The sequence below is a fragment of the Belliella baltica DSM 15883 genome (genome assembly GCF_000265405.1).
GTDB lineage: Bacteria > Bacteroidota > Bacteroidia > Cytophagales > Cyclobacteriaceae > Belliella > Belliella baltica.
Genome location: NC_018010.1, coordinates 3,220,769 through 3,278,439, shown reverse-complemented (window position 1 = coordinate 3,278,439; position 57,671 = coordinate 3,220,769). Strand labels below are relative to the sequence as shown.

Sequence of the window (57,671 nt, the reverse complement as noted above, 5' to 3'; positions counted from 1 at the left end):
AACCAAATATTTATTGGAATTTAGTTAAGTTACTGCTATATTTCGTTGTTGAAATGAAACCGATTTTCGTTATACCTACTAAAAATTCTGAAATTAATATAAACCCAAATAAAAACATGAACGGAATACCTAGAACGATCTTTACGGAAGAACATGAAATGTTTAGACAATCCGTAAAAGATTACATTGCAAAAGAGATCAGTCCAAAGAATGCTGAATGGGAAAAGAACAAAATGGTTTCTCGTGAATCTTGGACTGATTTAGGACAAAATGGATTTTTATGTCTTCAAGCGCCTGAGCAATATGGTGGAATGGGAATTGAGGACTTTCGCTACAACGCACTTTTTATAGAAGAACTTGGATTAAGTGGATGTTCTGGTCCTGCTATCGGGTATCCTTTGCATAGTGATATTGTTTTTCCTTACATATTGCATTATGGAACAGAGGCTGCCAAAGCAAAATATATCCCTGGGATGGTTTCTGGAGAAATGATTTCTGCCGTAGCCATGACTGAACCAGGTGCTGGCAGTGATTTACAAAATATCAAAGCTACGGCTCAAGATATGGGAGATCATTATTTAATCAATGGTTCAAAAACTTTTATCACCAATGGTTACCTCTGTAATCTCGTAGTAGTAGCAGCTAAAACAGATCCAGCTTTAGGAGCAAAGGGTATCAGCCTTTTTTTAGTAGATACAGATATGGAAGGTTTTTCTAAAGGTGTACCTTTTGAAAAAGTTGGATTACATGCACAAGATACCTGTGAATTGTTTTTCGAAGACGTAAAAGTTTCTAAAGAAAACTTATTGGGAAAGGAAGGAGAAGGATTTAAATATTTGATGACAGAACTTGCACAGGAGAGGTTAGTTGTTGCTTTAGCAGCACTGGCCTTAGCTGAAGGAACCTTTCTATCTACTGTAAATTATGTAAAGGAACGTCCTGCTTTTGGAAAAACTGTTTCTGATTTTCAAAATACAAGATTTAAAATTGCTGAGATGTCTGCTAAGTTAGAAATGGCAAGGATCTATTGCGATCAGTTGGTCATGATGCATAATGAAAAATTGGTCGACTCTGCAATGGCATCTGCTGCTAAATATAGCATGACTGAGTTGCAGTGTGAAGTGGCCGATGAATGCGTGCAACTTCATGGTGGCTATGGCTACATGTGGGAATATCCAGTAGCTAGAGCCTATGCAGATGCAAGAGTTCAGAGAATCTATGCAGGGACAAATGAAATCATGAAAGAATTGATTGCAAGAAAGATTTTGAAGAAGGATTAAAACACTGAATGAATTCGGATTAAAGCCACTTTATTTTTGAGTAAAGTGGCTTTATCTTTTAAAAAGTGCATATTTATTTTATATTTAAACGTTACTAAAACTTAAATCAATTACAAACCCAAAATATTTTAAAAAGTATGCAAGATCATCCTTGGTATAAATTTTATCCTCAATCAGTAGATAAAAATATCGACGTTGAGGCTTATTCTTCCGTCGTTGCGCTTTTTGAAGAAAGTGTCCAAAAGTATGGAGATGCCATCGCTTATGAGTGTATGGGCAAAACACTATCTTTCAATGAGGTTGATAAATATTCCAAAATTTTTGCTTCCTACCTTCAGAATAATCTAAAAATGAAGAAAGGCGACAGAGTGGCCATACAAATGCCTAACTGTCTTCAGTATCCTGTGGCCATGTTTGGTGTGCTTCGTTCAGGTATGATTGTAGTCAATACCAATCCTCTGTACACTTCAAGTGAAATGAAGCATCAATTTGAAGATGCTGGAGCTGATGCGATTGTCATCTTGGCTAATTTTGCTTTTAATTTGGAGAAAATTCAAAACGATATTCCTGCCAAACACATCATAGTTACTGAACTTGGCGATATGTTGGGTGGATTAAAAGGTGGAATAGTCAATTTTGTAGTCAAGTACATCAAAAAGATGGTTCCTTCTTATAACCTTCCTAAAGCAATCAAGTGGAAACAAGTCATGTCTCAAGGCGATTCCTCAAGGTTCAAAAGGGAAGAAATGACTTTAGATGATGCAGCGTATCTTCAATATACAGGAGGTACCACTGGAGTATCCAAAGGTGCTGAGCTTTCTCATGGAAATATTGTTGCCAATATGCAGCAGATTTCAGCTTGGATGAAACCTAAGTTGAAAGAAAAGGAAGAAATCGTGATCACAGCCTTACCGCTCTATCATATTTTTGCGCTGACTGTGAATTGTCTTGCCATGATGAAAATTGGTGCCCACAATGTCTTGATTACCAATCCTAGAGATATGCCAGGATTTATAAAAGAGCTTTCCAAGCATAAATTTACCGTATTCACTGGTGTTAATACCCTTTTCAATGGACTTTTGAACCAAGAAGCATTTTTGAAATTGGATTTTTCTTCATTGAAAATTGCAGTGGGCGGTGGAATGGCAGTTCAAAAAGCTACAGCAGAAAATTGGCAGCAGGTTACAGGTACTCCATTGGCCGAAGGTTATGGGTTGACAGAGACTTCCCCGGTTGCCACCTGTAATCCAATTGACGGAACAGAAAGAATAGGCACTATCGGTGTTCCACTTCCACATACGGACATTAAAGTCATTGATGATGATGGGAATGAGCTGGAAATAGGAGAAAAGGGTGAACTTTGCATCAAAGGACCACAAGTGATGAAACGCTATTGGAACAGGCCTGATGAGACAGAGAAAGTCATGATCGGCGATTGGTTTAAAACCGGTGATATAGCTGTGATTGACAATGACGGATTTGCAAAAATAGTGGATCGTAAAAAAGAAATGATTCTTGTCTCAGGCTTCAATGTATATCCCAATGAAGTCGAGAATGTCATTGCTTCCCATCCAAAAGTTCTCGAAGTAGGGATCATAGGTATGCCTGATGAAAAATCAACAGAAAAGGTAGTCGCTTATGTAGTGGCGAAAGACAAGTCAATCACTGAAGACGAGATAATAGCTTATACCAAAGAAAACTTGACAAATTACAAAGTGCCACGTGAGGTTTACTTTACAGATGAATTGCCCAAATCAAATGTGGGGAAAATACTAAGAAGAATCATCAAAGAGAATCACGAGAAGACGCTAAAGTGATGAAGTTGTCAACTGTCATTGGCTTAGGTTCAACAGCAGCCCAAATATAGTACTTACACTATTTTATGTGGAGCTAATAGCATGAAAGCGGATATACATATTAATATTATTGTTCGATTGGAGATTGAATAAGCGTATACTTGAATACAAAAAAGCCCAGCTGGAATATCCGGCTGGGCTTTTTCATTGATATAAGAATATTTTTTTCTATTCAGATGGCGGAGGTGGTAATTGTGGAATTAACACCTTGTCAATAAAGTGAGTTACACTGTTTGTTGCTTTGAAATCTGTACCTATAATATTTGCACTTTGATTGAATGTGTCAGTCAGAATTAGTTGATCACCTGAATTGGAAACTGTTAGAGATGTCGGTGCTCTTGTTAACATGGATAATAAATTAGGTTCATCTTGAATAGATTCTAATTGATTTCCCGAAAACTTTTTAGCTGAAATTACTTGGTTTCCAATTGCAGCCATCACAAGATCAATGTTTTCAGCAAGATTTTTTGTTGTAATATTAATCTCAGCATAAGCTTCGTCAGTTGCCATAAATACTGTTGCTCTGTCTTTTACAGCAGGGACCCAATTGTCAGTCATCCTTAATGCGGCAAGGGTTACTTGCAAGGAAGGTACTTTTCCATTTCTTGCATTTGGATTTGAGGTGAAATTAAGGTTTTCAAGTTCTTCCAAGAATGCTTTTTTGAACATGGCATTCTCGTCAAGCGTAGGCTGCTCTTCGATCGAAGTGCAAGAGAAGGAAACTGCCAACAATACCAGGGCAGTGAAGATCACAGACATCTTAGTCTTGAATCTTGTTGATAGGTTTTTTTTCATTATTCAAATGGATTTGTATGGGTAATATTGCAGTAAGATAATAGAAAAATGTATTTCAAATCATTATTGCAAATTATCTTTTCTTAAATTTCTTTCAAATCTTGGAAATCAACTAATTTTTAATAAAATAAGAACATTATTTTGTTCGATTGCTGATTAAGCTAGATTTATGAACTTGTAAACTCTTTCATATTTTGGAATCACTCATCATATTCAATACCTTCGTATTTTAAATTAAAACAAGATCAATCAATGGATTTAAAGAAACTGGATCAAGACCTAACGGCAATTGTAGAGAAGAGAATCGCACTGAGTAAAATCACCTACGCAGATGAGCGCTATGATGATATTGAGGAAGAACTCCATGATCTAGAAGATGATTTTAATGATGAATATGGTGATAAATTGGAAGCAGAATTAGAAAAAATTTATGCAAAGCTAAAATCAGATAATGATGTGTTGTTACCTTCTGCCTATTTGGCAAATGCCTATACTCCCATGTTGCCGGATGCGAATGGAATAGTTTCTTATGAAGTAAAAGGTGCTGAAGGTGTGCCAATAGAATCTGAGCAATTTGATAAACAAGACGTAAGAATTGTGCTTATTCCAAACCCAACTCGATTTGTGATGCAGATCAATGGACTTTCTCTGAAAGATCTTTGGAGATCAAGATAGGTTTAGTTATCAAGTTAATTGGTTAACAGTAATTGAGTTAATTTGTGATTAGTGAAGAGTAAGAAGAGTAAGTTAAATAGTTAATCCAATAGAGACTTTCTCTAAAGCAAAAATGCCTGAATCGTTTTTGATTCAGGCATTTTTGATTAAAAACCTAATTTTTCTCGGATTTGGTTGAGCATTTCTCGAGCTACAACTCTAGCTTTAGATTCACCTTCTGATAATTTCAATTCCAATTCCTCAGGATGGGTCATAAAATAATCGAATGTTTTTCTTTCCTCTTTGTATTTTTCCAAAATCAAATTCAAAAACTCTTTCTTGGCATGACCATAGCCAAAATTTCCTCCTAAATATTTTGCTCTTAACTCTGAAGTTTGGGAATCAGATGCTACAAGTGAATAGAGTTTAAAAACATTGCAGGTGTCAGGATCTTTTGGTTCCTCTAGTGGAGTACTGTCAGTGATGATACTATTGATATTCTTTTTTAATTCCTTTTCAGGAAGAAATATGTCAATGTAATTATTGTAAGACTTACTCATTTTCTGGCCATCGGTGCCAGGAATGATCATCACAGATTCATTGATTCTAGCTTCAGGAAGCGTCAAAATATTTTCATCAATTCTATGATTGAAAGTAGAAGCAATATCTCTTGAGATTTCTAAGTGCTGCAATTGATCTTTTCCAACGGGAACCAAATCAGCACTGTATAGCAAGATATCAGCTGCCATTAAAACGGGGTAAGTAAACAGTCCTGCATTCACATCTGCTAATCGGTCAGACTTGTCTTTAAAGCTATGTGCATTGGCCAACATAGGAAAAGGAGTGAAACAACTCAAATACCAAGTCAATTCTGATACTTCTGGAATCTGAGATTGTCTATAAAAGACTGTTTTAGAAATATCTAACCCAAATGCCAACCAAGCAGCTGCCACAGCTAAAGTGTTTTCTCTTCGAATATCGCCATCCTTGATCGTGGTAAGGGAATGCATGTCTGCTATAAAAATAAAAGACTCGTTTTGATCTTTTTTTGTAAGCTCAATAGCTGGGACAATAGCACCTAAAATATTACCTAAATGCGGACGTCCTGAACTTTGAATACCTGTTAATACTCTTGCCATTATTCATAATTTTGACGCAAATTAAATAAATATGGGTACAAATCGTTTGAATTTTATCGTTATTTGATCCTATGATTAAATTGAAAACCCAGTTATTATTAGTTGTATTAGTAGTTCTTTCTATGGGAGTTGCTGAGGCTCAAGACATTGAGCGGAAATTGTTGTTTTGGGAAAATAGAACCATTGATATTGGAACAGTATTAGAAGAAAATGGACTCGTGGAAGTGGAATTTCTTGGCCTGAATCAAACGGACTCTGCGATCATTATCTCTGATATTATTACTGACTGTGGATGTACGACCGCAGCTTTTAGCCAAGACACGATTTATCAAAGCAAAGTCGGAAGTATCAAAGTGAATTTCAATCCTGACCACAGAGGCGGAGCTTTTACTAAAATGATTATAGTTCGCACCAATCAGGATATTTATGGTGACACCTTGTATCTGCAAGGATTTAACATACCTTTTCCAGATAATTTAGAAGCTGCTTATCCATACAAAAATCAAGATATCGGGATGCGACTATCTAGCATCAATATGGGGAATGTTTACACACATGAGCCTAGGAGGAAAATGGTAGAACTATATAATTTTGGAAAGGACAGCGTTTCCTTGACTTCAATTGCGGACTCTTTACCTGATTATTTGAAAATTGATTTACAACCCTTAGTTCTCGCTCCAAACCAAAGAGGATTATTGATCATAGATTATGATGGGCAAGTGAAAAATGATTTTGGCTTGGTAGAAGAAGAGCTTTCTTTGAATTTCTCTGGTAAAGAAAATCCTTTGAGCTTAAGGCTAATAGCAAACATATTTGAATATTTTGAACCTGTTCTAAAAAGCATGGAAAATATTGTTCCACGTCTAGGAATCAATGAAATTGATATTGATTTGAAAAATATAAATAGTGATCAAATCATCAGAAGAGAGATTAAATTGAGTAATCAGGGTGAGGAAGTTTTAGAAATCCGAAAAGTCATCACCAATTGCTCCTGCCTTGAGGTAAAGCTAGAAAAAGAGAGTTTAATGGGTGGAGAGTCGATGAATTTGAGTTATACTTTTGATCCTGAGGGCAGGAGAGGGATAGACCATAAACATATCATGCTATTTACCAATGATCCAATTCAGCCAGTGAGAACGATTGTAATCAGGAGTATGATTAAATAAATAAAAAAACTGACTTTCAGGAACTTTGTGGCACAATATTCGTTGCATTTGGTATAGTTTAAATAAGGTAAACGATTTTATTTAGGCTAATTTTAATTTTATTTTCACTCAAAATTTAAAATGATATGAGTTCTACAAAATTTCTTTTAGGTGCATTATTAGGTGCGGCAGTTGGTGTTCAGGTTGGTATTTTAATTGCTCCAGATAAGGGCGAGAATACAAGAAAAAAATTAGGTAAGAAAGGAAATGAATATTTAGATGAAGTAAATGGTAAAGTAAATACTTTCTTAGACGGCTTAAACAAGAAAGTTTCCGAAGCATCTAGCGAAGTAGATAAACTGACGAAAAAAGCGAAAGCCGAAGCAGAGAAGTTTACCAAGTAAGAATAGTAATCACAACGTTATTGATAAGGTGATCCGAAAGGTTCACCTTATTTTTTATGTAAAAGAAAAAACCGCCAAGGTACAAAACCTCAGCGGTCAAAATCATCTTTCACGATGAACAAGTCATCTTACTTCTTCAGTCTTACGTCTTAAATCTATTTAAAAGCCGGTATCCCTGTAATCTCGTGACCCAAAATCAGCAAATGTATATCATGGGTTCCTTCGTAGGTGACTACAGATTCTAGATTCATCATGTGTCGCATTAAGGAATATTCTCCAGTGATTCCCATGCCTCCATGAATTTGTCTTGCCTCACGGGCAATGTCGAGAGCCATAGCCACATTGTTTCTTTTAGCTAGTGAGATTTGAGCTGTTGTAGCTTTACCTTCGTCCATCATTTTGCCCAATCTCCAGACAAGCAACTGTGCTTTGGTGATTTCAGAAAGCATTTCTGCTAACTTCTTTTGAATCAATTGGAAAGATCCAATAGGTTTGTCAAACTGAATTCTTTCTAAAGCATATCTTCTTGCTGAATCATAACAGTCCATCGCTGCGCCGAGCGTTCCCCAAGCGATGCCATACCTGGCAGAATCCAAACACATCATCGGAGCACCCAAACCTGATTTTCCAGGTAGTAAGTTTTCTTTTGGAACTTTCACATTATCAAACACCAGCTCACCAGTACATGATGCTCTTAAAGACCATTTGTTATGCGTTTCTGGAGTTGAAAAGCCTTCCATGCCACGCTCTACAATCAGTCCGTGGATTCTTCCTTCTTCATTTTTTGCCCAGACAACTGCTACATCTGCTTTAGGTGAATTTGAAATCCACATTTTGGCACCATTCAACAGATAATGATCTCCCATATCTTTGAAGTTGGTCGTCATCCCACTTGGATTTGAACCATGGTCAGGTTCGGTTAAACCGAAACACCCGAGCATTTCGCCCGAAGCTAATTTTGGAAGAAACTTGCGCTTTTGCTCTTCTGAGCCAAATTTATAAATCGGATACATGACCAATGAACCTTGTACTGATGCTGTACTCCGCATGCCTGAATCTCCTCTTTCGATTTCTTGCATAATCAGACCATAAGAAATATAGTCCAATCCACCACCACCATATTCCGTTGGGATCTGTGGACCAAAAGCTCCTACATCCCCAAATTTCTTGACGATTTCATAAGGGAAATGCGCATTCTGAGCCCAATCTTCTATGTAGGGACTAATTTCTTTTTTCACAAAATCCCGAACAGATGACCTAATGAGTTTATGTTCCTCTGTGAGCAAGTCATCAATTTGATAAAAGTCAACGCCTTCAAACATGTCCTTTTTAGTGGATTTACCACCTGTAATATCTGGATTCATTTCTGTTTTGGTTTATTGCTAATTATAATGGATTTTTGTATTCAAATGTTTTTTCAATACCGCCTTGAAATAAACAAGAAGCGGGTAAAAAAACTACCTATTTCATATAAATTTAATTCATGACCCCAGCAGAAACTCAAAAAGACATCACAGAAAAAATTGAACTGTTACAAAGGAAATTCAAAGCTTCTGGACAAGATTTGTCTTCCTATTTGGAAGGCTTGCTTTATGCTGACTATCTCAACTATTGGGATTATATCAATCTGGATATTTTACTTTCCCTGCAGCAGCCCAAGACTTCTTTTAAAGATGAGAAGATTTTTATCATTTATCATCAAATCACAGAACTCTATTTCAAATTGATCATTTGGGAACTTGAGCAGATTGCTGAACAACAAGAGATCAAAGCTGACTTTTTTAAAGAAAGATTGGAAAGAGTCATCATGTATTTTGATCATTTGATTTCTTCTTTTGCAGTGATGTGGAAAGGGATGGAAAGAGAACAGTTTCTTAAATTCAGGATGTCACTTCTTCCGTCTAGTGGGTTCCAAAGTGCTCAATATAGGGTGATTGAGATTCTTTCATCTGACGTAGCAAATCTAATTCATGTTGATAAAAGGGACTCCATATCAAATAACATGACTACCGACGACTTGTTCAACAATCTCTATTGGCAACAAGGAGCTATAGAACTTGCAACTGGCGAAAAAACTTTGACCCTAAAGACTTTCGAGATCAAATATGGCAAGGAATTGAAAGAGCTAATTGACTCAAATAAGTCTAAAAATATCTGGAAGCAATACCAATCTTGCGCTGATAAAGACGAAGAACTCAAGAAATTAATGCAAACTTTGGATTTGAAAGCAAATGTGTTTTGGCCTTTGGCACATTACAAATCAGCAGTTAGATATTTGCAAAGAGACCCCGTTGATATAGCTGCTACGGGTGGGACAAACTGGCAAAAATACTTGCCACCTCGATTTCAAAAAGTCATTTTCTACCCAGAAATCTGGACCGATCAAGAAAAAGCCGAATGGGGAAAAGGATGGGTAGTGAAAGAGATCTTTGGAGAGGAAATGTGAAAGGGGAGAAGCTAGATTTGAGATGCCAGAAGCGAGAGTCAAGAACCAAGAAACAAAAGACTTTCCAATCCAAATCCACTTAGCAAATCTTCCAAACTCCCACAACCTTAAAACTTTCCAACATTAAAAAATTTTAACCACTATCCACCAATCTTACAATTTTCCAATCTTCAAATCATTTAATTTCCCAAACCTTTAAGGATAAATACCTTACATTAAAATGAAAAAAGAAATTCAATTACAACTCACACCTCAGGAGGCCTATGACGAGGTGGTATTTCAAGAGACAGTTTCCAAAAGAATTGGAATCTCGGGGAGTCAAACAGATGTTCGTGCGCGACAGACCAAGCGCTCCATTGATGCGAGAGGAAGACAAGTGAAAGTGAACGTGACCGCTGAAGTTTTTATTGATGAGCTCGTTCCACCAATGCTGGAAGCTTCAAAAGCTTATCAAAATGTCAGGAATTCAGAACAAATCATTATCGTTGGAGCAGGTCCAGCTGGAATGTTTGCGGCATTGAGAGCGATAGAACTTGGCGTCAAGCCGATATTGATCGAGCGGGGAAATGATGTCCGTGCTCGGCGAAGAGACCTTGCAGCGATCAACAAAGACCATGTCGTCAACCCTGAATCCAATTACTGTTTTGGAGAAGGAGGAGCAGGGACGTATTCTGATGGTAAACTCTACACCCGATCCAAGAAAAGAGGGGATATCAGAAGAATTATGGAGATTTTCGTTTCCCATGGTGCAACTGAGGAAATCCTTGTTGATGCACACCCTCATATTGGGACAAATAAACTCCCTAAAATCGTCACCGAATTAAGAGAGTCAATCCTTCAAGCAGGTGGCGAAGTACTTTTTAATACCAAAGTTGTCGATTTTATTCTTGAAAATAATGAAATGAAAGGTGTGGTTACCCAAGATGGGGAAAAAATCATAGGTCTTGGAGTGATTCTGGCAACAGGACATTCAGCGAGAGACATTTATCATTTATTACATCAGAAAAAAATCTTGATCGAGGCTAAACCTTTCGCACTTGGCGTGAGGATAGAACACAGTCAAAATCTTATTGATAAGATTCAATATCATTGCGAAACCGATCGAGGACCGTATTTGCCAGCTTCAAGTTATTCCTTGGTTCATCAAACCAAATTCAAAGGCAAGCAACGAGGAGTATTTTCGTTCTGCATGTGCCCAGGAGGTTTTATCGTTCCTGCTGCTACTTCCCCAGGAGAATTAGTAGTCAATGGCATGAGTCCTAGCAGAAGAGATAGTAAATTTGCCAATTCCGGAATAGTCGTGGCAGTTGAGTTAGAAGACTTGCCACAATATGAAAAATATGGCCCTTTGGCAGCGATGATGTTCCAAGCAGAAATTGAAAAATCTGCATGGAAAGCAGGAGGAGAAACACAAACTGCTCCTGCACAAAGAATGATTGATTTTGTAAATCGAAAAGAAAGTACATCCCTTTTGGAAACTTCATATCAACCAGGTTTAAACTCAGTCAATATGCACGACGTATTGCCAGATTTTATCGCTTCGAGATTAGCTGATGGATTCAAAGCATTTGGAAATAAAATGAAAGGCTATTTTACCAATGAATCTCAGTTGATAGGTGTTGAAAGTAGGACTTCTTCGCCTGTAAGGATTCCAAAAGATAAGGAAAGTTTTGAACATCCCATAATCAAAAGATTGTATCCTTGTGCTGAAGGTGCGGGATATGCAGGAGGAATTGTTTCCGCAGCTATGGATGGTGAAAGATGTGCTGAAAAGTTGATTGAAGCTTATATTAAAAAATAAATGTATAAAATACACTTAATAAATTTTACTTGCTTATATTTAAGACTTCAAGCTAGTGATTATTATTGATGCAATAAAAATTTAAGAAATATGAAGATCATTGCCATAGGTAGAAATTATGTGGAGCATATTGAAGAGCTCAACAACGAAAGACCTTTCGCTCCTGTTGTATTTATGAAGCCTGATACTGCGGTTTTGAAAAACAATATGCCGTTTTTTCATCCAGATTTTTCAGAAAACATCCATCACGAAGTAGAATTAGTCCTTAAAATCAATAAGGAAGGTAAATATATCAAAAAGGAATTTGCTCATAGATATTTTGATGAAATTGGAATTGGAATAGATTTTACCGCTAGAGATCTTCAAGATCAATGTAAAGCTCAAGGACTTCCATGGGAAATCGCCAAAGGATTTAATGGGTCGGCACCAGTAGGAGAGTTTTTATCCGTTTCTGAATTTAAAGACTTCAACGATATCAATTTTCATCTTTTGATTAATGGTGCAAAAAGGCAAAAGGGAAACACATCGATGATGCTCTTTGATTTTGGGGTGATTATAGAGTATGTTTCTCAATTTTTCACTTTGAAAAAAGGGGATTTAATATTTACAGGAACGCCCGCAGGAGTAGGTAAAGTCAATATTGGAGATAGATTAGAGGCATTCATAGAAGATCAAAAATTATTGGATTTTGAAATTAAATAAGTCAATAATTTTATTTATTTACTTCTTGAGTCTGAATTTATCTGCTCAAGATTATCTCTTTCCAGTCAAACCCGGACAGCGAAATTACTTATCAGGAAATTTTTCTGAAATCAGGCCTAATCACTTTCACAGCGGGATAGATGTCAAAATTGGTGGCGTAGATGGCGAACCGATCAGAGTGATAGCAGATGGCTATGTCTATCGTGCTAAGGTTTCCTCTTACGGCTATGGCAATGTGCTTTATATCAAACATTATAATGGACAGTCTTCAGTTTATGCCCATTTGCAAAAATTCTCAGATAAAATTTCTGAACGCATGCGTCAGGAAATGTATACCGAGCGCAAGAATGATTTGGAAGTCTATTTTGATGAAACTTCGCTTCGAGTTACTAGAGGAGAGATCATTGGAAATGGTGGAAATACAGGCGGATCGGGTGGACCACATTTGCACTTTGAGATTAGAGATAGTTTAGATAGAGCGATTGATCCATTTGCTTTTGGTTTTGACAAGGAAATAGTAGATAATACGCCACCAATACTCTATAAAGTAGCCTTGCGTCCTCTAGATTATGAATCTCGTGTGGATGGAAAATTCGAAAGACAGGAATTCACACCTATTCTTGAGGGTGGGAGATATGTCCTTCCAAGAGATATAAAAATATCAGGAAGAGTAGGTTTGGAAGTGTATGCGGTAGACAAGCAAGATGGTGTCGGGAATATTTTCGGAGTTCCGGTTTATGAACTTTTGGAAAATGGTAAGCCTATTTTCCGGATCAATGTGGATCATATTGATTTCAATCAAGGAAGGTTTTTGCTGACGCATTCATACCTTAATCGATTTGTACGCTTGTACCCATACCCAAACAATCCATTAGAATTATATGATGTGGACTCTTTAACTCAAGGGAAAATTTCAGCTTTGGAAGGAGAGAAAAAATCTTTTCAAGTTAATTTGAAAGATTTTTTTGGGAACACGAGAGTTTTAACTTTAGATGTCGAAGGCGAAAGCATAGATTTTCAAGCTACCACACTTCAATCTGATAATTCACCGACCATTATTAAGTACGAAAGAGAGGTAATTGCGATCAATACAAAACTTTCGAAAGAAGGGAGCTTAGCTAAAGTATTTGTTGGTGATAGAATTATGGAAATCCCTCCAGCCTATGAAGAAAAAGGAAGGAGGGTTTACCTTTGGGACATGACTTATGGAGTTCCTGACTCTTTGGATGTTTGCACAGAGATGATACATCCCAAAGTGATTACTAGAATTCCCTATGGAGAAAAGCTTTATTTCACTAATGGAAATGTTAGCTTAGATTTTGAAGAGAATACACTTTTGGATGATTTGTTTTTAAGAATGAATCTCAATCAAACTGACAACTCACTGGTTTTAAGTATCAATCCTTCAGGAGACTACCTTCAACAGAATCTTGCTGTCAAAATTCACCAAACAAAATATCGAGGAAATAAGAATAAATCACATATTTATTCTGTTGCGGCTAATGGAAGGAAAAGTTTTGTAGGGAGCATTTGGGAAGGTGATGACATACAATTTAAAACAAGAAATTTTGGTACTTTTGTAATCGATACTGATGAAGTGCCTCCAAAAATTCTCCCAATTCGCATTAATTCAAACGAAATAAGGTTTAGAATATCAGATAATAAGTCTGGGATTAAAGATTTTGAAGCGTTTGTAGACGGAGAATGGGTTTTGATGCGATATGAACACAAGCAGGCTTTAATCTGGTCTGAAAAAAATGATAAACAACCTTTCAGAGGAGAGGTTTTATTAAAAGTTCATGATATGGCAGGGAATGAATCCACCTGGTCAGGGACGATAAAATAAACTTAACCTTTAAAACAAAAACAAGATGTCATTAGAAGTAGGAAAATTAGCGCCACAGTTTGAATCAAAAGATCAAAATGGAAATGTGATCAAGCTTTCAGATTTCAAAGGAAAGAAAGTAGTCCTTTATTTTTATCCAAAAGACAATACTCCCGGCTGTACTGCCCAAGCATGCAACCTGAGAGATAATTACGAAGCATTGCAAAAAGCGGGTTATGTTGTTTTAGGAGTTAGCTCTGACTCTCAAAAATCACATCAAAAATTTATCGAAAAACAGGAGTTACCATTTACATTGATAGCAGATGAAGACAAGTCTGTACATGAAGCTTTTGGTACTTGGGTAGAAAAATCTATGTATGGTCGAAAATACATGGGGACAGCTAGAACAACGTTTATTATTGATGAAGAAGGGAAAATTGAGGAGATCATCGATAAAGTAAAAACCAAAGAACATACGAATCAAATTCTTAAATAACAATATTCCAAACCAATGGAGAAACAACCTTTAGCACAACTCACAAAAATTTCAAGCCAAGTCAGACGTGACATCCTTCGCATGGTTCATGCAGTGCAGTCTGGCCATCCTGGAGCCTCTTTAGGCTGTACGGAATTCTTCGTCGCACTTTATTTCAACCAAATGAAGCACGATAGTAATTTTAATATGAATGGAAATAATGAAGATCTATTCTTTTTGTCAAATGGTCACATTTCACCTGTATGGTATTCCGTATTGGCAAGAAGTGGCTATTTTTCAGCGGAAGAATTGAAAACTTTCAGAAAATTGAACAGCCGTCTTCAAGGACATCCAGCTACAGAAGAGAATCTTCCTGGAATTAGAATCGCTTCTGGTTCCTTAGGTCAAGGACTTTCTGCCGCAATCGGCGCTGCTCAAGTCAAAAAAATTGATAAGGATGATCGCTTAGTTTATGTATTGATGGGTGATGGGGAGCAGCAAGAAGGTCAAGTTTGGGAGGCCTGCATGTACGCAGCACATCATAAAGTAGACAACTTGATCGCGACGATTGATTTCAATAGACAACAGATCGACGGCCCTACCAAAGAAGTAATGGATTTGAAAGACTTGAGGGCAAAATGGGAAGCCTTTGGCTGGGAAGTGATCGAAACCTTGAAAGGTAACGACATGGAAGCAGTCCTTGAAGGATTGGAAAAAGCTAAGTCATTAACTGGAAAAGGAAAGCCTGTCTTAATTCTATTGCATACTGAAATGGGTTACGGGGTTGATTTTATGGTGGGAACTCACAAATGGCATGGAATTGCCCCAAGTGATGAGCAACTTGAAAATGCCCTAGGCCAATTAGAAGAAACTTTAGGAGATTATTAATTAACTAGAAAATGGATAAGACATTAGATTTAAAATATACATATACAGAGAAAAAAGATACACGATCAGGTTTTGGCGATGGTTTGCTTGAAGCAGGTAGAAGAAACCCAAACGTGGTAGGTCTTTGTGCAGATTTGATTGGTTCTTTGAAAATGGGAGCTTTTCAAAAAGAATTTCCAGAAAGGTTTTTTCAAGTAGGTATAGCTGAAGCAAACATGATTGGTTTGGCTGCAGGGATGACAATTGGCGGTAAAATTCCCTTTACAGGAACTTTTGCTAATTTCTCTACAGGTAGAGTTTATGATCAGATCAGACAATCAGTAGCTTATTCTGATAAGAATGTAAAAATCTGTGCTTCTCACGCAGGTTTGACTTTGGGAGAAGATGGTGCTACGCATCAGATCTTAGAAGATGTGGGAATGATGAAAATGCTTCCCCATATGACTGTGATCAATCCTTGTGATTATAATCAAACCAAAGCAGCCACGATAGCGATCGCTGAATTCGAAGGTCCAGTTTACCTAAGATTCGGACGTCCTAGTTGGCCGATATTCACACCTGCTGATCAGAAGTTTGAAATCGGAAAAGCTTGGCACATGATTGAGGGAACAGATGTGACGATTTTTGCTACAGGTCACTTAGTTTGGGAAGCGGTTGTTGCAGAGGCAATGTTAAGAGAAGAAGGTATTTCTGCAGAAGTGATCAATATCCATACGATTAAGCCATTGGATGAAGAAGCGATTTTAGCTTCTGTTAGGAAGACAGGTTGCGCAGTATCTGCTGAAGAGCATCAACTCAATGGTGGACTTGGTGATAGCATCGCACAAACATTGATCAGAAACAATCCAGCTCCGTTGGAATATGTGGGAGTTAATGATTCCTTCGGTGAATCGGGAACACCTACAGAATTGCTAGAGAAATATGGCTTGAATGCTGAAAATATTGTAAAAGCAGCTAAAAAAGCAATAGCAAGGAAGTAAGGTTTAAATTTTAGATTGTAGATTTAAGATCTTAGATCTAAAATCTACAATTTCTTTAAAACAAGCCACAGTTTAGAGATAAGCTGTGGTTTTTTATTTTTAGATGATAATGGGTATGTATTTTAAAGTGTAGAAACCCAAAAAGCAATATTAACAAAGCCATCTATTTTAAACCTTAATCATTCCTTTTAAATAAACCAAGGCTTTTCTTTTGCTTCAATTTTATTTAAATTTAAATTTAAAGCTTTAAGACTTATGAAATTACTTTTGCCTTTTTTATTTATATTAGTTTTTGCAGGAGGGCTTCCAGAGGGATGCGAAGTGAAACAGATTACTCAAGATGATACAGGTATCAATCCTGATGTTGGAGTTAATCAAACAGGTGATAGCGATAATCAGGGGATTGGTGCTAGAGCAGTCGCTTCTTCAAATGAAGCCATGGTTGGCGTGTATTTTATGCCATCTTGGAATGTATCTGCAGATCCAAGTAAAGATGTTGATAGTTTTTGGCCTTGTCTCTATAAACCTGAAGATTGTGCATTTTTGAAAAATACAGGAATGTGGGGGCCAAAAGGAAGAGTTTATAACAAGTCTAACCCTTATGAAGGTCCTTTTTTAAACAGAAAGCCACATAGCAGTTTAGGAGGGTTTTATAAAAGAGATGATCCAAAAGTTGCTCGAAAGCAATTGGAGTATATGAAAAGTTATGGGATTGATTTTTTTGCTTACAATTGGTTTTTTGGAAGACACTATTATTATCATTTAGATTTTGCACCTCAAGCAAAAACTTATTATCCCAAAGGATGGAAAGTTGATAATTCAAATTATAAAAGAGTAGCCGTACCAGGCATAGAGCAATGGGAAGATCAGTTGACCGTCTTGCTCAGAGAGAATGAAAAGCTACCTGAAGCAAAGCAAATGAAATGGGCTTTGAACTGGTGCGACGATGACCATGAAAAATGGATGCTTTGGTTGGATGTAGGTTCTCCGGCAAGTATTGCTGCCAAAAGAAACTTTCCAGGAGAAAAACCAGATAAAACACTTTATCTCCAAGTTCATGATAAAATCACCATGCTATGGATAGATAAATATTTCAAAAGGAAGGATTATTTGAAAGATCCAAGTGGTAGACCTATAGTGTATATTTATTTTCCACACGATACAGAAGCAAGGGCTGCTTTTTATGGGATTAGTATGAAGGAACTGCTAGATAGGTCAAAGGCTTTGGCTAGAAAGGCAGGATTTCCAGGGATTAAGTTTATAGCTTCTACCTCTGGCGCAATGACACAGGCAGAAATGCCCTATGCGATGCATACAAATTGGGTTGCCAATAACCCTAGGGAAGCTTGGAGAGGAGGAAGGTATACTGATAAAATGCTTTTTCAAGATTATGCTAAAAGGCTTAAAAATCTAGGTTTCGAGGGTATGACTGCCTATATCTATCATACTTATGAAAATCAAGCAAATTGGAGTTATGCTGATATGCGGAAAAATTATAGAAGTCACTGGAAAAGGTGGTCAGAGCAATTTGAAAATGATCCTGAATTCGAATACCAACCACCAGTAGCCATGGGTTGGGATATGAGACCGATGGGAGGCACTTGGCCACAACAAACAGGTTTTCCAAGTGAACCCGGAAAAGACAAAGTTCACAGCAATAAATCTACTTTCAAAGCTAAACTCGAAGAGGCAAGATTAACAGCAGAAAAACACAAATCTACCAATGGAAATACCGTAATGATTTGTTGCTGGAATGAATACTTAGAAGGAAATTATATCGAACCAACTGAAGGTCATAAATTTGATTATTTGGAGGCTATAAGGGAGGTTTTTTCTAAAAAGTGATTTTGAGATTTCTCCCGATGGTCGAAATGACTGCTACTAAGTCATCTCGATCGAAGAGAGAGATCTCGTCTTGATATAATTAAGTTTGCCAGAAATACGACCTGTTTTTGCAATGTCAGTACTAGATTTCTGCCGGTGGTCGAAATGATAGAAATCTATCGTTTTCTTGAATTCCATCGTTCATCGACCATTATTTTTTCCATCAATGGTTTTTTGCTACTGAAGCTATTCCTTATTTTTAAAGTAGACTTATCACAAATCAAGAAAATGAAAAATTTATATTTAACAATACTGCTGTTCCTTGCGGCTCAATTTACCTTTGCTCAAGGAACTCGCTTATTGCGAGAACCTGCTATCAGCAAGGATTATATTGTTTTTGTATATGCCAATGATCTTTGGCGGGTGAGTAAATCAGGTGGAGATGCGTTCAGATTGACAAGTAATGAAGGAGCTGAAAATCGCCCACATTTCTCTCCGGATGGCAAGTATATCGCTTTTACTGCTCAGTATGATGGAAATCCGGATATTTATGTAATCCCTATTGAAGGTGGTGAACCAAAGCGTCTGACTTGGCACCCTGGAGCAGATATGGCTGCAGGATGGACTCCTGACGGCAATCACATCTTGTTTACTTCTTCCAGAGAAAACGTTCCAACCAGAGAATCTAAATTCTACAAAATTCCATTAGAGGGCGGGATGGAAGAAGCGCTTCCTATTCCAAGGGCAGTCAATGGAAGACTCTCCAATGATGCTCGACATATCGCATATCAGCAGATTGCTTTTTGGGATCCTGAGTGGAGAAATTATCGAGGTGGTCAAGCCAAGCCAATTTGGATTGTAGATATGAAGGATTATTCTTTGAAGATGACTCCACAAACAGACATGGAAAGGCACACACAGCCTATTTGGCATGGAAAACGAGTCTTTTTCCTGTCAGAAAGAGATTATGCAAATAATATCTGGTCTTTTGACCCTAGTTCAGATGACTTGAAACAAGAGACCTTCCACGTTGATTTTGATATCAAAAATTTAGATTCCAATGGAGAAGAATTAGTTTATGAACAAGGAGGTTATCTTCATATTCTAACCCCTTCTAATGGTCAAACACAGCAGTTAGAAATTAATGTTAAAGGTGACTTTCATTGGGCTAGAGAAAGGTGGGAATCAGTAAGTGCAGGAAGGTTGACCAATCCAACTATTTCTCCAACAGGTCAGAGAGCCCTATTTGAGTATAGAGGAGAAGTGATTACAGTTCCCAAAGAAAATGGCGATGCAAGAAATATCACGCAGACTTCTGGGGTTGCAGATCGTTCTCCTGTATGGTCACCTGATGGACAGCAATTGGCTTGGTTTTCCGATGAATCAGGAGAATATCAATTGATGATTGGAGATCAAGAAGGTTTGACTGCACCAAAGAAAATTCAGCTTCCTACTAAGACTTTTTACTTCAAACCAGAATGGTCCCCTGATGGAAAATTCATTGCTTATACAGACACGGATTACAACCTATGGTTTGTCAATGTCAGTACTGGAACGGCAAAAGTTGCTGATACCGAAAGGTATGCGCATCCAAATAGATCACTTAATCCAATCTGGTCACCTGATAGTAAATGGGTCGCTTATGCGAGATTGCTCGATAGTCAGTTTAAAGCAATATTTGTTTACAATATTGAAACAGGCAAAAAAATCCAAGTCACAGACGGAATGGCTGATGCGATTTCACCTGTTTGGGATGCAAAAGGAGAATATTTATACTTCTTAGCGAGTACTAATTTTGGCCTGAATACAGGCTGGTTGGATATGAGTTCTTATGATCGACCAACCACAAGAGGCTTATATGCTGCCGTTTTGAGTAAAAATGGAGTATCTCCATTTCTTCCAGAGAGTGACGAAGAGAAAGCAAAAGCTACAGAAGCAAAATCAGAAGATAAGAAGGCGGAAACCAAAACTGTTGTAATTGACGAGGAAGGATTATGGGAAAGAATTGTAGCTGTTGACATACCTATTAGGGACTATTCAGGATTAATTATGGGGCCTGAAAATCATGTTTTCTATCTTGAAAGTGTACCAAACGAAAGAGGTCAAACACTTCATAGATATAATTTTAAAGATAAAAAATCGGAAGTGTTTATGACCGGTGTGAGTGCAGGGGTAGTGTCTATGGATAGAAAATCCATTCTTTATCAAGCAAATGGTAACTGGGGGATAGTAGATACCAATGGAGGTCCGAAGAAAGCTGGTGATGGCTCGCTTAAAGCACTTGCATCATTGAGAGTGAAAGTCACACCAAAACAAGAGTGGAATCAGATTTACACCGAGGCATGGAGATATCAGCGAGATTTTCTTTACGTAGATAATGTACATGGGGCGCCTTGGGATGATATTTATAATTGGTACAAACCTTGGGTTGACCATGTAAGACATAGGTCTGACATGAATTATATTGTGGATATTTTGGGTGGTGAAGTTGCTGTTGGGCACAGTTATACTTCTGGTGGTGATTTTCCAAATGTAACTTCCACACCAATTGGCCTTTTGGGAGCTGATTATGAATTGACGCAAGGAAAAGTAAGAATCAAAAAAATCTATACTGGAGAGAGTTGGAACCCAAACTTGACTGCACCTTTGGCACAACCTGGTATTCAAGTTAAAGAGGGAGATTATATTCTTGAGGTAAATGGAAAAGTTATAAATCCGGAAGTTAACTTCTACAGTTATTTTGAAGGCTTGGCCAATAAGCAAGTGAAATTGAAAGTAAATTCAAACCCATCTCAGAATGGAGCAAAGATGATTACGGTTGTTCCTATTGCCAATGAAAATGGGTTAAGAAATATTGACTGGGTAGAAGGTAACAGAAGAAAAGTAAATGAACTTTCTGATGGGAAGTTGGCCTATGTCTATGTTCCAAATACAGGTCAACCAGGATATACATCATTCAATCGTTACTATTTTGCTCAGCAGGATAAAAAAGGAGCTGTGATCGATGAAAGAAATAATGGTGGAGGTTCAGCCGCTGACTACATTGTAGATATCATGGCTCGGGATCTTCATGGTTATTTCAATAGCCGTGCTAATGACAGAAAGCCATTTACTACACCAATGGCGGGTATTTGGGGCCCAAAAGTTATGCTGATCAATGAAAGAGCTGGATCAGGTGGTGATTTGCTTCCTTATCTTTTCAACAAAATGGAGATTGGGCCTATGATTGGTACGCAGACTTGGGGAGGTTTAGTAGGAACCTGGGATACGCCTCCTTTTATAGATGGAGGTAGAATGGTAGCACCTAGAGGAGGATTCTTCGATGTTAATGGTGAATGGGCTGTAGAGGGAGTAGGTGTCAAACCCGATATTCATGTTGAGCAAACTCCTAAAGATGTGATTGAAGGTCGTGATCCTCAATTGGAAAGAGCAGTCCAAGAAGCTTTAAAACTTTTGGAAACTGAAGGAGTGGAGCTCAAACCAGAACCAAAAGCGCCAATCAGATATTTTAGACCAGAGAAAAAGAATTAATTTTGCCCTTGGCTAACGGTCCATCGACCGCTGATGAATGTAATGAATTGATTACAATTTCTCTAAGATTCGAAAGTAGGATTATCTATAATGATTAAATAAAATGTCCCCAAAATGCAGAAAAGCTTTTTGGGGGCATTTTATTAACCAGCTTCTCACAAGACCCTAAGTCAATTCTTATAATGAGTTCATCCACTGATAACTATTCGACCAATAACCAATAACTTATTTCACCAAAACAATATTTTTGAAATTTAATTTAGGAAGAAAACTTCTGAGAATATATTTACTTTCTTGGTAAGGTTTGATTTTTGGAATTTGTTCTAAAAGTGTTTCTGGACCACCGAGTTCGTCCTCTTTGTTAATAAAACTGTAACCGATAAACATCCCTTTTTCAAAAAGTAATGCGGTTTCTTCTGAGGTATTTCGACCTTTTTCTTTAATAATAAGAGTACCATCTTCTCCTGATAACTTATTCAAAAAGTCAAAAACCCGAAGGTTATACTGCTCAGCCTTTTCCTGACCACTGCAGGCACCTTTACACTGTTTGGTAGCATAGTCATAACAGCCATCATTGGATTTTTGAATTCCGCAGAGTTTTGGACAAAGCTCATATTTCTCGACCGCTTCAAGCATAAATTTCCATGCATCGCCATGACTCTCAAACTGCCTTACACAAAGTTGACTTGGCTTTACTTTGGAAACCTGAAATCTTATAAAACCTGAATTATCTTCATACTGCACGATTCCCCAAGTGGTGCTGACGAACTTTTGGGACTTATTGTATTTTGGCCAAAGTCTCTTGATTTCGTGTAATTCAATCAAATAAGCTAAAAACTCACTTCCTGTTAATTCCCAACTTACATCATGAATTTCATTTTTGAGATTGAGTTTGGCCTTGCTTTTTGAATCACCCGAAAAATGTCCTTTAAATCTACTTTTGATATTCAATGCCTTGCCAACATAGATTACCTGACCATGGGCATCATGAAAAAAATAGACTCCAGTTGCTTCTGGTAATTCGGTAAATTTATCCTTCGCAATATTAGGTGGTAGGAAGGCCTCTCCATTGTTTTTCTTAAGCATTCCTTGTACGGAAGCTGGATCCTTTTGGTAGATTTTTCCGAAAAGGATGGCTGTAGCTTCTGCATCACCAAACGCTCGATGCCTTGCTGAAATAGGAATATCCAAGTGTTCACAAATTCTCCCCAAACTGTATGATTTATAACCTGGAAAAACCTTTCTGCTGAGTTTGACTGTGCAGAGTTTTGGAGCTTTGTAATTGATATTTGCTTTTTCTAATGCTTTTTGGATAAAAGTATAATCGAAATTTACGTTATGGGCGATAAAAACTCGATTTTCCAAGATTCTAAAAATCTCTTCAGCAACTTCAAAGAAGGTGGGCGCATCAGCAACCATATTACTGTCAATGCCGGTCAAACCGGTGATAAATCCAGGAATAAATCGCTCAGGATTGATAAGCGTTTGGTAACTGTCGATGATTTTGTTTCCATCATGAATGACAATGGCTACCTCTGTGATTCCACCACCATCCCCTGGATTTCCACCGGTAGTTTCAATATCAACGATTGCAAATTCCTGTTTCACTTAAAAATCTCTGATTTATATACGCTGTAAATATAAGTTCCTTCATCTTATTAATCAGGAAATAGGATTATGGTTTCAATAAATCTTAAGAGATTGAAGAAAGTTGTCTTAGATTGTTCTAAACACTATTCTTTTGTTGGATTGATTAGCTTATTCCTAAGACGACAATACCAATCATTATCGCAATTCCAAAACTGAGTAAGGTGCCGATGAGAATATATTCTGTTAGTTTTCTGTCTTTGGATTCTTTGAGATCACCAAATCTGAAAACAGATTTTGCAGCTAATAAAAACCCTATAGCTTCCCATCTCCCCAATATCACAAATGTAAAAACAAAGAGTCTTTCTAGAATCCCGATGTATTTACCTGCGTTGTCCAAAGATTGATTTTCGCCTTCATTGATTGATTTGGACCATTTTGTTAGGAGCACTTGAATGAGTATTCCTGTTACAGAAGTTAAGAATAACAATGCAGTAATATAAATCCAGAGTGAGGTACTCTCTAACCACAAGCTTATTTCCAAATTTTTATTCGTCCAAATTAACCAAACTATAAAAATGCTGATCAGATGCAAACCCTGATCGATAACAAACCAACTTGTCTTGTTGTTCTTTTTCTGAAAATACAGTTTAGCCATATCGATAAGCCCATGAATGAGCATCACGCTTAAGGCTAAAAACCAATATTGAAGATTCCAAAGCACCAAGAGGATCAGTAATCCATGAATTAAAAAGTGTAGATATAATTTGAAGGATTTCGCCTTCTTTTTCTCCTTTTCTTTGACCCATGATCTGGGTTGCAGGACAAAATCACCAATCAAATGAGCGAGTATAAGTTTGATAAGAATGATCATTGGATTAGTTTTTGAAGTTTTTCACGAAACACTTTCTCAATTTTCAGGACTTCATCAATATTAGATCTGTTCCATCTCCCGCTTACCGAATTTTGCTTGATGTCCAATATTTCACCGATTTCTTCCTGTGTGATATTCGGATTTTTCAATACGATCTCTACCAATTCAGCAGAAGAAACTGACCAACTGTCCATAAATTTACCTGCAAGTCTGAGGTACATGTTTATTTCCTTGTCAAAATCCTCCCACGGACTTTGGATGGCAATGTTTGTTTTCTCTTTTTTAAGTTTCTCGAATTTTTCACCCGCATAGATAAATGCGGGTCCGTTGCTTTCTGAGACCCTTTTTCCTGCAAAAGTCTTCTCGCCAATTCCAATGGACATTCTTACATCGAGCGTGCTGAGTTGTTTATTTGCTTCTTTTGGCTCAATTTTTTTGATTAGTGCTTTTATTTCCAAAGCTTTTTGAATCGCTTCTTTTGGATTACTTATTTCTAATTGGAAAAAATCTCCCCAAACCAACTCCCATTGCTCGGGAGTATCTCCCCATTTGGAAAAGAGGGATTTGAGTGGCTGTAACCATTTTTCTTGATCTAATAGCTTTCTAGAAGCTATGATATCACCTTTAATTATTGCTACCATATTTTAAATATCGTCGAAATAAACGATAATTCAAAATATCGTCGATTTATGCGATAATTTAAACTATCCTGTGAATCAACGATAATGCTAAATATCTCTGAAATCAACGATAAAATTCAATATGAAAGCTAAAAGAAAAAAAGCCAATAATGCTTCAAAAAGCAATATTGGCCAAATTCAATAGGTAAGAGATAATTATTTTTAGCAATTCAATTAATAAAGAACTCTAAAACGGATCGTTCCAGGGATTTCTTTCATATCATCGATAACATCAGGCGAATAGGCTTTATCAATATCTGTGATTACGTAACCAATTTTCTCGTTGGTTTTGAGATATTGACCTACAATATTGATTTCATGTTTAGCGAGGCAATTGTTGATTTTTGCAAGTACACCAGGTTCATTTTGGTGGATATGAATCAGTCTATGCGCATCTTTCAAGAAAGGCAATTGAATATTTGGGAAATTTACAGAGTTGTATGTATTACCTGTATTGATGTATTCCATGATTTTACCGGGAACAAATCGGGCAATATTCTGCTGCGCCTCCAAAGTAGAACCACCTATATGTGGAGTCAGAATTGTATTTTTCAGACCTATCAATTCAGAAACCAAAGGCTCCGAATTGTTTTTTGGTTCCTCAGGAAATACATCGATCGCCGCTCCAGCAATATGTCCGGACTCTAATGCATCTTTAAGTGCTACAATATCTACAACATGACCTCTACTTAGGTTGAGTAAATAGGAGCCAGGTTTCATCTTCGCAATCTTTGTTTTATCAAGTATGTTTTTGTTGTCTTTTCTACCATCAACATGTAGAGAAATCACATCACAAGTTCCAAGCAATTCATCCAATGAATCTACCTTTGTAGCATTTCCAAGCGCAAGTTTTTCGATGACATCATAATAGTAAACATCCAAACCCATATTTTCTGCTAGTACAGAAAGTTGAGCGCCTATATTTCCATAACCGATGATTCCGAGTTTTTTTCCTCTGATTTCAAAACTTCCAGTTGCAGATTTATCCCATATTCCCTGATGCATTCCATGGCTTTTGTCATGAAATCCGCGCATCAAAAATATAATTTCAGCGATGGCCATTTCCACCACAGAGCGAGTATTGCTAAAAGGAGCATTGAATACAGCGATTCCTTTTTCTGTACAGGTTTCCAAATCAATCTGATTTGTACCGATACAAAAAGCTCCAATAGAAATCAATCTATTTGCATTTTCTAAGACTTTTTTGGTAACGTTTGTTTTTGAGCGAATCCCTAGAACACTGACATTCTTGATTTTTTCAGCTAGTTCATCTTCAGAAAGGGCGGAAGCAATAACTTCCACATTATAGCCTTCTTGCTTCATCAGTTCCACTCCAATAGGATGAACATTTTCTAGAAGCAAGACATTAATTCGGCTTTTTGGGTAAGAGAATTTCTTATTCATTTTATTCACATAAAGAATTTCATCAAGGCTAGGAGCGATGTGGTCCGCTTTTGAAGTTACTTTTGGTCTGTTTATGTTTTCAGTGAATGCATAAAATTTATTGGCCATTCCTGAAGCTTTGATTTCATAGTCTGTGTAGCCATCGCCTATTACATAAATTTCACCATCTAAGTTAAGATTTTTGATGGTTTCTGGTTTTCCTCCATTCTTAGAAAGAATATTTTCTCTATCGAAATCTACTATTTTTCCAGATTCATCATATACAAATTCATTTGCAAAGACATTTTCAGATTTGATACCAAACTCACTTACTATGGGTGTAATAAAATCCTTGAACCCATTGGAAATGATGATGATATTCTCAGCATTTTCATTTAAAAATTCTTTGTTACGCTGAAAGGACATTGAAACCTTATTTTTTAAGTTTTCAATTAACTCAGATATTTGAGGTTTGCTTGCTTCAAGTATGGCTAGCCTTTGTTCCAAGCTTTCGCGAAAGTTGAGCGTGCCTTCCATGCCTTTATCCGTGATATCTTTAATGGCTTTGAGTTTCTCATTCTTATTAGGATCATTTGCAAGGCTGATTTCACCTAAAACGTCTAAGGCCTCTACCTGAGTAAATGTACTGTCAAAGTCAATGATGAATTTTGTGTTATTGGGCATTATTATAACAAAGTTTGAATGAATTGATGTCCAAAATTAGGATATTATTAAAAAATAAACACTTTTATTACCAAAAATACTTTTTAAAATTTTCATTCAATTCTTCGAAATCGATTGTTTAGATCATCAAAGCAACATTTGGCATTTTCAATTTTAAATTAATTTTTCTTCTGTCAATTCATTGATCATCAATTGAAGTTCTAAGTCTTCATCATATTCAGCATTGAAGATGAATTTTGTTCCATCAATCAAACTTTTGTAAATAAAAATATCTGTTTTGGGAGTTGGTAATTTGATCAAATCATTCAAGTGAATCCACTCCAAAGTGCCTTCTTCACTTTCTTTGATAACCTTTTTTTCTATTTCTGCCAAATACACATAACTGATCCAATTATAATCAACAGAATTATAATCAACAGGGGAAGTTTCCGTTAAAATTCCTCGAAATTCCATATTGTTGACTTTGATACCTGACTCTTCCCAAGTTTCTCTAATAGCTGCATTTAGTGGCGTTTCAAATGGATCTAATTTTCCCCCTAAAGGAGTGTAAAGGCCTTTATTAGGATCTTTGGTTCTCTTAAGTAATAAGAAATGATCACCATTTTTCAAGACACAGATTGTGGCTACTTTTTTTATTCCTGGTTTGACTTTTGACATAAGGATGGGTGTTTAAGTACATGTCAGAAAGATAAAAAAATAGCCTCTGATTCATTAGAGTCAGAGGCTAAAATATTACTTGATAGATTTGATAAGCCTTTCATTCAGGCCTACGTAATCAGGATTTTTTGCCTCTCTAGCCATTTCCATTGATTTATTTGCACTTTCAATGGCTTCCTTTTTCTTTCCTAAAGCAAGTTCTATTTTCGCTTTAAGATGCATGGTCCAATATTTTGGATCAGAGTCAACTGATTTATTGATCCAATCCAAGGCAGTGGGTAAATCTTTATTTGTGGTGAAATAATAATTTGCTGCTTGGTAATACAAGCCAGGATTGCTTGGTTCTTGATCAATTACCAAAGCTTTGATTTGACCCATGACGATTTGATCAACTTCGGTTTCAATTCTGAATTTGACTCTTACTTGTTCCCATTTGATGGCTACAAAAGCTCCCGTGTCAGTCATATCTACAAAATTGATTTCCATAGTTTCATATTTTTGACCTGTTTTTCCAGGTTTAACTTTGAATCTTAGTAAATCATCCTCCTGATTGTAACCTACAGCACCCCAAAGTTTAGTGTTCTCTGATAAAATTATCGTCCATTCATTTTTTCCTGGGATGGAGTAGAGCGCATAAGAACCAGCTGGGACTTTATTTCCTTCGATCATTACTTCAGTAGAAAAAGTAATGATTGTTGCTGCATTAGCACCTGTTCTCCATACATCTCCATACGGTACTAATTCTCCAAAAATCTTTCGCCCTTTTGCACTTGGACGGCTGTATTCAATTTTGACATCTGTGAGACCTATTTTTTGTGCTATGCTCGATGCAGGGCTCGCTTGTGGCATTTCTATTTGCTGTGCAATGGAAAAGCTTGCTGAAGCTATCAACAAACTAATGAGCAATAAATAAGATTTGAAGTTCATTTTAATAGTGTTTTTTGGTAAAATTCATCTAAAATTCATATTTGTGTAGTTACATTGAAATTATATTATATAAAAGAGAAAAAAATCAATTATATGACTGTGCTCTCTTTTTATAAATTCCAATATCAGTACCTAAAATTGATCAATCTTTGGTAATCCTACAAACGATCGATTAGTTAAAATTTTATTTTGTTAATATTTTACATTAGAAATAAATTTAATGGCAATTGCAATTATTTCACCAGGGAGAAATCCTAGTGCTTGGATTAAAAATATGAAAGAAATTGACAAGGAAATAGATATTCAAGTATTTCCAGATATTGTCAATAAAGATAAAATTACCGCTGTGATGCTTTGGCAGCACCCTAAGGGGATTTTACATGAATTTCCCAATTTGAAGCTAATTTGTTCTATGGGGGCTGGTGTGGATCATATCTTATCTGATGAAACAATTGATTCTAGTCTTCCTATCACTAGGATAGTAGATGAAAAGTTGACTTTTTCTATGACCAATTATTGCATTATGGGAATTTTGAATTTCCATAGACGCACATCTCGATTTTATCAACTTCAGAAATCGAAAGTCTGGGATATGAGTAGTCCAGAGCTTGAAGTAAATGTAGGCGTTTTGGGTGTAGGAGAGTTGGGTGGCGACGTGGTTGAGAAACTTCAATTTATGAATTTCAATGTTTTTGGTTATGGGAATTCTCCAAAGGAGAACTTGACTTATCCATATTTTTATGGAGATCAACTCGATAGTTTCCTACAAAAAGTGAATGTTTTGGTTTGTCTTTTACCCTTAACATTAAAAACTGAGAATTTTCTAAATATTGATTTCTTTAGAAAATGTACAATGGGTACTTACTTGATTAATGTAGCTAGGGGAAGTCACTTGGTAGAAGAGGATCTTTTGACTGCTATTGAAGAAGGTTTCATTTCAGGAGCAATGTTAGATGTATTTAGAAAAGAACCACTTCCGCAAGATCACCCTTTTTGGGAGAATGAGAAAATTACTCTTACACCACATATTGCAAGTGTCACTAATCCTAAAGCTGCTGCCCCCCAAATTTTGGAGAATTATAAAAGAATGCTAAATAATCAACCCTTAGTCAATCTTATAGATAGGAAGAAAGGCTATTAAAATCCCCAGAAAACTATGAAAGATAATTTCAAGATTGTTTGCCCTACAGATTTTTCCGAGTGTTCATTGAATGCAATCGAATATGCTGCCAAACTTGGAGAGAAATACCAAGCTGATCTATATTTGGTTCATATCCCAGACAAAGAAGACTATCAGAAGCTTTCTTCAAACGATTTTCATTCAGGAGATCAATACAGTTTTATCAAAAAGAAGCTGAACAACCTTGTTTCTGCTGTTAAAGATGAAAGTTTGAGCAAAGGATTGAAATCTTGCCAAGCTGAATTCAAAGAAGGTAAAATAGTATCCTCCATTTTGGAGTTCGCGGAAAATCTAAAAGCTGACTTGATTGTGATGGGAACTGAAGGAGTGAATGATTTTAAGACCAATTTTATTGGTACAAGATCTTCTAATTTAGTTGACAAATCAGAAATCGATGTTATGCTTATTCCCAGGAAGGTTTATTTTAAAACTCCTAGAAAGTTTGTCTATGCAACAGATTATGTAGAGGAAGACAAAATAGCGATTCAAAAGATTGTGGAATTGGCTGGATTTTTTGATGCAGAAATTGATTTAGTACATGTGAGTTCAAAATCAAAAACAATAGACAAGCCTCTGCATCAAACGATGGTTCAAGAGATTGAGCCTTTCATAAAGTATGAAAAAAAGAACTTTGTCTTAAAATCTTACAGAGATGAACCTGGACTAGGACTAGAAAATTACCTAATTACTGCTAAGGGAGATATGCTAGTTACCTTAAGTAAAAAAAAGAGCTGGTTTGACCAACTCTTTGCAAATAACCTGTCTAGGAAAATGTCTTATTTTATCAACAAACCACTTTATGTGATCAAGAATCTCTAGGAGTTTTAGTTTTGAATCCGGAACCGATAAAATCTACAAACTCACTCCAAGTAGATTTGTCTGTAAAGATTTTCTTGAATACATTAAAATAGCCGTCCAAGCTTAGTTTAGAGGCAGCATTTTCTTGCTTAGGCATTGAAAATGTTGCTTTATTTTTTTCAGAAGTGTCAGCACTTTTAGCTTTTGTTTGTTGACTTGATTTATACCCTACCAAATCATCTGCGATTTCAAAGCTTTTTTTTGCTCGAGACATGTATCCCATTTTTTCTTCAACCAACCCTCGATTGTTGTAAGATACGGCATCTTCAGGATCCATTTCAATGGCTTTTGTATAATCATCTATAGCTCCTTGAAAATCTCCAATTCTATCCCTAAAATATGCCCGGCTTGAATATCTATAGGGATTTGAAGGTTCCAGATTCAGTGCTCGATCGAATTCTGTAGCGGCTTCCTCGTTGCGTTTTAAGAGATGTAAAACAACAGCACGATCACTGATAAAACTTGGATTGAACGGTTCTAATTGAGTGAGGTAATCAAAATCCTCTAGCGATAATTCAAAATTACCAAGTCGAGAATGAACCCTAGCTCTAAAAAAGTAAAGCTCAGCATTTTTCTTATCCTCTTTGATACAAGCATTAATTTCTTTTAATGCAAGATCAAATTTTCCCTCCTTAAAGTATCCAACACTTAAATCAAAATTTCCCACTTGTATTTCTTTTTGTCTATTAGCAATACAAAAGTAAGGCCTATAAAGTTTAGAATAAATTAAGTTTTGACTTAAAAATGGACTTTTTAAAAAGTTAAATCTTTCTATCTTTGAATTGAAAATTTCAATTATGCCAAGTAAACCAGAAGACGTAATTAAAGACCTCAAGGCAGGCAAATATGCACCCATCTATTTTTTGCAAGGAGAAGAACCACATTTTATTGATGTCATCAGCGATTATATTGAAAAGCATGCTATTGCCGAGCATGAAAAAGGTTTCAACCAAACCATCATGTACGGAAAGGATGCACCAATGACTGCGATTTTGGGTAATGCTAGAAGATTTCCCATGATGGCAGATCGACAAGTGGTGATTGTCAAAGAAGCTCAAAATATCTGGGGAATAGGTCGTGAGGAAATCGACACATTATTGATTAACTATATTCAAAATCCCTTGCCAAGTACTATTTTGGTATTTGCATTCAAGTACAAATCACTAGATGGAAGAAAAGCGCTAGCAAAGGAGCTTGATAAAAAAGCTGTCTTAGTCAAGTCTGATAAAGTCCCAGAATATAAACTTGCAGCGTGGATTGAAGGCTATATACAAACTCAAGGTCATAAAATTGATAATAGAACAGCTGTTTTACTAGCAGAAAGCATTGGGAATAATCTTGAAGTGATGACCAATGAAATTGGGAAAATGTTGATTAATTTCACAGAATCTACCCAAATCACAGCTGAGCATATTCATAAATTTATTGGTATCAATAAAGATTACAACAATTTCGAATTAACCAAAGCCATTGGAGTTAGAGATGTGTTGAAAGCAAATAAAATCATTCATTACTTTTTGCAAAATCCCAAAGCAAACCCTCTGATTCCAACGATCATAGTCATCTATAATTATTTTAGTCGATTAGCGTTGTATCATGACCTCAAAGGAGCTTCCGATGCTGAATTGGCCAAGAAATTAGGTGTAAATCCATACTTCGTAAAAGAATACCACATAGCAGCTAAAAATTATAATTTGGGCAAGGTTATTGAAGCGTTTGCGTTCATCAAAGAGGCAGATCTTCGCTCAAAAGGCGTGGATTTAAATAAAGTAGATGAATCATTGATTCTCAAGGAAATGATATTCAAAATCATGCATTAATTAGCATTTTGACAAATATGAAGAAAATTCTTTTATTGATTTGGATGGGCTTATCCATTCAGTTATCCTTTGCCCAATCAGGTATTTACCAAAGAGGTTCACAAAAAATATTAGATGATAATTTTGAACTTTATGATAAGCAACTTTTTAGTGCTGCCAAATATGAATTTGAAGAACTCAAGAATAATGATTTTTCAAAAAATGATCAAGTTTTTGTTGATTTTCATCATGCCATATCAGCTTTGAAAATAGACAATCCTGCAGCCTCGGATTTGGTTTATAATTTTATCAGGAAGCATCCGGATCATCCAAAAGTAAATGAAGCAGCCCACATTTTGGGCAATTTCTTTTTTGAAAGAAGAAATTACAGAGAAGCTATTCCTGCCTTCAAACAAGTGGATACCAACAAGATTTGGCCAGAACAGCGCGCTGAAGTACTTTTTAAAATGGGTTATGCACAGTTTCAATTGGAAGACTTTTCTAATGCCTTGATCAATTTTAATTTGGTCAAAAGAGAGCGCACAGCCTACACACCAGATGCGAATTATTATGCAGGTTTTATTTACATGGAGAACAAGCGCTATGATCAAGCAATCGTAGATTTTAAAGAAGCTGATAAGTCAAATTTCTATGCCAACAAAGTTCCATATATGCTTTCAGGAGTTTATTACCGACAGGGACTTTATGATGATTTAATTACTTATGCTGAACCAGTTTTAGCAAACCGTCGAAATTTAGATAGAAAAGAAGAAATTCATTTATATCTAGCAGAAGCTTATTTTGAAAAAAGAGATTTTCAAAAAGCAGGAATGCAGTACGATGAATTTATCAATACTAGAAAAGGCACTCTAGAAAGACCTCAAATCTATAAAGCTGGAATAGCTCAATATGAAACAGAAAATTATCAGAGAGCAACTGATTATTTTAAGGTTTCAGCGGTGGAAAATGATAAAATAGGTCAAGTATCTAGTTATTATTTGGGTCATTCTTACATCAAATTGAATAATCCACAGTTTGCTTCGACAAGCTTCAATGCTGCTTATAAAAGTGACGCAGATCCCGGAATTAAAGAAGAAGCTTTGATCAATTACGCCAAAGTCAATTTAGAAAGAGGTAGCTTTCAAGATGCAGTGACAGGATTAGATTCTTATTTGGAAAACTATCCACGAGGTCAATACGCAAATAAGGCGGAAGATTTATTAGCTGATGCACTGATTAATACAAGCAATTATCTCAGAGCAATAGAGCAAATTGAGAAAATGCCAAGGAAGTCAGATCGTATCAATGCAGCCTATCAAAAAGTGTCTTTTTATCAAGGAATCGTATATTATCGAGATAAAAGAAATGAGCTAGCCACTACATATTTTGATAAAGCAATCAATACACCAATTGACAAAGACTTAGTAATTCAAGCGTATTTTTGGAAAGGTGAAAATTTCGCTGCTAGAGAAAATTTAGATGAAGCCATCAAGTCTTATGAAAGATTACAAGCATTAAGACCAAGAGCAAATGATCCTTATTTGATCAAATCACATTATGGTTTGGGTTATGCTTATTTCAACTCACAGCAATACGTCAAAGCAGAGGGGCAATTCAAAGCTTATGTTGACAAAATGCAAAGGGCAGAGGACAAGGAAAACTATGATGATGCGATAATTCGTCTAGGAGATACTTATTATGTTCAAAAGAAATTTTCAGATGCGCTCAATGTTTTCCAACGTGCAGTAAGAGAAGGTAATGCTTATACAGACTATGCACACTTTAGATCAGGTGTGATTCAAAATTTCCAAAGCAACAATCCACAAGCAATTGATCAGTTAAATCGTGTCATTGATAATTTTTCTTCAAGTCTTTATTTAGAAGATGCGATCTTTCAAAAAGCACAGATCAATATGGAAATGACGCAATACAATGAAGCTAAAAATGGTTTTACGAGATTGATATCTACACGACCAAACAGCCAATTTATTCCTTTTGCACTTGAAGGAAGAGCTATTGCCAGTTATTCACTTAAACAATATGAAGAAACGATTAATGATTATAAGAAAATCCTAGAGAATCACCCAAATTCTTCTAATGCAGAAGCTGCCTTGATCGGACTTCAAGAAGCTTTAGCTTTGCAAAATAGAACCAGTGAATTTTCCAATTATCTTGCGAGGTACAGAAACGCAAATCCAGACAATAAAAGTTTGCAAAATGTAGAGTTTGAAGCAGCTAAAAATCTATTCTTCTCTAATGCTCATCAGCAAGCCATTAAAGCTTTTCAAGATTATTTAAAAAATTACCCACAATCAGCAAATAAGGTAGAAGTCTTGTATTTTATTGGAGATTCATACGCTAAACTTGGAAACCAAGCTGAAGCTCTTAATAATTTTTATCAAATAGATGCCTTGAATGATTCTCCGCAGAGATTGAGAGCTGTTCAAAGAATAGCTGCGATAGAAGTAGAAAATAAAAATTATCTTAAGGCTTTGCCTTATTTAAGAGAAGCTGCTAAAGGAGCAAGAAACAAACTAGAAGAATACGAAGCTTTCAAAGGCTTGATGGAATCACATTATTATACCAATAAATTTGATTCTGCAATCTTCTATGCCGATAGGGTGATCAACCTTGGCAATGTGATGGCAGATGCCATACCAGCTTCTTTGCTGCTCAAAGCTAAAGCGAATTTTCAAACAGGAAAAGTGAATCAAGCAGAAGATGTTTTGATTTCATTGATTAATGAATACAAGACTGTTCATGGAGCAGAAGGTTTATTCTTATTGGCTGAGAGTTATAATAAAAAAGGAAATTATACTCAATCCAATGATGCCATTTTCGATTTCTCAGGACCATTTTCTCCTCATGCATATTGGTATGGAAAATGTTTCATCTTACTTTCTGACAATTATCTAGCTTTAGGTGAGGAGTTTCAGGCTAAGGCTACTCTGGAGTCTGTAGTAGAGCAAGCTCAGGATGAAGAAATCAAAAAAATAGCACAAAATAAATTAGCTAAAATTAAGTAATGAATTCCAGATTTATATTGAGACAATGATAAATAAAAAATTGATTTTCAGATACTTAAGTATTCTTACTTGTTTTGGACTTGGAGTGGAGGCTTTTGGACAACAAAGAGGAGAGGTACAAAATCAGGAATTTGTAATAAGAAAAGACCGGGTTCTCACTGTACCTACACAGCCAAGAAATTTTGAAAGAATACCAGTTCTTCCTACTCCCAAAAGCACTGCCAATTTTAATTATTTGGTGAAACCATTTTTTTTATCCTTGCCTCCATTAGAGATTGCACCTGAAGCTTCTCAAAAACAGTTTACTAGAAATAGAGAGGAGTTATATCCTGGGTTTGTGCGATTGGGCTTTGGAAATTATACATCTCCACTAATAGAAGCTCGATATAATTTATGGGAGGATGGAGATTATAATATCGGTGCAAAAGTGAAGCATGAAGGATTTTATACTGGTCCTGTTGGAGCTGATAACTCTGCGGAAACACATACCTCAGTTGGCCTCGATGGTACACTTTTCAAAGATTATTTTGAGCTTTATGGTCATGTGGATTATAGTAGAGACATGTATAATTTTTATGGCTATGACCCTGAAAATATTCTTTTGGAGGATTTCGTAACTTCTCAGAATATTTTTAACACATTCAAAATGAAAGCAGGAATCTCTAATTTAGAAAAGATGTCTGATCTCAATTATGACGCAAATCTAAATGTGAGATTATTTGGCGACAGTTTTATGGCTGTAGAAAATGAAATTGCATTGAAAGGGAAAGTTGATTTTTGGTTTAATGAAAAGCTGAGAGCAGCAGTCGATGCAAACCTGTCCTTAACCACCCCAGCTGATGAATTTTACCGAGACATAAATAGGAATTATTTCAAACTGAATCCATTTGTAGAATACAGAAAGGAAGGACTAGGAGTAAAAGCGGGAGCAAACATCATCTTTGAAAATGATATCACCACCAATAAGAAGTCTGATTTTCATGTTTATCCAGATATTCAAGCGAGCTACATGTTGGATGATGCATTTGGCATTTATGCGGGTTTTGAAGGAGATGTATTGAGAAAAACCTATTATGATTTTGTGATGGAGAATCAGCTTTTGGGTCCGAGTGACCAGTTGTTGAATACAATTCAGAATTTCATAGCTAGTGTTGGAATTAAAGGTACTGTCAATGGCGAATTTACTTATGAAGCAGGAGTGAATGTTGGGAAGTTTGCCAATATGTATTTTTTCAATAACTCCTTGACGGATAGCTTGAAATTCAATTTAATCTACGATACAGATACGAGATTAATCAACTATACCGCAAAAGCTGCTTGGGAATATCAGGATTGGTACAAACTCAATGCCTCTATAAATTATTATCAATATACTTTAAATGATCTAGCAGCTGCGTTTCACAGACCAGAGTGGGAATTGAACCTAGGCAATATTTTTAAGCCAACAGAAAAGCTTCTAATTCATGCAAACCTGAATGCGATGGGAGGTATTATAGCCTTTAACCAAGGACTTGATACATCAGAGGTATTACCGACTATTTTAGATTTGCATTTGAAAGTAGATTATAAAATCACAGATCAATTTTCTGTATTCGCAGTAGGAAATAACCTTTTGAATCAAAAGAATCAAAGGTTCTTGAACTATCCAGTAAGAGGAATTCAGGGGATTGGTGGATTAACTTTCAAATTTTAAAGAAAATCAACCGTCTAGCTCATGTACAATTTGCGAATTGCTTCAATTGTCTTAGTTTCGTAGGCTGATTCAGAATAAAAATATGGCAGACAGGAAAAATAGCAAAAACAACGACTTCAAAGAAGACCAAGAATATGGTTTTCCTTTTGTAGAAGTGGTTCCTTTAGCATTCAATTCGGAGTCATTGACAGAAGAGTTTCCAAAAGAAGAAATAGAAGAATCTGAGACATCAGCAATAGCAGCTGAAGAACAAACTATTGATACTACGGAAGATATTAAGTCAGAAGTAGCCCCTGAAATCGAGCCTGTTGTTATTGAAACTCTAAAAACAGAAAGTGTTGAAATAAAGCCGATTGAAATCAAAAAGGCTGAGCGAACTTTTCAAACTGCAAACAAGAAAAAATCAAGTGGTCCGCTAATTTTGATTTTGACACTGTTGATTCTAGTAGTTTTAGGCGCCATGGCTTACTTCTTGTATTATCTGCCAGAAGTAGAAAATGGACAGCAAACTGCAAATGTAGAGGTGCAAGAAGAAACAACGAATTTGCAATCTGAATCAGCAATTGAAACCAATGAACTGCCCATTGATGCTGATGAAACTGAAACAGAAATTGAAGAAGAAGTAATACAAGAAGCTTCAGAACCCGTTGTTGATCAATCTTCACCTGAATTGACTTTGATTCAAAGCAGAGACACAAATCCACGGTATTTCATTGTCGTGGCAAGTGTGATTTCTGAGAGATTAGCGAGAAGTGAAGCAGAGAAATTCATGGGGATGGATAAAAATACTTGGATCATTTTCCCTTATGGGGATATCAGAAACTACCGGATCGCCGTTGGTAAGTTTGACAATATTGAATCGGCCACTGAAGCTTGGGAAGAAGCAAAAGGTGAATTTGGAGACGCTATTTGGATTTTGAAATATTAATATGATTCTACTACAAACCCTTTCTACTGATAATACAATGGCGGTAGACAGCCTAGCAATTATGGATGCTGGAAATGGAGACATTGGTCTTCTAGATTTATTGATCAAAGGTGGATACATGATGATTCCGCTATATGCTTTATTTGTGTTAGCCATATTTATTTTTGTAGAGCGGATTATTACGCTTCGTAAAGCAGAAAAATCACCGAAGCACTTGATGGATCAAATCAAAATATTGGTTCAAGGTGGTCAAGTAGATAAAGCAAGGATCTTATGCCAAGGAGAAACCACTCCTGTTGCTAATATGATTGCAAAAGGATTAGAGAGAATTGGAAGTCCTCTGAAGAATATAGAAGTAGCCATAGAGAACGTAGGTAAAATCGAGATTTATAAACTTGAAAAAAACCTTAATCTACTTGCAACCGTTTCTGGTGCTGCGCCAATGATTGGATTCTTGGGAACTGTTGCTGGCATGATTCGTGCATTCATTGGAGTAGCTCAGGAAGAAGGAATGGTTTCACCAAAACTCCTTTCAACTGGGATCTATGAAGCCATGATTACTACTGCCGCAGGATTGGTTGTAGGTATTATCGCTTATTTGGGATACAATTACCTCGTATCTCAAGTATCGAAATTGGTACACAATATGGAATATACTTCGATTGAGTTTATGGATATTTTACAAGAGAAATAAAGATGGCATTACAATCCAAACATAAAGTCGAGTCTTCATTTAGTATGTCATCAATGACAGATATTATATTTCTATTGTTGATTTTCTTCATGTTGACTTCTTCTTTTATTACCCCTTCTGGATTACCTGTAAACTTACCTTCGAGTGAGGCATCTGACATTGTGATGCAAGAAGTGACAGTCACCATAACCAAAGATCTAAGGTTTTCTGTAAACGATAGAATTGTTGACAGAGAAGCTGTAAAAGGAGAATTGACAACTTTATTACAAGATAAAAAAGGTCAGGTCGTTCTTCACATAGATAAAGAAGTTCCCGTAGAATACTTAGTAGAAATCGGAGGTATTGCAGCAGGCTTGGAGGCAAATGTTTCCATAGCTACTAAACCATACAAATAAAAATGCAAATTTGGCAAACAAATAATGAAGAAGCAGAGAACAAGCGAAAAGCTTGGATCATAACCATCGTTGTAAACGTCTTGGTTTTGCTTTTTATTTATTTTATGGTTGTTTGGAAGCAACCTATTCCACCTTTGCCACAATATGGTCTGGAATTGAATTTAGGTTTTTCTGACTTTGGAAGCGGGAACACACAAACGTTGTCCGCGCCAAATGATATTCAATCAGAAGTAACTACTCCAGCGGCTCCAGGAGAGGTTTCAACAAATCCTACCGAAGCTGCTACACCAGCTTCAACTCCCGCAGCTCAAGCAAGACCTTCTTCCACACCAACGAAATCTAGTATTGAGGCGGTTTCCAAAACGCCAAGTACCATCAAAGGAGCTGAAAAGACTACGCCAATTGTCAAAGAAGTGATATCTGAGAAAAAAGCGACTACGCCAGTTACGGAGCCCGCGAAAGCAGAAGCAGAAAAAACTACTCAGAAAGCTGTAGAACAACCTAAAATAGATCAAAGAGCTTTGATGGGAGCTGGAGGAACATCTGGAACAGGATCTCAGGCAGCAACAGGAAGTGCCCAAGGTTCTTCAACACAAAAAGGTGATGAAGGAAAGCCAACTGGTACTATCGATGGAAGAGCTATGATGGGCTCGGGTACAGGACAGGGAGTAGCAGGTCCAGGGGCAGGATATAATTTGGATTTAGCAGGATGGGATTTTGTTTCAAGACCTAATATTAGAGATAATGTTTCTACTCGAAATGGCAGAATAGTTTTTAAAATCACCGTGGATGATTCAGGAAAGATTGTGCAAGCAATTCCATTGGAATATAATGTATCCAATGAGGTACTAGCTTACTACAGAACTGTAGTCAATCAAGTTTCCTTCAAACGTCAAAGTGGAAATCCTACAGCAGATTATTCTTCAGGAAAAATAACTTTTATCATCAAAGTAGATTAATTTACAGGATGAATTATGATCAAACATTGGACTATATGTTCAATGCACTCCCCATGTTTCAAAGAGTTGGTGCCGCTGCTTTTAAAAAGAACTTGAGCAATACTATTGCACTTTGTAAACAGTTAGGCAATCCAGAAACACAATTTAAAAGTATTCATGTAGCAGGAACAAACGGCAAAGGAAGCACTTCCCATGCACTTTGTTCTGTTTTGATGGAAGCCGGCTATAAAGTTGGGCTTTACACTTCTCCACATCTCAAATCATTTACAGAAAGAATCAAAATCAATGGTGAAGAAATTCCTCAGCAAGAGGTTGTTGATTTTGTTTTAAAGCAAAAGGGTTTCTTAGATGAACTTAAACCTAGTTTCTTTGAAATGACTGTGGGTCTTGCTTTTTGGTATTTTGCTAAAGAGAAAGTTGATATCGCTGTTATAGAAGTAGGAATGGGTGGGAGATTTGATAGTACAAATGTGATAGCGCCAGAGCTTTCGGTGATTACCAATATTGGTTACGATCACATGCAGTTTCTTGGTGACACACTCCCAAAGATCGCAGGAGAGAAGGCTGGAATCATCAAGGAAAATATCCCCGTAGTAATCAGTCAAAGGCAAGAAGAAACTTCAGAAGTATTTGATATTAAAGCAAAAGAAAAGAATGCTCCTATTTTTTATGCAGAAGACTATTTTGAAGTTGTCAAAAAAGAAAATGCTATCGCTGGAGTTTTTCAAATTACTACAGATTCAGCTCAATTTTCTATTGAACTTGATTTGAAAGGGAATTATCAGCAGAAGAATTTACCTGGAATTCTACAATCTATTGAAGTTCTCCAAAATTTAGGGTACAAAATCACTCAAAATCATATTGAAAAGGGTCTCGGTCAAGTCATCAAAAATACGGGACTAAAAGGAAGATGGCAGCAATTGGGTAGTTATCCAACGATAATATGTGACACTGGGCACAATGAAGATGGAATAAAGTATATCGTTGAGCAGATTCAGGAATATGCTTATAATAGACTCTTTATGGTTATCGGAATGGTCAATGATAAGGATGTATCTAAAGTTTTGTCAATACTTCCAAGAGATGCCTATTACTTTTTTGTACAAGCCAATATCCCAAGAGCAATGACAGCTAATGATCTGTTTTCCAAAGGGAAAGAAGCGGGATTAACAGGAGAAGTGATTGAGGATGTGAATTTAGCGATAGCCGCAGCTAAGAAAAAGGCAGGAGAAGATGATCTAATATTTATCGGAGGGAGTACCTTTGTGGTCGCCGAAATTAATGAATTATAAAAATGGGTAGGAATAAACTGCAGAGATTTAAGGAAAACGAAGAAAATAGAAATGTTGTCCAGGAAGGCAAGGACATTTTTAAAAATATAAAGGGAAATTGGAATCAACTTCAGTTTGAAAATGAAAAGCCGTTAGTTGTAGAGTTGGCATGTGGGAGAGGGGAGTTTACTGTCGGTTTGGCTAGAGAATATCCTGAACAAAACTTTATTGGAGTAGATATCAAAGGATCAAGAATTTGGAAAGGAAGTAAAATTGCCACAGCTGAAGGATTGGAAAATGTGGCTTTCTTGAGAACTCAGATTCAATTATTGGATGATTTTTTTTCACATGGAGAGATTTCTGAATTGTGGATTACTTTTCCTGACCCATTTCCAAGAGACGGGGATGAAAAAAGAAGGCTTACCAGTCCGAGATATTTGGATATGTACAAACCAATGATCAAACCTGGAGGAATTGTCAATTTCAAGACGGATAATACTGGACTCTTTGATTATACTTTAGAAATTATTTCTGCTCGTGAAGATTGTGATATCTTGGCTTCCACACATGACTTTTATCAATCTGAATTCAAAGATGACCATCATGGTATCAAGACTCGATATGAAGGTATTTTCAGTGAAAAAGGTGAAAAAATCAAATATCTAAAATTTAGATTTCTTGATTAATCAATCAAATATGTTAAAATCAAAAGGCATCGAATAAACTCCACTGCCTTTTGATTTTAATAAATTTTCTTACAAGACATCAGATAAATCAACTGTTTGAAGATAGAAGCAATTCATCACTTTTCCATACAATTCATCTGAATCAACTGGCTTGGTCATATAATCATCCATTCCAATGCTTTTGACTTTGTTTTTCGTTTTATCAGTTGCATCTGCTGTTACGGCTATGATTGGGATGTTTTCATAATGCTTACCACAAACTCCATTTCTGATAGCTTCTGTAGCTTCATAGCCATCCATCTCAGGCATTTGAAGATCCATTAAGATCAAATCAAACTGCTTTGCATTCAACTTATCTAAAGCCTCTAAACCATGATTGGCAATATCAAATGTAGTATTTTTCCATTTCCTAAGGATAGATTTCATTACCATTTGATTTACAGGATTGTCTTCTACAATTAGAATGTTTTTCCCTTTGAGATCATACACTCCTTTTTCTTGTGGATTTGATTGTGCATGAGTAGAACTTTGTTCAGGAACTTTCAAAGAAAGTGTTACATCAACAGTAGTTCCTTCTCCATGTTCACTTTGGATTTTTACTTTTCCATTATGCAATTCCACTAAGGCTTTCACAATACATAAACCTAAACCAAAACCACCAAATTTTCTTTTATCATCAATTTGTTCTTGAATGAAAGATTCGAAAATTCGATCTAATTTCTCTTTTCTTATTCCAACTCCAGTATCTGAAATTCTGATTTTGAGATCAAGGACATTGTCTGGCAACATCTCTGTTTTTATACTCAATTTGACATCTCCCGTATTCGTGAATTTGATTGCATTATTTAATAAATTCAGAATAATTTGTCTCAACCTAGATCGATCTCCAAATGCAAATTTTGGCAGTTGGTTGATCTCTTCATAGACAAAGTTTAGTTTTTTATCTTTTGCTTGATTTTCTGTTAAGGTTCTAAGTTCTTTATGTGTATCCGCATCACTGCACGTAAGGATGAACAGCTGCAATAATCAATTGGTCAAATAGTCTTTCTCCAAAATATCTTCGGTTAAGCTTATAGACGAATTCATTGAGGTAGTTCTGTAAATATTTATATGTGATCATGTGATGTATTCCCAATAGATTTCTTTTCAGGTTACTGATTCCTTTATGTACCCATTTCAGGGTTTCATTGACACTTACTTTGTCTGAAACAACCATATAATGTGTGTCAACAATATCTACAATATCAACATAGGCTGTGTTTTTATCGGTAAACAGGACGACATCTCCAGCTATATTCTTCTTAATGAATTTGTTGACATGATCTGAATCTACTTTTCCTAGTACTTCCATTTTATAAAATCCACATGCTCTGTCTTTCTTTCCTGTTCTGGGATTTTCAAGTGGGGTAGATTCGGCAGCCACTGCTACTTTTGCCTGTCTTTGGCTCCCTTTTCCTCGTTTGAGGTTTTGCTTTACCTGTTTTTTGGTTGCAACTTCTACAAAGCATTCATCAAACTCAATCATGTCATTTAAGATATACAGCGAATCCCTTTTACCCATCATGGCACGAATCTTATGCATCAGTCTGAAAGCAGTATCATATCTTGACAAGCTAACCTGCCTTTGGAATTCAAGACACGAAAAGCCTTTCTTAGTAGCTGACATGAAGATAAAAGCCAACATCCAGGTATGAAGAGATATCTTGCTGCTCTCCATTACAGTTCCACTTTTTAAGGAGCTCCTCCTTCTGCATTGACTACATTCAAAGAATTTTCCACCACTGAACCAGTAATGCTTAGTATTGGATTTACAGGTTTTACAGCATATTCCTGCCTTTTCTCTGCTCTCTTTGATATAAACTTCACAGCTTTCTTCATCTGGAAAGTATTGTAGAAATTGAAGTATTGTCATAATGTTTCCTATTTTTATACAAGGAACAACAACGAATCTCAACCTACAACTAATTGACACGTATTGTCAAATTTTGTCACGTGCATTCAAGCGGATACACATAAAGTTCTTTTACCATTTTGATTAAATCAAACTGTCTTTCTTCAAGTTTGAGCTCTTTTTTCTCAATTTTAGAATAATCCAAAATATCATCGATAGCTGACAAAAGGCCTAGAGAAGAATATTGAATTACTTCCAAATCACTTTTGGTTTTTTCGTCTGTAGTTGACTCTTGAATAGATTTTGAAGACCAATTACAGCATTCAACGGAGTTCTCAATTCGTAACTGATGTTAGATAAGAAGAATGATTTAATCTCGTTTGATTCCTGCGATTGCGCCAACGCGATACCCTGCATTTTTTCCTTTTCAGACTTTAATATTCGAATTCTGTTTGCCATAGATAGGGATAGGAAAATGATTTCAAGTCCCGTCCCTAGCTTTGAAGAATTTTCAGTAAGAAATGAATTTGGTATTACACTAAAATTATTCAGTAAAAAGAAAATGAATCCTAAAAAAAACGAAAGGATACCTAATGTGAAGAAAATATCCTGAGCTGCATTTTTAAAATGTGAAGTGGTTGCTGTGGTTACAATAAGGAAAAGTAAAAATATCCCCAAAATATTTACTAATGGATAATATAAATGCTGTCCAACATGAACAAAGCAAATCGATGCTAAGAGCGCAAGTACTGCAATGTGAAGACCATTGTAAATTTTATGAAGTAGAGGACTGAAAGTTTCAACTTTCATATAAACCTGTGTGTATCTCCCAAAAGCAAGAGTTGAAAACGCTGCTGCAATCAACACGGCGTTATTAGAAAACCATCCTCCATTTGGCGTAAAGTATTGAAAGAAATATCCATCTAAGGATAAATGTAAAAATGCAATAGAAAATACATAGGCGAAATAAAGGATAAAACTTCTTTCTCTAATGCCAAAATAGAAGAATAGATATATGGCTCCAGCCAACAATAAAATACCATAAAAAACACCGTAAATCAATTGATCTCGGTAGGAAGTAATCATCAAGGATGTTGCGCTGTGAATGTCTAACGGCAAATTGATGACTTCACCGTCACTTTAATACTGCACATAAAAATCCTGTGTAGTATTTGCCTCCAATTCAATTGGAAAAATAATTTTTCTATGATTTGTTGGTCTTTCTTCAAAAGGAATCAGATCACCACTTACTTGAGAAAAAATATTCCCATTTGCAGTGACTTGATGTAATTCTACAATATCAGTGATTGGTCTTCCTGTCTCAAAATAGAGGCTAAGTGGTTTTTCCGATGAATTGGTTAAAGAAAACTTTAGCCAATAATTATCTTTTGAAAAACCAAGATTAGTATTTGCACCATCAACGGAGTCGAAAGTTAGCTCTTTTTCAATATTGATAAACTCGCTTATGCTGTATGTCGTAGAACCAACATTTGTGATTTTTGCATTTTCAAATACTGAGATTGGCTCGATGAAATTTTCTTCTGAAATTTTCTTTTGAGCGTTTGCTTGGATTACATTCCCAACCATAAAAAGGATTATGATCAGGCAGTAATTCTTTAATTTACTTCCCATTCCTGTTAGATTTGTGGTAATCAAGTAGGCTAATTACGGAAATAAAAAGCGAATTGGATTTATCCAAGAAAATTAATTTCTCTGTAAGTAGGGTTTGGATATTGATAAAAGCCCTCTCCAGCCTTCTCGCCTAGTTTTCCTGCTTTAATATATTTTTCTAAAAGTTGTGCAAAAGCTTGAGAAGCTCTGTCTGGCATCTTGTGCGTGACATGCCAAGCCGTATCTAATCCAATGCTGTCCAAGATTCCAAAGGGTCCCATAGGCATGTGAAAATTCACCATCCAAGACCTATCAATATCTTCTATACTTGCAACTTCTCCGGTTAGCAATTTTCCTGCAGCACCAATAAATGCCATCAACATAGAATTGAAAATATAACCGGGGTTTTCTTTTTTAACAAGTACTGGAACTTGCTTTAGTGCTCTTCCAAAATCCTCTAAAATTGGAATAATCTCAGCATCCGTAGTGGGGTGGGGCATGATATCCACCACTTTGCTGTAGAAAACATCATGAAAATGAAAAGCGCAAAATTTATCTGGTCTTCTAGAAATATCAGCAAACATTGAAGGCAATAAAAATGAAGTGTTTGTTGTGAAAATCGTCTTCTCGGGTGCTAATTCACCAAATTGCTTCCAAACTTTCTCTTTTATGTCAATTTCTTCGATAACGCTTTCATTGATGAGATCTGCATCTTCAACTGCTACTTTTGGGTCAAGTGTAAAAAGGATTTTACTTAATGCTTGAATTCCTTCTTCAGCTTTTATTTCGGAGAATTTTTCGAGTTGGTTAAGTATCTTCTTCATTACTTTCAGAGAAGAATCTAGAGCTTCTTGCTTGATATCATAAACAGTCACTTGGTAGCCTGAAAGTGCCGCTTGTAGTGCAACTCTACTACCTAAAGTTCCTGCTCCGAGAATACATACTTTTTCAATTTTCATAGCTTATATTTTTCCTGATTCTATACTCTTCCTAGCTTTTATTCCACAGACTTTCACAACATGAATTAATTCTGCAAACCTTGGATCAGGAGCAAATCCTTGCTTGTGTCTTTGGTAGATTTGTTGAGCGATGACGCCCACCTTGAAAACTCCAAAAACATAATAGAAAAGTATGTTTGACATATCTAAACCAGATTTTTTTTCATAATAATCGATGACTTCTGATCTAGTCATATTTCCATCGAGATGGCTGAGGTTAAAAATTTTGAGGATTTCTGAATCTTCTTTTTCTGACCAATAAGCCAAACAAGTTCCTAAATCCATCAAAGGATCTCCAACTGTGGCCATTTCCCAATCTAAAACAGCCTTGATTTCAGGCATAGATTCGTCTTCTAAAACAAGGTTGTCATACTTGAAATCATTGTGCAAAAAGCTTATAGCTTTGCTTTTTGGAAGATTACTTTTGAGCCAATCAAGAACAAATTCCAAAGCTGGAATTTCATCTGTCTTAGCTTTCAGATATCTTTCCGACCAACCACTGACTTGTCTTTCTACATAACCATCTGGTTTGCCAAGATTTAATAAACCTGAATCTTTCAATTCCAGTTGATGCAATTCTAGCAAAGCATCGATTGAGTTTTTGGATAAGTTTTTAAAAAAGACTGAATCTAGATTTACCCCTTTGGGGATTTGATTTCTTAAAATCAATCCATCTATTTTTTCCATAAGAAAAAATGGTGATCCAATTACCGCTTCATCCTCACAAGATAGAATTGGTTTCGGTACTTTATGATATCCTGCTTTTCGTAATGCTTCTAGAACTTTAAACTCCCGAATCATATCATGGGCTTTGCTGATTTTTTTTCCTAGCGGTGGTCTCCTGACTTCCGCACTGGGACACCCTGATTAAAAACCGAATATTTCTTGTACTAATTTCTGTTCATCTGTAAGGATTATAGTTTTTCTGATAATTTCGTTATTAGGGGTAATTAGACTTAGCTCATGGATATTTTGTATTATTTCGATTACTTTTTCTGGACTTAGCCCTGATTTTTTGGCCTTGAGTATTCTGTCAAGCTCTTTATATATTTTATATGCTGTAAAATTTAGGCATATATGGGCTTCTATCCTCTGTCTTTTGTGATGGAATATTGGCCTGATTTTCAATTCGTTCTTAGCTACTCGGAATGCTTTCTCAATCTGCCATAAATGACGATAATTTTCAAGGACTTCCTCCTTTGTCATTCTAGAATTTGTTAAATACCCCTTAAGACCATCCCAATTCGCATCCTTGTCCACCTTTTCCTGATCAAGCTCCAATGCCACTTCTCCTGCCATTTTAAGGAACTTATTGTAGCCTTTGTTATTGATACTTGACTTGGTCAGCTTCCCAGATTTTAACTGCTTTTCAAGCCTTTTTACTCCCTTTTCCCTATTATATCTATCCTTTTTGGCCCGGTCTTCAGAATAGGTGACTATCAGCGTCAATCCATCTTTCTTGATTACCTTACTCTTATCTTTTTCGAAGTCAAGACTGAGGATTTTCTTTTTGACGGACTCTTTTTCATTTTTAATCCTTGCGCCCAAAATAAATTCATAACCCTTTTCAATAAGGTCCTGAACATTTTTGTTGGATAGAAGACCTGCATCTGCTACTACGGTTAGTTTTTCAAAATTGTACTTGCTACGAAAGCCCTCCAAGATGGGAAGGAATGTGTCTCCCTCATATTTGTTTCCCTCAAAAATATCATAAGCTAAAGGATAGGCGTCTTTGCTCACCAACAGGCCGAGAACAATTTGAGGGTGCTTGTGCTTGCCATCTTTTGAAAAGCCTGGCTTTCTGATTTCATCTTCTTTTTCAATTTCAAAATATATTGTGGTGACGTCATAGAAAACAGCTTGAATAGAACCTTCCAAAACTCTCAGGGTATGATTGAAGCTGATTTTTTGGACAATATCCTTATATCTGGAATGAAGCTTATCCATAAACCTGTAAATACTGTCCTCGGAGTAGGATTTTTGTTCGTAACGGTACAAATATTCAGTTGTCTTAAGCTTGCTTTTCGGGTACACCAGACGGTATAATACCAGATCTTTGAAAAGTTCTTCATTGATTTGGTTGAAACCAATATCATCAAATATCCTCCCCAAAACATACTGGATGCCAACTAGCTTATGTGAACTGATTGAAGAAAGGGCATCAGCATATAGCTTCTTATGGTCGGTAAAATCAATTTCCTGGAGACCCATCATCCTTTGGGCATACCTTTTTCCTTCAGCAATCAGACGCTCAATTTCTAGAGGATCCATACTTGACCCAATGGTTTTGACAACCCTATATTTTCCCTGACTTTTGTCTATAACCTGTACACTGACAAGTCCGCTTTTATTTGGCTTTTTCCGGACAAACATGCACTAATTTAAGAAAACCAAGCTCTGGGACACCTATAATCAAAAAATAAAATTATCAAAATACTGATTTATAGATAGTTAAAAAATGTCAGTTATTTTACCGCGGAAGTCAGGAAAAAGACTGAATCTAGATTTACCCCTTTGGGGATTTGATTTCTTAAAATCAATCCATCTATTTTTTCCATAAGAAAAAATGGTGATCCAATTACCGCTTCATCCTCACAAGATAGAATTGGTTTCGGTACTTTATGATATCCTGCTTTTCGTAATGCTTCTAGAACTTTAAACTCCCGAATCATATCATGGGCTTTGCTGATTTTTTTTCCTAGCGGTGGTCTTCTGAGGACAAACTCTTTATCTTCAGCTTTGATCAAATAGGTGAGGTTTGAATATCCACCTTTGAACTGGTAAATACTGATGTTATTGGCATTGAGAGCAAGTTTGTCCTCTAAAAATGGAGCAATTTTTATTTTTAGGTCTTCTAATGTCATGTTTTTCCTGTGGTAATATTGAACTTTCACTAAATCTTAGTTAACCTTTGATTTTAGCTAATTTGACTTTAATTCAAAAAACTTAAACTTGGTAAGATTTGATGATTTTTCTCGCCAACACTGACTTATGTACTTCATCAGGACCATCATAAATCCGCGCTCCACGTTCATGTCGATACCAAAATGATAACATCGTATCGTCTGTGATTCCCAAAGCACCATGAACTTGAATGGCTCTATCAATCACGTTCATCAACACCTGTGAAACATAAAATTTGATCGTAGAAATATCTTCTTTGGCAGCTTTTGCTCCTTGATGCTGAATTTTGAAAGCTGTGTCCAAGACCATTAATCTTGAGGCTTTGATCTCTGCATAACTTTCTGCAATCCAATTTTGAATTGTCTGTTGGGAGGCGAGAGGTCTTCCGGGATCTAATTCGCGCTCAATCGCTCTTCGGCACATCATTTCCATGGCTCTTTCACAGATTCCGATCCAACGCATGCAGTGATGAATTCTTCCTGGTCCTAACCTCTCTTGAGCTAAGGCAAATCCAGCACCTTCTTTTCCAATCAAATTGCTCACAGGTACTTTACAATTTGTAAACTTCACTTCGCCATGCGAAATGTAATCTTCGCCAGCATCACCCATGATAGGGATGTTTCTTACTAATTGATAACCAGGATTATCCAGTGGAACCAAGATCATACTTGCTCTTTGATATGGGTTTTCATTTTCAGGATCAGTGACAGCCATCACGATCGTGAATGCTGCGCCATCCGCTGAGGAAGTGAACCACTTGTGACCATTGATGATGTAGTAATCTCCTTCTTTAACAGCTGTTGTGGATAAATGAACAGGATTACTACCTGCATGCTGAGGTTCAGTCATGGCGAAGCAACTTCTAATCTGTCCTTCCTGCAAGGGTTTTATATATTTGTTTTTGAGTTCTTCGCTTGCGAATTGATGCATTAGCTCCATATTCCCAATATCAGGTGCTTGGCAATTGAAAATGTAATGTCCTAATGGACTTTTTCCAAGAAGTTCAGAAATAAAGGCAAATTCAAACAAATCTAAACCCAATCCACCTTCAGAAACTGATAAGTGTGGAGCAAACAAGCCTTCTTTTTTTGCTATGTTTCTTAATTCATTTAGTTTAGGCAAATGGGTTTTGAATGATCCGTAGATCACATCCATCTCGATTGGGAAGACATGTTCTTTTAAAAAATACTCGTATCGTTGAAGTAGCTGGGTCATTTTTGTTGAAGCTTCAAAAACTGAAGTTTGCATGTTGGTATATTTTGGGTTTATTGTTCAATTAAATAGTAAAGCCGCCATCAGCAGTTAGTACAGCTCCAGTTGTATAGGATGCGCTGTTGCTGGCTAAAAATAGTGCCATGATCCCAATTTCCTCTGGTTCACCAACACGTTTGATGGGAAGCATTTTCATCATGCTGTTCATGATTTTTTCATTGCTCCAGAGTGCTTCGGAAAATTTGGTTTTGATCAACCCCGGGCAGATCACATTGACACGGATTTTATAATCTCCCCATTCTTTGGCAAAAACTTTTGACATAGAAATCAAAGCTGCTTTGCTTACAGAATATATTCCCAAACCAACCTCTGGAGATAATCCACCAACAGAGCTGATGTTAATCACTGAAGCATTCGAAGAATTTCTTAGATAAGGAAGACATAACTTCATTAATTCAAAAGGAGCTTTCAAGTTGACATTCATGATTTTATCGAAAGCGTCAGAACTTGTTTCATGAACAGGTCCGAATACAGGGTTGGCAGCTGCGTTATTGACGAGAATATCGATCGTACCGTATTTTTCAACTGTTTTTTCTACCAGATTCTGGAGATCTTCAAGTTTCCCGACATTGCAGGCGATACCTGTTACTTCGTATCCTTTATTTCTAAGGATCTTAGCTAACTGATCCAAATCATCTTGTTTTCTACTTGAGATGACTACTTTAGCTCCAGCAGCGGCAAAAACTTCCGCAATACTGTAACCAATTCCTTTACTTGCTCCTGTAATCAAAGCAATTTTGCTATCCAATGAAAAGACGTTTGATAAGTCCATGATGCTGCTAATTAAAGATTTTGATGATTTTCCATTTCTAAAAACTAAGTCTCTTCAAGTTAATTAAAACCATTTTATAATCTAAGCATATTCTAAAAAATGTTATGCATACCGAGTATTTTTTGTAAATTAGTCTGTAAGAATTTTGAAAAAAGTAAAAAGATATAATTGATGAAACAAGTAGTATTTCACTCCACTGGCCTTCCAGAAGAAGTTTTAAAATTAGAAGAAGCAGATCGACCTAAAGCTGGTCCTAAGGAAGTTTTGATCAAAGTGACAGCAAGAAATATCAATCCCTCCGACATCATGTTTGTGAGAGGAATGTATGGGATTACGCCAAAACTACCAAGTTCAGCAGGTTTTGAAGCCGCCGGAATTGTAGAAGAGGAAGACGAAGCTGGAACATTTAAAAAAGGTACAAAAGTTATTTTTACAGCCATTGGAACTTGGAAAGAATATGTAACTGTGCCAGCACATTTATTGATTCCGGTTCCAAATGGGATGTCTGATGAAGTAGCCTGTCAAGCTTTCGTCAATCCCTTGACAGCTTATGGGATGATCGAAACGAGTGGATTGAAAGCTGGAGATTGGTTATTAATAACTGCCGGAGCATCTGCTTTTGGCAAATTGGCAATTCAGATGGCTAGCCAAAAAGGTATCAAAGTAGCTTGTACAGTGAGGAGAGATGATCAAAAAGTCTTGTTACAAGAATTAGGAGCTGATGTAGTGATCAATACCGAGAATGAAAAATTACCAAAGGTTATCGCCGAACATACAGGTGAAGGAGTGCAAGTTGTCTTCGATGCAGTAGGAGGGGTACTTGGCGCAAGAGCATTGTCTTGCCTGAGAACAAATGGGAAAATGATTGTTTTCGGCTTGTTAAGCCTTGAAAATATCCCATTGAATTCTGGTTTGTTGATTTTTAAGAATTTGAAAGTTGAAGGATTTTGGTTGTCAACCTGGATGGAAAGTTTGACTGCTGAATCTAGACAGATGGCCTTCAAAACGATTTTTACACATTTACTTTCAGAAAAGGTAAAAGTGGATATTGAAGCAACCTATCCTTTGGAGGAATTTCAGGAAGCACTAAAGGCCTATGAAAAGGCAGGAAGGAATGGGAAGATCATTTTGGTTAGTTAGGAGTTGATTGGGTATTAGTTATTGAGACAATTAAGTTATAAGTTAATTAGAATGATACAACAAAAAAAACCGACCTAATTGGTCGGTTTTTTTTGATTAAGAGTTCATTTATTAGTGGTTGTATTTTAGTTACTTAGTCATAGCTTTTTCTCGCTGAACTTCCATCATATCTGTTGGTGGGGGAGTATTGTCGCCCAGGAGGTGCTGAACAAAATAATCGCCCATTCTCCAGAAGAAATACTCTGTCATATCTCCAAAACCATGTCTTTGACCTGGAAGGATAATAAAATCAAATCTTTTGTTTGCTTTGATCAAAGCATTAGCCATTCTAATAGTATTTGCAGGATGAACGTTATTATCTACGTCACCAGTTACCAAAAGTAGTTTGCCTTTTAGATTTTTCGCTATATCAGGGTTCTTTTCGATTTTGTAAACAAATGAAGTGTCACCTTTTGGAGAAATCAATTCCTGAACTCCATGATGTTTTTCTGACCACCATCTATTGTAGATGTTGTTTTCATGATTTCCTGCAGATGAAACTGCCACTTTGAAGAAATCAGGATAAACGAGCATCGCAGCTGTAGACATAAATCCACCTCCAGAATGTCCATGAATACCAACTCTATTTCTATCAATGAAAGGATGTCGGTCAGCCAATTGCTCAACAGCAGCTTTTTTGTCAGCTAAACCATAATCTCTCAGGTTACCATAACCATAATTATGGTACCATTTTGATCTACCAGGGTGGCCTCCTCTGTTCCCAAGAGTGACAACAACAAAACCAAATTGTGCTAATCTATCTGTTCTGTCAAAACCTCTTCCAAAAGACTTATTCACCGCTTCTGTTTGTGGTCCTGGGTAGACATACTCGATAATAGGATAGACTTTCGTAGAGTCAAAGTCAAATGGCTTGTACATCACACCATAAAGATCTGTGATACCATCATCAGCTTTAAACTTGAATGTTTCAGGGAATTTGTATCCTGCTGCAAATAAATTTGACAAATCAGCTTCTTCCAAATCCATGATTTTTTTACCTGTATTGTCATGAAGTGATGACATAGGAACAGTGTTCACTCTGCTAAAATTGTTTACAAAGTAGGTTCCTTTATCATTTGGTGATGAACTGTGGTTATAATCACCTGGGTTAAGAAGTGTGATTGCACCACCATTTAAGCTCACTTTATACATGTGCTCGTAATATGGGTCTTCGCCCTTTTCTCTACCATTAGCGATAAAATAAAGGAATCTTCCTTTTTCATCAATCGTACCAATTCTGTCTGTGTGGAATGGTCCAGATGTTAATTGACGTATAAGGCTACCATCTTTTCCATAAAGGTAAAAATGTCTCCATCCATCTCTTTCTGACCAATGTACAATCTCAGAGCCATTGTTGATAATCTCAGGCTTGATGATGTCAATGTAAGTGTTGCTTCTTTCCTCAATAACAACTTCCTTTTTACCTTCTGCAATATTCCATCTTACAATATCTATTTTCTTCAAATCTCTAGAAGTGATGGAGAAATAGAAATTGTTCACATCACCTAACCATACGATAGGAGTAAAGTCATCATCTCTATTTACAACAGGTCTTGAAGCTGTCCAAAGTCCAATTGATTGATCCTTGAAAGTGGCTACATCCAATTTGGACATTTCCTTGGATTCAAATGAATAATGCAATAAGTCAGTGATCGGTTGTTCCTTCTCGCCTGGCATGGCATACTTATAAGTTTCAAGAGTAGGTCTTGGGTCCTTTACATTTTGGATTACCCAAAGATCTTTTACCTCACGAACATCCGAGCGAGTTAAAATAAATTGCTTAGAATCCTCTGACCAAATTACTCCAGCTCTTTTTCTATTGTCTTTATTTTTCTCCTCTTCCACATTGTCACCACCACGACCACCGCCATAGCTGTAATCTTTTTCTCCGTCTTCAGTGATTTGATTTTCAACAATAGTGCTGTCTTTGTCGTCTTTTACAGCTTTCAGGAAATTTTCCTTATCCATCCAAAATAGATTGTCATGCTTAGCAAAGACAATTTTGGAAGAATCTGGAGCAATATTCGCCCAAGATAGACGCTTTGCATCCTCTTCAGGATCGTCAACTTCAATCAATTGATTGTTTTGTAAGTTATATCGGAAAACAAAAGTCTTTTTCTCTAAAGAGTCTTTAGCGCTCTTGTTTTTTTCTTTGATCTCTGCCCAGTCTTTTTTGACTACGTCTTTTGTACTTCTGATTTTGAACTGGATGGTGTTCTCATCTTCAAGAAACTTCAAGCTAGTGATAGGCAAATGCTGACCATCAAATGGATCTTTCACAATTTTAGTGATTTCAGCTGCTAACTTGTCCTTATCAAAGAATGATTTTTTTGTTCTTGCAGCTGGATCGACGATGTACCATTCCTTACCATTTGTAGTTTCGTAAGTGTACCAAAATCGATCTGATTTCTTTAACCAATGCGGATCAACACTGGTGGAAAAAATCATTTTTCTGACTTTTTCGGGTGAAAATCGAGAAGCTAATTCATAGTTCCCCTTTGTTGGAGTGTCTTGTGCTTGGACAAATCCGAAGGAGATGAACAAGACAAGGATTGCGTATATTTTCTTCATAAATCTTGATTTATTGATTCGTAAAAATATCAAATCATTCAACTAGGTTAGAACCACTGATGTAAAAAATGCTTCGTAAATAGTGATATTTAGGCCTTTCTAGGCTGTTTTAGATTCGAGGAGGCAATTGATCTAATTTCATTCTCAGAATCATTGGGTTTTAAAAATGAATGCTTTGCTAAAACAGACCTTTCCCACACATTAATAAGTTGATTTCTTAGATTATCAGTATAAGGTACTATTTGAAAATCTTGATTTTCCATAAATGAAATTTGTTAAAAGAGACTTCCCTGAACCACATTTGGACGGGAAGCTTGGATGCTTCCTTTTAGCATATCTTGCATCAAACGAATAAATCCTGGCTTCCAATTATCAATGTGGATCTTGATTTCTTTGTTTTCATAATTCACAGGTCCACTCAGTCTTTCATAGCCGATAAGCATACTCCAAATGGTATAAAAAGTAATTTCTGGCTGTAATTCAGGTCTGATACTGCCATCTTTGATACCCAAGGAAACCATCTGAATTCCGAATTTCCCACAATCATGATGAATGTCAAGTAGTTTTTGAAAATGTTCGCTTTCTAATATTAATGGATCAATAGATTTTCTTAATTCAAGATTGTTGTACAAATTTAACATACCCATAAAATTCAAGATGGCTTGATAATACATTCTGTTTTCCTGACTGTAGTCCAAGTATTTTTGGACCAAATCAACAAGCATTTGAAGTCCATTTTTATTTTTTGTTCTGAACACATCTCGAAATACATCCTTCAATCCTTCAAAAGCTTTTCGGGTAACAGCCATGTAGAGATCTTCTTTATTTTTGAAGTAAAAATAGGTCAGTCCTTTGGAAATTTTAGCCCCCTTAGCAACTTCGTCCATCTTTGTGGCATGATAGCCTTTTTCGTTAAAAAGTTTGATTGCAGACTCTAATATCGCTTTTTCTCTCTGTGTTCTCTCTTGTGCTCCCATGATATTCTTTTTATTGAATTATATTCAAATATATTAAACATAATTCAAAAATTTAATCTAAAAACTAATCGTGATTCTTAAACAGATGGAAATGAGGAGTAAAAAATTTGAAAGATTTTTAATGTAAAAATCAAGATTATGTCCAAAAATAAAACAAGCAAAAAGGAAGACCCTAATTGCCTGTTTTGTTTTTTATATCAATGAAAGAAATCATTGAATTCTATTTATCAATTTACTTCGATGATGTAGTAGTTTTTCTTTCCTTTTTGGATCAGTAGGTACTTATTCTGCAAAAGATTAGCTTCAACAGCAGCATTCGGATCCATGATTTTCTCTTTATTGATGCTTACACCTCCACCTTGGATCATTTTTCTACCTTCACCTTTGGAAGGGAAAATCGCATTGCCAGCTTTTTCGGCCAACAAATCCAAAACATTTCCTGTAGCATCATATTCAGCTTTTGAAATTTGAACTTGAGGTACACCATCGAAAACCTGCAAGAATGTTCTTTCATCCAAAGATGCTAAATCTTCAGTAGATGATTTACCAAATAGGATGGAAGAGGCCTTCAATGCCATTTCATAATCCTGCTCGCTGTGAACCATAATTGTCACTTGCTTGGCTATTTCCTTTTGCAAAGCTCTCAAATGTGGCGCTTCCTGATGCTCTTTTTCCAAATGCTCTACCGTATTTTGATCCAGCGTCGTGAAAATTCTAATGTACTTGGATGCATCTTCATCTGATACATTCAGCCAAAATTGGTAGAAAGCATAAGGAGATGTTTTCTCAGGGTCAAGCCATACAGAACCTCCTTCAGTTTTACCGAATTTCGTTCCATCAGCTTTGGTAATCAAAGGGACAGTCAAAGCATAAGCTGAGCCACCACCCATTCTTCGGATCATCTCTGTTCCAGTGACGATATTTCCCCACTGATCGGAACCACCTAGTTGGATGCTTACATTGTTATTTTTCCAAAGATGGTAAAAGTCATATCCTTGGATCAACTGATAAGTAAACTCTGTAAATGATAATCCATTTCCATCTTCAAGTCTCCTTTTCACAGAATCCTTCGCCATCATGTAATTAACCGTGATGTGCTTTCCAACCTCTCTGATAAAATCTAAGAAAGAGAATTCAGCCATCCAATCATGGTTGTTTACTAGTTCAGCTTTGTTTTCAGAACCTTGATTGAAATCCAAAAATTTACCCAATTGGGTTTTGATAGAAGCGATATTGTGATCGAGTGTGGCTTTGTCCAAAAGATTCCTTTCGGCAGATTTGAAGCTAGGATCACCAATCATTCCTGTAGCGCCACCGACAAGTGCAAAAGGTTTGTGACCAGCTTTTTGGAAGTGTAAAAGTGTCATCACACCCACCAAATGCCCGATATGCAAAGAATCCGCAGTAGGATCGAAACCCAGATATGCAGAAGCCATTCCTTTATTCAGGTGTTCTTCGATTTCTGGTGTC

49 protein-coding genes and 1 pseudogene (1 of these 50 cut by a window edge) are annotated in these 57,671 nt (G+C 36.4%); 26 read left to right on the top strand and 24 right to left on the bottom strand.

All coding sequences use genetic code 11. From position 1 onward, the window contains the following. Positions 1-116 precede the first annotated feature (116 nt). Together BELBA_RS14905 and BELBA_RS14900 are read left to right on the top strand one after the other, a co-directional pair. A complete protein-coding gene (locus BELBA_RS14905; RefSeq protein WP_014773515.1) occupies positions 117-1,280 on the top strand; it encodes an acyl-CoA dehydrogenase family protein in 1,164 nt (387 codons plus the stop codon). A gap of 137 nt (positions 1,281-1,417) precedes the next feature. Beyond that, a complete protein-coding gene (locus tag BELBA_RS14900) occupies positions 1,418-3,097 on the top strand; it encodes an AMP-binding protein (RefSeq protein WP_014773514.1) in 1,680 nt (559 codons plus the stop codon). Between the two features lie 207 nt (positions 3,098-3,304). On the opposite strand, the gene BELBA_RS14895 is transcribed toward BELBA_RS14900, so the two are convergent. After that, entirely contained in the window at positions 3,305-3,931 is a 627-nt protein-coding gene (locus BELBA_RS14895; protein ID WP_014773513.1) for a fasciclin domain-containing protein, read from the bottom strand. A 252-nt stretch (positions 3,932-4,183) separates the two neighbouring features. On the opposite strand from BELBA_RS14895, the gene BELBA_RS14890 reads away from it, so the two are divergent. Next, positions 4,184-4,606, top strand: a complete 423-nt coding sequence (locus BELBA_RS14890; protein WP_014773512.1) for a hypothetical protein — start codon at positions 4,184-4,186, stop codon at positions 4,604-4,606. Positions 4,607-4,752: 146 nt separating this feature from the next. Here BELBA_RS14890 and trpS read toward each other — a convergent pair whose 3' ends face one another. Next, on the bottom strand, positions 4,753-5,724 hold the full coding sequence (trpS, locus tag BELBA_RS14885) for a tryptophan--tRNA ligase (protein WP_014773511.1): 972 nt from the start codon (positions 5,722-5,724) through the stop codon (positions 4,753-4,755). Positions 5,725-5,795: 71 nt separating this feature from the next. Here trpS and BELBA_RS14880 point away from each other — a divergent pair, with 71 nt between their 5' ends. Beyond that, a complete protein-coding gene (locus BELBA_RS14880) occupies positions 5,796-6,890 on the top strand; it encodes a DUF1573 domain-containing protein (protein ID WP_014773510.1) in 1,095 nt (364 codons plus the stop codon). Positions 6,891-7,015: 125 nt separating this feature from the next. After that, positions 7,016-7,273: a YtxH domain-containing protein gene (locus BELBA_RS14875; RefSeq protein WP_014773509.1), complete on the top strand. Its 258-nt coding sequence runs from the start codon at positions 7,016-7,018 to the stop codon at positions 7,271-7,273. 155 nt (positions 7,274-7,428) lie between these two features. Here the strand turns inward: BELBA_RS14875 and BELBA_RS14870 are convergent, their stop codons facing one another. Beyond that, positions 7,429-8,637, bottom strand: coding sequence for an acyl-CoA dehydrogenase family protein (locus BELBA_RS14870; RefSeq protein ID WP_014773508.1), 1,209 nt, complete (start codon positions 8,635-8,637; stop codon positions 7,429-7,431). Positions 8,638-8,756: 119 nt separating this feature from the next. Here BELBA_RS14870 and BELBA_RS14865 point away from each other — a divergent pair, with 119 nt between their 5' ends. The 9 genes from BELBA_RS14865 (at position 8,757) to BELBA_RS14825 (ending at position 21,745) form a co-directional block, all read left to right on the top strand. Then, on the top strand, positions 8,757-9,719 hold the full coding sequence (locus BELBA_RS14865) for a tryptophan 2,3-dioxygenase family protein (RefSeq protein ID WP_014773507.1): 963 nt from the start codon (positions 8,757-8,759) through the stop codon (positions 9,717-9,719). 220 nt (positions 9,720-9,939) lie between these two features. Beyond that, on the top strand, positions 9,940-11,520 hold the full coding sequence (locus BELBA_RS14860) for an NAD(P)/FAD-dependent oxidoreductase (protein WP_014773506.1): 1,581 nt from the start codon (positions 9,940-9,942) through the stop codon (positions 11,518-11,520). A 90-nt stretch (positions 11,521-11,610) separates the two neighbouring features. After that, positions 11,611-12,222, top strand: coding sequence for a fumarylacetoacetate hydrolase family protein (locus BELBA_RS14855; RefSeq protein WP_014773505.1), 612 nt, complete (start codon positions 11,611-11,613; stop codon positions 12,220-12,222). A gap of 25 nt (positions 12,223-12,247) precedes the next feature. Next, a complete protein-coding gene (locus tag BELBA_RS14850; RefSeq protein ID WP_245531085.1) occupies positions 12,248-14,068 on the top strand; it encodes a M23 family metallopeptidase in 1,821 nt (606 codons plus the stop codon). 25 nt (positions 14,069-14,093) lie between these two features. After that, complete coding sequence (gene bcp / locus BELBA_RS14845; protein WP_014773503.1) at positions 14,094-14,543, top strand: thioredoxin-dependent thiol peroxidase; 450 nt, start codon at positions 14,094-14,096, stop codon at positions 14,541-14,543. Positions 14,544-14,558: 15 nt separating this feature from the next. Beyond that, complete coding sequence (locus BELBA_RS14840) at positions 14,559-15,410, top strand: transketolase (protein WP_014773502.1); 852 nt, start codon at positions 14,559-14,561, stop codon at positions 15,408-15,410. An 11-nt stretch (positions 15,411-15,421) separates the two neighbouring features. After that, on the top strand, positions 15,422-16,390 hold the full coding sequence (locus BELBA_RS14835; RefSeq protein WP_014773501.1) for a transketolase family protein: 969 nt from the start codon (positions 15,422-15,424) through the stop codon (positions 16,388-16,390). A gap of 255 nt (positions 16,391-16,645) precedes the next feature. After that, positions 16,646-18,235: a glycoside hydrolase family 99-like domain-containing protein gene (locus BELBA_RS14830; RefSeq protein WP_014773500.1), complete on the top strand. Its 1,590-nt coding sequence runs from the start codon at positions 16,646-16,648 to the stop codon at positions 18,233-18,235. A gap of 267 nt (positions 18,236-18,502) precedes the next feature. Then, the gene (locus tag BELBA_RS14825) at positions 18,503-21,745 is read left to right on the top strand and encodes a S41 family peptidase (RefSeq protein WP_014773499.1); all 3,243 of its coding nucleotides are present in this window, start codon (positions 18,503-18,505) and stop codon (positions 21,743-21,745) included. Positions 21,746-21,970: 225 nt separating this feature from the next. On the opposite strand, the gene BELBA_RS14820 is transcribed toward BELBA_RS14825, so the two are convergent. The 6 genes from BELBA_RS14820 to BELBA_RS14795 all read right to left on the bottom strand — a co-directional run bounded on the left by BELBA_RS14820 (position 21,971) and on the right by BELBA_RS14795 (position 28,537). After that, a complete protein-coding gene (locus BELBA_RS14820) occupies positions 21,971-23,353 on the bottom strand; it encodes an exonuclease domain-containing protein (protein ID WP_014773498.1) in 1,383 nt (460 codons plus the stop codon). Between the two features lie 145 nt (positions 23,354-23,498). Then, complete coding sequence (locus BELBA_RS14815; protein ID WP_014773497.1) at positions 23,499-24,206, bottom strand: DUF3307 domain-containing protein; 708 nt, start codon at positions 24,204-24,206, stop codon at positions 23,499-23,501. Further along, positions 24,203-24,847: a SatD family protein gene (locus BELBA_RS14810; RefSeq protein WP_014773496.1), complete on the bottom strand. Its 645-nt coding sequence runs from the start codon at positions 24,845-24,847 to the stop codon at positions 24,203-24,205. Before BELBA_RS14810 ends, BELBA_RS14815 begins: the two co-directional genes overlap by 4 nt. Before the next feature lie 213 nt (positions 24,848-25,060). Beyond that, entirely contained in the window at positions 25,061-26,953 is a 1,893-nt protein-coding gene (serA, locus tag BELBA_RS14805) for a phosphoglycerate dehydrogenase (RefSeq protein WP_014773495.1), read from the bottom strand. Positions 26,954-27,106: 153 nt separating this feature from the next. Continuing rightward, positions 27,107-27,610, bottom strand: a complete 504-nt coding sequence (locus BELBA_RS14800; RefSeq protein ID WP_014773494.1) for an NUDIX hydrolase — start codon at positions 27,608-27,610, stop codon at positions 27,107-27,109. 75 nt (positions 27,611-27,685) lie between these two features. After that, entirely contained in the window at positions 27,686-28,537 is an 852-nt protein-coding gene (locus BELBA_RS14795) for a DUF2911 domain-containing protein (RefSeq protein WP_014773493.1), read from the bottom strand. Positions 28,538-28,757: 220 nt separating this feature from the next. Between BELBA_RS14795 and BELBA_RS14790 the strand changes: the two genes are divergently transcribed. Together BELBA_RS14790 and BELBA_RS14785 are read left to right on the top strand one after the other, a co-directional pair. Next, positions 28,758-29,678, top strand: coding sequence for a 2-hydroxyacid dehydrogenase (locus BELBA_RS14790; RefSeq protein WP_014773492.1), 921 nt, complete (start codon positions 28,758-28,760; stop codon positions 29,676-29,678). Positions 29,679-29,693: 15 nt separating this feature from the next. Next, positions 29,694-30,536, top strand: a complete 843-nt coding sequence (locus BELBA_RS14785) for a universal stress protein (protein ID WP_014773491.1) — start codon at positions 29,694-29,696, stop codon at positions 30,534-30,536. On the opposite strand, the gene BELBA_RS14780 is transcribed toward BELBA_RS14785, so the two are convergent. Beyond that, positions 30,523-31,242, bottom strand: a complete 720-nt coding sequence (locus BELBA_RS14780; protein WP_014773490.1) for a tetratricopeptide repeat protein — start codon at positions 31,240-31,242, stop codon at positions 30,523-30,525. The genes BELBA_RS14785 and BELBA_RS14780 overlap by 14 nt on opposite strands. A gap of 130 nt (positions 31,243-31,372) precedes the next feature. On the opposite strand from BELBA_RS14780, the gene holA reads away from it, so the two are divergent. From holA to trmB, 9 genes are all read left to right on the top strand, one after another. Beyond that, positions 31,373-32,395 (top strand): DNA polymerase III subunit delta, encoded by a 1,023-nt coding sequence (holA, locus tag BELBA_RS14775; protein ID WP_014773489.1) that lies wholly within the window; start codon positions 31,373-31,375, stop codon positions 32,393-32,395. A 17-nt stretch (positions 32,396-32,412) separates the two neighbouring features. Beyond that, the gene (locus tag BELBA_RS14770; protein ID WP_014773488.1) at positions 32,413-35,400 is read left to right on the top strand and encodes a tetratricopeptide repeat protein; all 2,988 of its coding nucleotides are present in this window, start codon (positions 32,413-32,415) and stop codon (positions 35,398-35,400) included. A 25-nt stretch (positions 35,401-35,425) separates the two neighbouring features. Further along, positions 35,426-37,093, top strand: a complete 1,668-nt coding sequence (locus tag BELBA_RS14765) for a TonB-dependent receptor (protein WP_014773487.1) — start codon at positions 35,426-35,428, stop codon at positions 37,091-37,093. Between the two features lie 82 nt (positions 37,094-37,175). After that, positions 37,176-38,021, top strand: coding sequence for a hypothetical protein (locus tag BELBA_RS14760; RefSeq protein WP_014773486.1), 846 nt, complete (start codon positions 37,176-37,178; stop codon positions 38,019-38,021). Between the two features lies 1 nt (position 38,022). After that, entirely contained in the window at positions 38,023-38,715 is a 693-nt protein-coding gene (locus BELBA_RS14755; protein ID WP_041779401.1) for a MotA/TolQ/ExbB proton channel family protein, read from the top strand. 2 nt (positions 38,716-38,717) lie between these two features. After that, the gene (locus tag BELBA_RS14750; protein ID WP_014773484.1) at positions 38,718-39,110 is read left to right on the top strand and encodes an ExbD/TolR family protein; all 393 of its coding nucleotides are present in this window, start codon (positions 38,718-38,720) and stop codon (positions 39,108-39,110) included. Positions 39,111-39,112: 2 nt separating this feature from the next. Continuing rightward, positions 39,113-40,069 carry a hypothetical protein gene (locus tag BELBA_RS14745; RefSeq protein ID WP_014773483.1) on the top strand — a complete coding sequence of 319 codons (957 nt, stop codon included), beginning with the start codon at positions 39,113-39,115 and terminating at the stop codon, positions 40,067-40,069. Between the two features lie 8 nt (positions 40,070-40,077). Next, positions 40,078-41,361: a bifunctional folylpolyglutamate synthase/dihydrofolate synthase gene (locus BELBA_RS14740; protein ID WP_014773482.1), complete on the top strand. Its 1,284-nt coding sequence runs from the start codon at positions 40,078-40,080 to the stop codon at positions 41,359-41,361. Between the two features lie 2 nt (positions 41,362-41,363). Beyond that, positions 41,364-42,026 (top strand): tRNA (guanosine(46)-N7)-methyltransferase TrmB, encoded by a 663-nt coding sequence (gene trmB / locus BELBA_RS14735; protein WP_014773481.1) that lies wholly within the window; start codon positions 41,364-41,366, stop codon positions 42,024-42,026. Between the two features lie 69 nt (positions 42,027-42,095). Here trmB and BELBA_RS14730 read toward each other — a convergent pair whose 3' ends face one another. From BELBA_RS14730 to BELBA_RS14690, 11 genes and pseudogenes are all read right to left on the bottom strand, one after another. Continuing rightward, a complete protein-coding gene (locus BELBA_RS14730) occupies positions 42,096-43,049 on the bottom strand; it encodes an ATP-binding protein (protein WP_014773480.1) in 954 nt (317 codons plus the stop codon). Then, on the bottom strand, positions 43,021-43,938 hold the full coding sequence (locus tag BELBA_RS14725; protein ID WP_014771594.1) for an IS1595-like element ISBeba2 family transposase: 918 nt from the start codon (positions 43,936-43,938) through the stop codon (positions 43,021-43,023). Before BELBA_RS14725 ends, BELBA_RS14730 begins: the two co-directional genes overlap by 29 nt. A 76-nt stretch (positions 43,939-44,014) precedes the next feature. Next, on the bottom strand, positions 44,015-44,176 hold the full coding sequence (locus BELBA_RS20240) for a hypothetical protein (protein ID WP_245531084.1): 162 nt from the start codon (positions 44,174-44,176) through the stop codon (positions 44,015-44,017). Continuing rightward, positions 44,167-45,003, bottom strand: a complete 837-nt coding sequence (locus BELBA_RS20235) for a 7TM-DISM domain-containing protein (RefSeq protein WP_052307643.1) — start codon at positions 45,001-45,003, stop codon at positions 44,167-44,169. The genes BELBA_RS20240 and BELBA_RS20235 overlap by 10 nt, the downstream gene beginning before the upstream one ends. A gap of 54 nt (positions 45,004-45,057) precedes the next feature. Continuing rightward, positions 45,058-45,549: a 7TMR-DISMED2 domain-containing protein gene (locus BELBA_RS20230; RefSeq protein WP_245531083.1), complete on the bottom strand. Its 492-nt coding sequence runs from the start codon at positions 45,547-45,549 to the stop codon at positions 45,058-45,060. Positions 45,550-45,608: 59 nt separating this feature from the next. Next, the gene (locus tag BELBA_RS14715; protein WP_014773478.1) at positions 45,609-46,487 is read right to left on the bottom strand and encodes a 3-hydroxyacyl-CoA dehydrogenase; all 879 of its coding nucleotides are present in this window, start codon (positions 46,485-46,487) and stop codon (positions 45,609-45,611) included. Positions 46,488-46,490: 3 nt separating this feature from the next. After that, positions 46,491-47,360, bottom strand: a pseudogene (locus tag BELBA_RS14710) (phosphotransferase family protein); the annotation flags it as partial. Between the two features lie 33 nt (positions 47,361-47,393). After that, positions 47,394-48,899 carry an IS1634 family transposase gene (locus BELBA_RS14705; protein ID WP_014773477.1) on the bottom strand — a complete coding sequence of 502 codons (1,506 nt, stop codon included), beginning with the start codon at positions 48,897-48,899 and terminating at the stop codon, positions 47,394-47,396. A gap of 92 nt (positions 48,900-48,991) precedes the next feature. After that, complete coding sequence (locus tag BELBA_RS14700; protein ID WP_041779400.1) at positions 48,992-49,390, bottom strand: phosphotransferase family protein; 399 nt, start codon at positions 49,388-49,390, stop codon at positions 48,992-48,994. Positions 49,391-49,472: 82 nt separating this feature from the next. Further along, positions 49,473-50,678 (bottom strand): acyl-CoA dehydrogenase family protein, encoded by a 1,206-nt coding sequence (locus tag BELBA_RS14695; protein ID WP_014773476.1) that lies wholly within the window; start codon positions 50,676-50,678, stop codon positions 49,473-49,475. 28 nt (positions 50,679-50,706) lie between these two features. Next, positions 50,707-51,474, bottom strand: coding sequence for an SDR family NAD(P)-dependent oxidoreductase (locus BELBA_RS14690; RefSeq protein ID WP_014773475.1), 768 nt, complete (start codon positions 51,472-51,474; stop codon positions 50,707-50,709). Between the two features lie 171 nt (positions 51,475-51,645). Between BELBA_RS14690 and BELBA_RS14685 the strand changes: the two genes are divergently transcribed. Further along, positions 51,646-52,614 (top strand): zinc-dependent alcohol dehydrogenase family protein, encoded by a 969-nt coding sequence (locus tag BELBA_RS14685; protein ID WP_014773474.1) that lies wholly within the window; start codon positions 51,646-51,648, stop codon positions 52,612-52,614. 129 nt (positions 52,615-52,743) lie between these two features. Here BELBA_RS14685 and BELBA_RS14680 read toward each other — a convergent pair whose 3' ends face one another. The 3 genes from BELBA_RS14680 to tyrS form a co-directional block, all read right to left on the bottom strand. Continuing rightward, positions 52,744-55,224: a S9 family peptidase gene (locus BELBA_RS14680; RefSeq protein ID WP_014773473.1), complete on the bottom strand. Its 2,481-nt coding sequence runs from the start codon at positions 55,222-55,224 to the stop codon at positions 52,744-52,746. Positions 55,225-55,499: 275 nt separating this feature from the next. Further along, a complete protein-coding gene (locus BELBA_RS14675) occupies positions 55,500-56,201 on the bottom strand; it encodes a TetR/AcrR family transcriptional regulator (RefSeq protein ID WP_014773471.1) in 702 nt (233 codons plus the stop codon). A gap of 227 nt (positions 56,202-56,428) precedes the next feature. After that, a protein-coding gene (tyrS, locus tag BELBA_RS14670; RefSeq protein ID WP_014773470.1) for a tyrosine--tRNA ligase crosses the window boundary here: on the bottom strand, positions 56,429-57,671 show its 3' portion. 50 nt of this gene lie beyond the right edge of the window; only the last 1,243 of its 1,293 coding nucleotides appear in the window; its start codon lies beyond the right edge, outside the window; the stop codon is at positions 56,429-56,431.

Coding starts and splice junctions, on each gene's coding strand:
- BELBA_RS14905 (WP_014773515.1), top strand. CDS start 117: ATGAACGGAATACCTAGAACGATCTTTACGGAAGAACATGAAATGTTT.
- BELBA_RS14900 (WP_014773514.1), top strand. CDS start 1,418: ATGCAAGATCATCCTTGGTATAAATTTTATCCTCAATCAGTAGATAAA.
- BELBA_RS14895 (WP_014773513.1), bottom strand. CDS start 3,931: ATGAAAAAAAACCTATCAACAAGATTCAAGACTAAGATGTCTGTGATC.
- BELBA_RS14890 (WP_014773512.1), top strand. CDS start 4,184: ATGGATTTAAAGAAACTGGATCAAGACCTAACGGCAATTGTAGAGAAG.
- trpS (WP_014773511.1), bottom strand. CDS start 5,724: ATGGCAAGAGTATTAACAGGTATTCAAAGTTCAGGACGTCCGCATTTA.
- BELBA_RS14880 (WP_014773510.1), top strand. CDS start 5,796: ATGATTAAATTGAAAACCCAGTTATTATTAGTTGTATTAGTAGTTCTT.
- BELBA_RS14875 (WP_014773509.1), top strand. CDS start 7,016: ATGAGTTCTACAAAATTTCTTTTAGGTGCATTATTAGGTGCGGCAGTT.
- BELBA_RS14870 (WP_014773508.1), bottom strand. CDS start 8,637: ATGAATCCAGATATTACAGGTGGTAAATCCACTAAAAAGGACATGTTT.
- BELBA_RS14865 (WP_014773507.1), top strand. CDS start 8,757: ATGACCCCAGCAGAAACTCAAAAAGACATCACAGAAAAAATTGAACTG.
- BELBA_RS14860 (WP_014773506.1), top strand. CDS start 9,940: ATGAAAAAAGAAATTCAATTACAACTCACACCTCAGGAGGCCTATGAC.
- BELBA_RS14855 (WP_014773505.1), top strand. CDS start 11,611: ATGAAGATCATTGCCATAGGTAGAAATTATGTGGAGCATATTGAAGAG.
- bcp (WP_014773503.1), top strand. CDS start 14,094: ATGTCATTAGAAGTAGGAAAATTAGCGCCACAGTTTGAATCAAAAGAT.
- BELBA_RS14840 (WP_014773502.1), top strand. CDS start 14,559: ATGGAGAAACAACCTTTAGCACAACTCACAAAAATTTCAAGCCAAGTC.
- BELBA_RS14835 (WP_014773501.1), top strand. CDS start 15,422: ATGGATAAGACATTAGATTTAAAATATACATATACAGAGAAAAAAGAT.
- BELBA_RS14830 (WP_014773500.1), top strand. CDS start 16,646: ATGAAATTACTTTTGCCTTTTTTATTTATATTAGTTTTTGCAGGAGGG.
- BELBA_RS14825 (WP_014773499.1), top strand. CDS start 18,503: ATGAAAAATTTATATTTAACAATACTGCTGTTCCTTGCGGCTCAATTT.
- BELBA_RS14815 (WP_014773497.1), bottom strand. CDS start 24,206: ATGATCATTCTTATCAAACTTATACTCGCTCATTTGATTGGTGATTTT.
- BELBA_RS14810 (WP_014773496.1), bottom strand. CDS start 24,847: ATGGTAGCAATAATTAAAGGTGATATCATAGCTTCTAGAAAGCTATTA.
- serA (WP_014773495.1), bottom strand. CDS start 26,953: ATGCCCAATAACACAAAATTCATCATTGACTTTGACAGTACATTTACT.
- BELBA_RS14800 (WP_014773494.1), bottom strand. CDS start 27,610: ATGTCAAAAGTCAAACCAGGAATAAAAAAAGTAGCCACAATCTGTGTC.
- BELBA_RS14795 (WP_014773493.1), bottom strand. CDS start 28,537: ATGAACTTCAAATCTTATTTATTGCTCATTAGTTTGTTGATAGCTTCA.
- BELBA_RS14790 (WP_014773492.1), top strand. CDS start 28,758: ATGGCAATTGCAATTATTTCACCAGGGAGAAATCCTAGTGCTTGGATT.
- BELBA_RS14785 (WP_014773491.1), top strand. CDS start 29,694: ATGAAAGATAATTTCAAGATTGTTTGCCCTACAGATTTTTCCGAGTGT.
- holA (WP_014773489.1), top strand. CDS start 31,373: ATGCCAAGTAAACCAGAAGACGTAATTAAAGACCTCAAGGCAGGCAAA.
- BELBA_RS14770 (WP_014773488.1), top strand. CDS start 32,413: ATGAAGAAAATTCTTTTATTGATTTGGATGGGCTTATCCATTCAGTTA.
- BELBA_RS14765 (WP_014773487.1), top strand. CDS start 35,426: ATGATAAATAAAAAATTGATTTTCAGATACTTAAGTATTCTTACTTGT.
- BELBA_RS14760 (WP_014773486.1), top strand. CDS start 37,176: ATGGCAGACAGGAAAAATAGCAAAAACAACGACTTCAAAGAAGACCAA.
- BELBA_RS14755 (WP_041779401.1), top strand. CDS start 38,023: ATGATTCTACTACAAACCCTTTCTACTGATAATACAATGGCGGTAGAC.
- BELBA_RS14750 (WP_014773484.1), top strand. CDS start 38,718: ATGGCATTACAATCCAAACATAAAGTCGAGTCTTCATTTAGTATGTCA.
- BELBA_RS14745 (WP_014773483.1), top strand. CDS start 39,113: ATGCAAATTTGGCAAACAAATAATGAAGAAGCAGAGAACAAGCGAAAA.
- BELBA_RS14740 (WP_014773482.1), top strand. CDS start 40,078: ATGAATTATGATCAAACATTGGACTATATGTTCAATGCACTCCCCATG.
- trmB (WP_014773481.1), top strand. CDS start 41,364: ATGGGTAGGAATAAACTGCAGAGATTTAAGGAAAACGAAGAAAATAGA.
- BELBA_RS14725 (WP_014771594.1), bottom strand. CDS start 43,938: ATGACAATACTTCAATTTCTACAATACTTTCCAGATGAAGAAAGCTGT.
- BELBA_RS20235 (WP_052307643.1), bottom strand. CDS start 45,003: ATGATTACTTCCTACCGAGATCAATTGATTTACGGTGTTTTTTATGGT.
- BELBA_RS20230 (WP_245531083.1), bottom strand. CDS start 45,549: ATGGGAAGTAAATTAAAGAATTACTGCCTGATCATAATCCTTTTTATG.
- BELBA_RS14715 (WP_014773478.1), bottom strand. CDS start 46,487: ATGAAAATTGAAAAAGTATGTATTCTCGGAGCAGGAACTTTAGGTAGT.
- BELBA_RS14705 (WP_014773477.1), bottom strand. CDS start 48,899: ATGTTTGTCCGGAAAAAGCCAAATAAAAGCGGACTTGTCAGTGTACAG.
- BELBA_RS14700 (WP_041779400.1), bottom strand. CDS start 49,390: ATGACATTAGAAGACCTAAAAATAAAAATTGCTCCATTTTTAGAGGAC.
- BELBA_RS14695 (WP_014773476.1), bottom strand. CDS start 50,678: ATGCAAACTTCAGTTTTTGAAGCTTCAACAAAAATGACCCAGCTACTT.
- BELBA_RS14690 (WP_014773475.1), bottom strand. CDS start 51,474: ATGGACTTATCAAACGTCTTTTCATTGGATAGCAAAATTGCTTTGATT.
- BELBA_RS14685 (WP_014773474.1), top strand. CDS start 51,646: ATGAAACAAGTAGTATTTCACTCCACTGGCCTTCCAGAAGAAGTTTTA.
- BELBA_RS14680 (WP_014773473.1), bottom strand. CDS start 55,224: ATGAAGAAAATATACGCAATCCTTGTCTTGTTCATCTCCTTCGGATTT.
- BELBA_RS14675 (WP_014773471.1), bottom strand. CDS start 56,201: ATGGGAGCACAAGAGAGAACACAGAGAGAAAAAGCGATATTAGAGTCT.